This is a genomic window from Candidatus Saccharibacteria bacterium (genome assembly GCA_034521515.1).
Classification (GTDB): Bacteria; Patescibacteriota; Saccharimonadia; order Saccharimonadales; family JAXHMH01; genus JAXHMH01.
This window is the reverse complement of record JAXHMH010000002.1, coordinates 288,357-344,253: the sequence shown is the minus strand read 5'-3', so window position 1 is coordinate 344,253 and position 55,897 is coordinate 288,357. Positions and strand designations below refer to the sequence as shown.

Below are 55,897 nucleotides of genomic sequence, written 5' to 3'. Positions count from 1 at the left end.
GGCTCAACTGAGCTCTGATGATGTGAATATTCCAGAGGCAACATTTAACGATGCTACTGTGGAAAATGTATTACAAATTGTATTTGCTACGGCTGGTGCGGTAGCGGTCATAATAATAATGATTGCTGGGCTTAAATATGTTTTATCAATGGGCGACCCGCAATCTACGGCTAAGGCTAAGAACACCATACTGTATGCACTTATTGGGCTGGTGGTTTGTATAATGGCGTTTGCGATTGTAACTTTTGTGCTGGATGCGCTATGAGATATGTAAAGCTTACAATCATAGGCCTAATTTCTAGCATGTTTTTGTTTAGCCCTGCTCTGCCCGTGCAAGCACAGGATCAATCTCAGAATGCAGGCACAAGTTTTAATCAGGAGATCTGTGAAGATAACCCGGATGCGGCGTTTTGTACAGAGCTCCGTGAAGGCGGCGGAACCGAAAGCGTGTTTGGCTCGGGCGGTATAGTAGCTACAGTTTTAAACTTGCTAAGTATCGTTATAGGTTTTGCCTCGGTAGTCGTGATTATGATTGGCGGTCTACGCTACATACTAGCCAGTGGAGATCCAAACAATATTAATGCAGCTAAGAACACTATACTCTACGCTATTGTAGGTCTGGCGGTTGCAGCGATGGCTCAAGCTATTGTACTGTTTGTGTTAAATAGATTATAGGAGCTATATATAGATGACGAAACTAAAGTATAAAACTAAACAAATTATGTTGGCCAGTAGCTTGGGGGTAATATACAGCGCCCTGTTTACTGTTGCCGTGCAGGCTCAGTCTGCTATAGACAGCGCTCGTGGTGGGGTCGATGACCTATCTCCTGGTGGTACCCCGGAAGTTGAAAGTGTTGTTGCAACCGCGATAAGCTTATTTAGCTTAGTGGTTGGTATTGCTGCAGTTATCATGCTCATCATTGGCGGGTTTAAGTACATTATATCCAGCGGTGACAGTAATAATATTAACAGCGCCAAAAACACAATTTTATATGCGATTATCGGTTTAGTAATAGCCGCGCTTGCTCAGGTATTGGTGCGGTTTGTGCTTGGGAGGCTTTCCTAAGTCTACAAGCCAATAAGATGATGTTTTTGGGTTGTTTAAGATGTGAAATCCTGCTATAAAGTAAGTAACAAACTAAGAAAGGCATAAAAAGAATGATGAGAAGAATGAAACAGATGATTTTAAGTATAGGTATCTTTGGTCTATTGGCTGCGCCACTTGCATTGGTTGCGCCAGCTGGCGTAGGGGCACAGAACTTGCAAGACTGTGACGGCATTGGGGAGTGTCTATCAGGAGGAGCCGTAGCTACCGATCCAGATGCTGATCCAAATGCAGAAGAAAGAGTCTCGGATCTTATTCAGCTGGTTATTAATATTTTCTCACTAGTAGTCGGTGTTGTATCGGTCATCATGATAATCATCGGTGGTCTTAAGTACATTATATCTGGCGGTGATGCCGGTAATGTTACTGGGGCTAAGAACACCATACTCTATGCTATTGTCGGTCTAGTCGTGGTAGCGTTGGCGCAAATTATTGTGCGGTTCGTGCTCGGCCAAGTAGCCGGTAATGTCTAGACAGTAATACTCGATCTAGATCATAAACCCCGCTCAATTTTAGCGGGGTTTATGTTTGGCTAGTCTACCTTCTGATTCTGCCTTTTGTTGGGTTTAGCCGGTGTTTATGCGTCTATATGTATGGTTTGCGTTTTTTTACGTTTCAGCTGAGGTTCACACGGGTAGTTTACTGGTGTCCATGCGACACAGTGGTTCTATATTATAGTCACTAAAGCTGACGCTATAATAAGTGCTCACGCCAAATAAAAACACCCGCGGCTGCGTGTAGCTGCGGGTGTTTTTATGTAATCAGTGTTTGTTTTACTGGATTTGAATTTTCTTGACGGTATCTTGCTTGACCTTAGTAAAGCTGATAGTAAGCACACCGTCTTTTAGGACTGCCTCAATCTCTTCTTCTTTGACGGGTACTGGCAAGGCGATGCTGCGGCTAAATTCGCCCCAGTAACACTCTTGAACAAAATAATTCTCAACATCTTCCTCGTTACCTGCAGACAGAGTTCCGCGGATACTAAGTGTATTGTCGGCGATACTGACATCTAGTTCACTCTTGTTGACGCCAGCAGTTCGAGCTTTGACGACGAGCTTCTCTTTAGTCTCGTATACGTCTACTGCTAATTGTCCTGGGACTGCATCGTCCTCGTCCCAATCCTCTGTAACTCCGCCATCGCCCGCTTGAGGAGCTTGTTGTCCGTTGTCGGTTTGTGCCGGTGCCATATCTTCATCACCAAGAAAAGCTGCTGTCAGCTCGTCTTCCATTAATAGATCTTCATCGCGATCTTTCCGCGCCATAAGTGGTACCCTCCACGTTTCAGATTATATGTTAATCAGTTTGCGTTTTTTGTTAGTTGTAAGTATAGCTTGAATGGGGCCGGAGTAGCAACAGTTTGAGCTATTATTTACAACACATTAATAACAACACCCCAGAGATTCAGGTCATATCGGTCTGTCTCGTGGCCGAGCCACGAGCTCTGCCGATATTCTTGGCGCATTGCGGCCATATGACTTCCGGTGCTCGTGCAGCGTACTAAATGTACGCTTTACTGCGCCTCCTCAGTCATATGACCACACCGCACTCAAGCCTGAACCTCTGGACGCACTGTTCGGAGCCTTACGGTGTTCGTTCAACGAACCCGGTCCGTGCTTCATTTGCGCCGCGCAGAGCCACCAAGCACGTGGCTCTGGATGCTGCACTCAAGCCTGAAGCTTTGTGATTGATGGTACGATGTCTCGTACATGATAGTGGATAAGCTTATTGGTTTGGTGGCGCCTCATCGATGTGTCTTGTGCAAGAAAGAAGGAAGCTTGCTGTGTAGGTGGTGTGAGTTTGAAGCATTCGATCCTCTGCCCCCACGTTGTTATATGTGTCAGGCACAGACTACAGAATCGGCAACCTGTTCGCGTTGCCGAAAGAAATCAGTGTTAAAGCATGTATGGATACGCACCGATTATACTCCGCTCGCCCGCCATCTTACCCACAAGCTTAAGTTTGAGCGTACAGTTGCTGCAGCGGAAGTGATTAGCGGTTTAATGATAGAGGCTCTGCCATATATTTCTAAGGATGTTCTAGTAACTCATGTGCCGACTGCCACTAGCAGGCGACGTCAGCGAGGCTATGATCAAGCAGAGTTGCTTGCTAGGTCGTTAGCCAACAGTTGCGGATTAAGGCATAAAACTTTGTTGGCCAGGAAGGGTCACAGCCGGCAAGTTGGATCTGATAAAACGACGCGAGTTGAGCAGCTACAAGGAGCCTTCCGTCCAGTTTCTGTTATAAAGTCACCAGTGCTGTTGGTTGATGACATAACAACCACTGGGGCTACTCTGGAAGCAGCTGCTAGAGAACTTAAACAAGCTGGCACCAAAAAGGTATACGCTACCGCCTTTGCCCAAAAACAATAAACTACCCTCTCCGTTCACGATCGTGAACAAAAGGGGTGTTTTTTGATTGATCGGTTTATCCGTATGAATCGACTAATAGCTTGTTTGCTTGGATTTAAATTAATATCCACCATTTCAACAGAAACAAAAAAACCCACCTGCATGGCGGGTAATTTTCTTCCTGGCCTGTCACCCATCGATCTTGAGCCTCAGGGTCGAAAGATGAGCCTGTCGAACGGGCTTGTCACCCATCGATCTTGAGCCTCAGGGTCGAAAGATGAGCTTGTCGAATGGACTTGCCATGAGCCTGTCGAATGGGCTTGTCATGAGCTTGTCGAATGGCGGAAGGGGTGGGATTCGAACCCACGGTACCGTTGCCGGCACGCTTGTTTTCAAGACAAGTACCTTCAACCACTCGGTCACCCTTCCGTACTACCATAGCTATGAACCATATGGTTCATGGCGGAGAGAGAGGGATTCGAACCCTCGCGGGGTGTTTCCACCCCCTAACGATTTAGCAAACCGTCCCCTTCAGCCACTTGGGTACCTCTCCGTATTCTAGCTGTACGTGCATTATACTTGTTACCTTATCTGGTTTGCTGCAAACCGTCGAACAATTCACGTTTCACTTGAGCAGCCACTCGGGTATTTATCCGTATTTGAATTGTAATGTGCAGTATACCTGTTACCTTATCTGGTTTGCCGCAAACCGTCGAACAATTCACGTTTCACGCAGCAGCCACTCGGGTATTTATCCGTATTTGAATTGTAATGTGCAGTATACCTGTTACCTTATCTGGTTTGCCGCAAACCGTCGAACAATTCACGTTTCACGCAGCAGCCACTTGGGTACCTCTCCTCGTCGAAGTGTGAAGCTTGGATAGCTCATTCGCCGACAAAACAAGTTTACTCGGCAAAAATAGCTATCCAAACAAGTCTTCTCCTCTCAAAATTCCAAACAGCGGGCAGGCTGCCTGGTTTGGCCAATTGGCCGGGCTGTAATTACAGATTGTAACAGAAGTAGATTATAACAAACTACCCGCTTGTATTCCATCTGTTTCGTAAAGAGGTGTAAGCATAAAAGGCTTTGCGGTACAATATGGTTAGTATGCAGCCAGGTGAAACAATCAACCCCATTAATAAGTCGGATAATAACGGCACTGAACCGGCAAAGACTCCAGAACCGGTCGCTCCTGCTGCGCAGCCGTCTCCTCAGCCAGCACCATCAACCCCTGATTTGGCAGAAAAACAGTCTTCTACGGATAATGTTTCGATACAACAACCAACTGCCACGAATAATACCCCAGCATCAAGCCAAGATAGCCAACCATCTGCTGATAATGCTACAGATACTTCAAGTGTGCAGGATACACAGCCAGTTCAGCCAGCTCAACCTATGGAGCAGAAACCAGCTACGGAGGCAATACAACCGGCTACAAATCAGGTTCAAGCGGATGAAACCCAGCCTGCAACAGAACCGCCAGGTAGAACTCAGGCAGAGGCTAACCCTCCTTCCTGGACGCCAGCAAATAACAATCAAGCTGGTGCAGATACTCAAGACGATATACCCGCGATCCAATGGTCTGCCTCGGAATATGTTGCCCATGATAAGGGCGCCGGCTGGTACGTAGCTCTCGGCGTTATTTCGCTGATAGTGGCCGGCGGTCTTTATGCACTGACTGGTGATTTAATAACGCCGATTGTCATTATTGTAGTGGCGATAACTTTTGGAGTTTTTGCGATGCGTAAACCACAGGTTCTAAATTATCAAATCGATGACAGCGGTATCACTATTTCTCAAAATCATTATCCGTATGAAATGTTTCGAACCTTCACTGTTCAGGATGAAGGCGGTATCGAGTCGATTATGCTTATGCCGCTCAAACGGTTCATGCCCGGCATAACAATCTATTTCCCGCCAGAGCAAGGCGATCAAATTGTAGAGACACTTGCTAATTTCTTGCCGCACGAAGATCGTCCGCCAGACACGGTCGATAAACTGATGCGCAAAGTCCGGTTTTGAGCTAGAGTATCTACTGTAATGAAGACCAGCCCACAAAACAAAAAAGACAACAACGTGTCAAAGTCTGAAAAAAACGTATCTGGCCAGGGCTACTTTTGGGCAACCTACAAAAATGCTGTGTCTCAATTGGAACAGAATATGAAGCTTAAGCAGTACTTGGCGACTTCGTTTCCTGAACAAGACGTGTTAAGAGATAAAATATGCCGGTTTGCTACAGAGGGAGGTAAGCGGTTCCGTCCAGCTTTAGCTTATGTGACCGCCTCAAGCTTCGGTAAGTCAGATATCGCCCCTCATCTCGCACTGGAGGCGTTCCATAAGTTTCTATTAACTCACGACGATATTATTGATCGAGATGATGTTCGTTATAATGCGTCAACTGTTCATGCAAATCTGGCCAAATTGTGCCGTAAAAAGGCAGATCAGGAGCATTTTGGTAATTCATTAGCAATTATTGGTGGCGACCTGCTTGCAGCTGGGTCATATAAGATTGTATTAAACAGTCATCTGACAAACGCTAACAAGCTTGAGCTCATAAGCTTACTGATTGAGGCCACGGAAGAAGTAGCTTGGGGTTGGTACGACCAGTTCTTAATGGACTATCTGCCGCTTGACTCAGAGGAGTTAAGCCAAGGGCGTATAGAAACCTCTATGGCCTGGGTGACTGGAAAATATTCTATAAAATTACCACTGTTATTTGGCTACGGAGTTGCTGGTGTTCCCCCGCCAGCCGGCTTAGAAAAACTAGCCGATACGCTTGGTCTATTGTTTCAGACCGGCGATGACATAATTGGGTTGTTTGGCAAGCCTGATGACACCGGTAAATCTAATGATGGCGATATATCACAAGGCAAAAAAACGCTGCCGATGTGGTTAGCTTTCTCTAGCGCCACGGCCGAAGATAAGCAAGTACTTAACGAGTTGGTTGGCAAGCCTGATATTACCAAAGAGCAAGCCCAACAGGTGCGCGATATCGTTGACCGTAGTGGTGGGTTATCCCAGACAGAAGCGTTGATGTCACACTATAAAACAGAGTGTTTACAGCAGTTGGATGAAATTGATATTCCGGAAGATTTGCGCCGTTTTTTGCGCGGTTTTGTGGAGTTTCTGGAGAAACGCGACCGATGACCGAAGAAGAACGTATTGTATTTGTAGACGAGTCCGGTCAGCCTACTGGCGAAACTGGTCCCAAACTGGCTAGCCACCACATGAAGACGCGGCTACACCTGGCATTTTCCTGCTACATTTTTAACGATAAAGGCCAATTTCTGGTCACGCAGCGCGCGTTGAGTAAAAAGGTCTGGCCGGGTGTGCTCACAAACAGCGTCTGTGGCCACCCTGCTCCGGGAGAGCCGCAACAAGACGCTATTAGCCGCCGGGCAGCACATGAGCTCGGCTTAACGGATCTTACAGACCTCACCTGCGTTGTGCCAGATTATATCTATAAAACTCCGGCTATGAATGGCGTGATAGAACACGAGTTTTGTCCGATTTATGTGTCCCGAACCACCACCGACCCAGCCTTGAACTTTGAGGAAGTTGCTAATTATAAGTGGCTCAATTGGGAAGTTTACAAAACAGAGCTACGTGAAAGAGCAGCTGAATATTCTTACTGGGCTAAAGATCAACTCCAGCACCTGGAGAATTCGTCTGCTTTCAACACATGGCTCAAGCAACTAAATGAAGCGGCTATTTAATCTTCTTTTAGCCAGGCAACTGCATCGTCAACGTTATCAAAGCCTTTGAAATTACCGCCCAGTCGCAGTGCTTCTAATGAGGAGAAAAACAATTTCTCTAGCTCACCTTCGTTAAAAACAATCGCGACCTTGTGGAATTCTTTTAGTTTCCACAAAACACTGACACCTTTGGCTTGAACTTGCAGGTCAACAAATGGGGAGTGAACCTCACGGATATCATCTATCAACATTTTGGCCTTCTCTTTTTTAGCAAGTTTAAGTGCGGTTTCAGCCGGTTCACTTAAATCTTCTAGATGGAGACGCCCCCATGTCTTTAGGTGAATGTAATCACCTTTATGTTCGACTGAGTAGCCGTGGTCACCTTTATCTACAGTTTTGTTTTTGTCAGTATTTTTCGCACCCATACAGGTATACTATAGGCATAAACGTAACGAGTAAACAACAAAATAATACTTGAAAGTTCTATATTTAATGTCTGCCAAAATTTTACAGAAGTTACTAGAAGAAACCTACAAAAGCCCGATTTTCGGTGACTCCTTTGATTCAGAATCGATGGCTAAAATGGACGACATAAAACACCAAATTGCCACTATTTCTAGTGGGTTTAGTAATGAGTTACAGCAATTTATAGCTCAAGGCGTGCCAGAATTTTCAGCAAAAGAAGTAGCTGACCTTGTCGGGCAGATTGCGCCAAAAACCGTAGGCTTTTGTCCTGCCTTGGTTGCTGGTGAACTGGACGACACTACACGTCTTCAGGCCATATCGGTAGCAATAGGGCTGATGTATTGGGGAGATCAAACAATGGATAGAGGCGACGACATTATGTCATACGCTGTGCAGCTGTTGGCCGGTCAAGACATTCCTGTTCCAAAAGATATAGCCGATAAAGTTCAGGCACGTTTAGCCTCTCTAAAAAACATAGAGACCAAAATTGATGAGCTGGCACTACCAGAAGATTACCCGTTTGTTTTGGCTTGTTTTAGTGAACAGGTGCTACTCAACGAAGTATATGTGCGTAACTTAAGTGAAGATTATCAAGGAGCAGTTGATAAACAAGCTTTTATGGACGAGCACGGCAAGAGGTTAGCTCAGCTTATTACGGTGGATGCGGGGTTCCCAAGCGTCTCATCCTCACTTTACGCAATCTATCGGCAGCACGATTCTTCGCTACCTTCCCTGCAGGAAGTTTATGATGACCCGATAATGGTGGAGTTGATCCAGATATGTAACGTGGTGGTGCGGATTGCTGATGAGCTTGGCGATTGGGATACCGATGCTGGCCACAATCCAGAGTACGGCGTTTTTACGCTCAATCCGTTTAACCAGCCAAATGAAGCCTTTCTGCGAACGTTGTTTGAGCTAGCCGGCATACAGGATAAAAACACCTTAGATAAGCTGCACGAGGCTTTCATGCACTTTCATGACGGTAATGAGATTCGTAAGCAATATGGTGATTTTATCTCAGACACATTCTTTTCCCATGTGCGCAGCCACATACATAATTTGCCACCAGAAACTACCGAAACATTCTATCAATACATAGTGTTGTGTAAGCGCGTTTTAGAGATAGGCTACGTCAACCAGCTCGGCGATGTTGCTCTGGCTGGGGAGTAACCCCTACGGCAAAAAAGTATAAACGGATAGTAGTCTAGGCTTCTTCACTCCCCATCCCGAAATTTTTTAAAAACGCATAGACGTCTATCCGGTACTCACCTAATGCAACGTCGCACACCAGTTTAGCGATTGTTTGGACGTCTTGCTCGCAGAACTCGGCCGTATGGCTGACCGTTAAGTTTTCTTCGTGCGGTAAGGCTGTGTTTGGGGCAAGCGACACAAAGACAAGATGTTCTTGGTCTGCCTGCGACGGAGTTGTGTAAATACCGGTTCCCCCTGTTTTTCCAATTTGACCGGGTCTGTCTGGCACAGGAGGAAGAAGGCAGGATAAAGAGTGCTCAAAACCTGTGATGCCATCGAGGTCATAATTCCTAAACTCCTGACCGACTGCAACTTTCCCGAGCAAACTATTGTGCCTGCTGCGGTCAAGCTGGTACTCAGGATAGTTGGCGGTTAATACGTCAGTACCGGCTTCAAGAAGTACATCTCTTGTTTCGTCTACGGTGTGTCCTATACGCCTCAAATATCCACCCAGTGCCGCAAGTATTGTCACATCGCTGCCGTGTGAAAACCCAAAGCAAGCAGATGTAGAGTCGTCGGCAGATGGTTCAAAGTCAATAGAGCCCTCCCAGGCAACCATAAATATATCGCCATGCCCAAAGTACTCGATCTGGAAACACCTAGAGTCGCCTAGCTCAGTTGATGGTAGCGTTGCCTTTTGTCCATGCTCCATAGACTTAATTTAAACGAGCATCGGGGTTTATAACAAGCATGAGCTATTTATTCATGTCTGCGGCAGGGCTCCCCTAAAAGATGGGCTTCTTCGTTCGTCCGCTGGCTAGCGGACTCACATATGCCGAACCTTTTACGGTTCGAACTCCCTTACGCGAGTAACTAAGCTAGGATGTAGATATGTAAGGTGTTATGCATGGCAAGAGATGTTATGACTGTGCAATAGATTTAAACTGCTAGAATGAACCGATTAGTGTATATAAATCAAAATACGGAGAACTGCCTGGTACTGACTTGAAAGAACTTACGAAATTAGCGCGTGGGAAATATCATGCCATTCAAAAACGGTCACCGCGCAGAGCACCCTATGTTCGTTCAAAGTATTTTACAAAAGACAAGATATTTATTAACAATTTTTGGGAGCACCTAAACCAAAAATCGCCAAAAGAACGAATCAGACGCCTCAAGCTCTACGTATGTGCAATTGATGTAATGCGCAATACAACAGAAACGCCTGATACTATTTTTAGCAACTTAGAGAAAAATATATTACTTCATAGGTTCTATGGTCAAAACGCAACCGGAGAACGCTTTTGTGTGCAAATAAAAGAAAATAAGCGTACAAATCGTAAAGAGTTCATGTCCGTTTTCCCAATTAAAAACGCAAATTAAAAAGGCCTTCCGCAGTGTGGCTTAGAAACCACGGCCGAAGGTCTTACCAGAAATACTAGCAAAATCATCGATATATATCAATATTTTACATTTACATCCGTCCAGGACATATTGACCCCGCTCTATGGGGATGTTTAATAACATAATGACAGAAAACTCAGTAGTGGTACACCCCTGTCCGTCCTGTCTGGCCTTCTTGCCAGAAAGACAGGCGGGCGGCAGGATAGCGGACTAAAGTCCTTTTCCGCTTGCTTGCCGAGAAAATGCTAAAGCGCTTTCTCGGCTGAGCGGCGCTACACCGAACCTTCCGCCCGCATAAGCTCGCTTGACGGTTCAAATCCCGGCTCGAGCATCGAGCAGAAATAAAAACCACCTTTTGCAAGGTGGCTTATATTTCTCCTGGTACACCCGGCAGGATAGCGGCTAAAGCCTCCTCCGCTAGCTTGAAAAGAAAATACCTACGGTGCTTTCTTTTCTGCACTTCGCTACGCCGAACCTACGACTTTCATCAGCAAGCTGCTGAGTCGTAGAACCGAACCTGCCGAAAAGAACCACGCAAAAACCCGACCAAATGGGCGGGTTTTAACGTGGTACACCCGGCAGGATTCGAACCTACGACCTCCTGTACCGCAAACAGACGCTCTATCCAGCTGAGCTACGGGTGCTTAAATTGGCAATAATTTACCGTTGATTGTTAACCTTGCTTCTCGCAAATCAGCTGGATAGAGCGCGTGACGCTAATTGTCTTTACCCTATCGGGGCAGCTGACCTGCCCGTTCTGCCTGGCCTTCTTGTCAGAAAGACAGGGGGCTCGAACAGGCAGGCGGGGCTACGGGTGCGCAATTGGCGATGACTCGCCTCAAACTGGCTCGAACAGGGTGGATTTTAGCATAGAACAGAGGTAAATACTAGCCTTTGTCGGCTGGTTTATATTGCTGTATCGCCTTGCGGTTTGTTTGTGGTTGGTATACAACATATGTAGGGAGAAAACATGGGAGAAACTCTACAGCCACAAGAAAATAAACAGAGTAAAATAGAAATTTTAGAGTTCGGTGCCAGTGAGACGCATGTGCGAATAAAGAATAACGAAGATATATGGGCGTATGTTAATCCTGACGCTGGTCTAGGTGCAGTTTACGGTTACTATTCTGGCGGTAGGCTTCGTGGGTTTGTCGAAGAAGACGACGTGTACGACGTATACATTAACGTACATAACGATAACCAGTTATCACCAGATTTTATTGGTGGCAACTATCAAAGATTTGAGGATGCAGCAGCAGTTCTTGAGCGAGCTGCTGAAGATCAAGATAGAGCGGCTTAAAGTTAGGGTATTTGTTGAAAAAGCTAAACGCGCCACTCGACTGGCGCGTTTAGCTTAATCGATGATTAGAACAGCTTAGTTAGTGTTATGTTATAGTTTTGGGCATGAAGTTGGTGGGACGAGCCTCGCCGCATAGACGGCGACGGTTTACGGTAGTTTTGTTATTAGCTGTGGGGTTTTTAATCGTAGCCTTGCTTGATTATCTTCAACCCCAACAAGTTGTTGAATCGCCGCAGACCTTGTCTGTCCAAAGCGTTCCCCAAGAGCTACGCGTGTCAGCCATAGAATCGCTTGGAAAGCTGGCGGTTAAAGATCGTGTATCGCTAGATGGTTATGCACGTGATAAGTTTAGCCCAGGCTGGGCGGAAGTTGCTGGTTGTGATATGCGCAATCGTATCTTGCAGCGCGACCTACAGGAAGTTGTGTTGGATGATGATAATTGTACCGTTTTGTCGGGGGTTTTGCCGGATGATCCGTTTACTGCCCAGACAATCCCCTTCCAGCGTGGTCGTGAAACAAGCGGAGATATCCATATCGAGCATATAGTGGCGGTCTCGGACGCTTGGCAGAAAGGAGCTCAGCAGCTTGATTACAAACGCAGACAAGAGTTCTATAACGACCCGCTCATTTTAATAGCGGTTGATGGTGCGTCCAATATGGAGAAAGGCGACAAAGATGCCGCCGACTGGCTGCCCCACGAAAGATATAGGTGCCAATATGTTGCTCGCCAAATTGCTATAAAGCTGGAGTATGATCTATGGGTAACTCGTAATGAGCATAACGCGATAAAACGAGTGCTACAAACTTGCCCAGGTCAAATACTCCCAGTTGTTGGAGATTTTTAAGGCATGCGAGCCAGGCTGTTCCATAAACCGATTCATGTGTCATGGATTTTTGCTGCAACTGCCGGTGGCGTGCTTGTCGGTGCAGCTGGTTCGTTGCTTATACCACCGGGCTTGTTTGCCGCCCTGCCCTGGCTCGTGGTAGCTGGCGCACTATTGAGTATTGCGCTATTAAAGCGAGAGTTATTGTTTGTGCTTTTGGCGTTCATAAGCGGTTGTTTTGTCGGGTTGTATAGAGGTACTTCAGAGCTATGGCAGCTACAAAGCTACGAACCATTTTATGGCCGTCAAGTTAGGCTGCAAGGTGTTGTGGCCGATGACACAACGCGCGGATCCAGCGGTGATCAGCGGCTCAGATTAGGTGACGTCGTGATTGATGGCGAGCCTTTGCCTGGATACGTTTGGATTAGTACGACCTCAAATGCCGAGATTAAACGTAGCGACGTAGTGGTCGTGAAAGGGGTTTTGAATGATGGTTTCGGTACCTTGTCAGGCTCGATGTTTAGGGCAGAACTTATTGAGGCCGAGCGGCCTGAGCCGGGAGATGTTGCCCGGCAAGTTCGTGATTGGTTTACCGAGCAAGTCCGCGGCAGCGTACCGGAGCCGGAAGCCAGCCTGGGAGTGAGTTACGTTGCCGGCCAAAAGCGAGCATTACCACAAACCCTTAGCGACGAGTTTAGGCTTCTGGGCTTGTCGCATTTGGTGGTTGCCAGCGGGTTTCATCTGACTATTATTGTGAAAGCAACGCGTAAAGCATTGGCTGGTCGTTCCAAGTATCTAGCAATGTTTTTTAGTGGCTTGATGATCGGAGGGTTTTTACTACTAACTGGTTTTAGCACGTCCATGACGCGAGCCTCGCTTGTAGCAGGCTTGAGTTTAACCGCGTGGTATTACGGACGGGTGGTTCACCCAGTTGTTTTGCTGTTACTGGTTGCTGCTATGACCTTGCTGATAAACCCATCGTTTATATGGGGAGATGTTGGTTGGTTTTTATCGTTTGCAGCATTTTCGGGCGTCATTATCCTGGCACCGTTACTGCACCGTTATTTTTGGGGCAGTAAAAAACCGGGTTACGTGCGTGATTTGCTGGTGGCGACAACAGCGGCACAGATTACCACCCTGCCGATTGTCTTAGTGACCTTTGGTTTTTATTCGCCATTGGCGTTGTTGTCTAACCTTTTGATCCTACCCCTGGTGCCAGTTGTCATGCTACTGACGGTAGTGGCTGGCATGAGCAGCGCACTACTACCAATGCTAGCGGGATTAATCGGACTGCCGGCCTACGCTGTGTTGTGGTATATGACAAGTCTGACAGGTTGGCTGTCATCAATACCGTGGGCGCATCATGAATCTTCGCTATCGATACCTGGTTTAGTTATGAGCTACATCGCTATGGTGCTTGTTGCGGTGTATATATGGCGTAAAACAGGCCATGATTTTAGAAAAGAAACACCGATTTAGTAAGCTTTTTGACATAAAGTAAGCATAAACGGTATGCTGTTTATAATATGAACAAACGGTGGGTATGGGCACTGGTTTTGGGATTTGTTTTGCCGTTATTTTGGGCTGCCGGTGCCGTTGCAGAGGACTCCCCGGCAACGGAAACATTGATTTTGATTAGTGAGTTTCAAAACAGAGGCACAGTAGATGACGGAGAAGATGCTGGTAGCGTAGTTGGAACTCACGAGTTTATAGAGCTATATAACCCGCACAATGAGACCGTATCGCTTGATGGGTGGGAGCTAGAGTTTGCAAATGAAAAGGGCACAACAACCCGTTCTATAGTCTTGTTTGAGGATGATTCTGATGCAGATGTAGGTTACGAAATACAGCCTGATGGGTTTTTTGTGGTGAGCTATGAAAGCTATCTGCCGGAGGCGAATTTCCTACTCGATTCTCGGACAGCCTCAGGTTACTTAAACTACCATGATGGGACTATCAGGCTGTTTGATAACGACGGGGAGCTTGTAGATATGGTTGGCTACGGTGACCCCGAGCATTACCTTACGAGCCCAGCTGGGGCGCCGCAGCCAGACCAGTCCCTTATACGGTGTTTTGGCCAGGATGGCCTGATAGTTGATACCGGTAATAACGCGCTTGATTTTACCATCAACGAGATACCTATGCCCGGAGCTGGTCTGGAATGTCCCTTGCCTGAGCCTGATCCTGAGCCAGACGATGAGGAAGAACCTGAAGAACAGTCCGGTGAAAAGCCTGAGGATGAACCCGACGATGATTTAAGCCAAAAGGTTGATAAAGAGCTCGATACTGATCAAGAAACGGCACCAGAAGACGACATAAACATTTGCGAGGGTGTAGTGATATCTGAAATTGGAGCTAACTTAGACGAACAGTTCATAGAGCTGCATAATCTGACCAACCAGGAAGCTGAGTTGGATGGTTGCCAGTTGCAAACCAATCGCAACGATAACACCTATGTGTTTGCCGATGAGGTTGTAGAGCCGCATGATTATTTGACGATACAGATTGCAAACACGGAACTGACACTTACCAAAACAACTACCGGCACAGTATATGTATTGTCATCTGACGGACAAGAAGAGGTTGATGCCCAGAAATATTCTGATTTACGGCCGGAAACCTCATGGGCTTGGTTTGGTGATGATGACTGGCGGCAGACTTATGAACTAACCCTGGGTCAAGAGAATAAATATCAAGAATACGCCGATTGCAAGGAAGGTAAGGAGCGCAATCCAGATACCGGTCGTTGTCGCAATATCGTGAGCAGCACCTCTGAGCTCAAGCCGTGTGATTCGGATCAAGAACGCAATCCAGAGACGAACCGTTGCCGGAAGATTGACTCTGGCTCTTCCCTAGTGCCATGCCGTCCTGGGCAAGAACGCAATCCAGAAACAAACAGATGCCGTTCTGTAACAAGTAGTACCCGCCAACTGGTACCTTGTAAGCCTCACCAGGAAAGAAACCCAGAAACTAACCGTTGCCGTAATATTAATCAAACGTCCGGGCTAAAGCCGTGTAGTCCTGGGCAAGAACGCAATCCAGAAACTAACCGCTGCCGGAATGTGGCAGCAGCGATGACCGAACTGCCGGAGATGAACGTGCGTGATGTTACAACGGTGGCGCGTCCGACACCGCTGAGTTGGTGGTTTGCCGGCTTTATGGTGGCGTTAGCTGCAGGCTATGGAGTATGGGAATGGCGTTATGACATCGCTAACCTAAAGGAGCGTTTTACTAAGAAGCAGCCTATTGATAGCTCTTAACTTTAAGCGGGAGCAATTTACTGTACGTATATATCGGTGCTAGACTTGCTGTAATTTATTTGGGGGATATCAAAACCAAGATTGAGACCTTCGGGCAAGAACTCATTCAAGCATCAGGTGCGTACCTGTATAAGCCGGCAATTTACCATCATTTTGTAGCCGGTGATTGTATTGCACTGCCCCGTGAAAACTGCCCAGAAATAGGGATTGGACCAGATGAATTTGATTGCTCAGGCTTTGTTATAAAATCTATCTGCGACGTGAAAGGGTTGAGGCCTAGTGATTGGCCTGATCAAGTGCGGCATGTGCGAGATATGTGGAATGACGCACAAACTGAGCAAGTAATGTTTAAGCAATCTGCTCTAGAGGCAGGAGCGTTATTAATCACACAAAAGTACTACGATATTGGCGACCAGCAAACTGAAATGCCAGGGCATATGGGTATAGTGTTGACGGTAGAAGATGAAACGGTCAGGTATATACACGCCAGTGCAAAACGCGGACGGGTAGAAATCTGTAAAAGACGTATCCCGACGAGCTACATGGGCGCTATTGTGTCGCTAAGTTAGTCTTTTGTTAGAATAGCAACCGTGGAAGGGTGCAGGAGTGGTCGAACTGGACTGTCTCGAAAACAGTTGTGCCGGCAACGGCACCGAGGGTTCGAATCCCTCTCCTTCCGCCAGGAAGAAAAGAACCCACTGTTCAGGTGGGTTCTTTTGTTTCTGTTGAAACGGTGGGTTCGAACCCGGGTTCAGATAATCGAGCGGTTAGCGAGATTATATGCTGAAGCCAAGCAGCCAAAGTAACTAGACAAAATAGGCTGCCTGGCCTGAGGCTATAATCCCTCTCCTTCCGCCATTCGACAGGCTCATGGCAAGCCCATTCGACAGGCTCACGGCAGGCCCATTCGACAAGCTCATGGCAAGTCCATTCGACAGGCTCACGGCAAGCCCATTCGACAGGCTCATCTTTCGACCCTGAGGCTCAAGATCGATGGGTGACAAGCCAGGAAGAAAAGAACCCACTGTTCAGGTGGGTTTTTTTGTTTCTGTTGAAACGGTGGATTTGAATTTAGATCTAAACAATCAGGCAATTAGCAGGTTCAAATAGATAAAACTATCAACCAAAAACCTCCCCCTTTGTTCACGATCGTGAACAAAGGGGGAGATTAAGAGATTATTTGAGGTTCATTTATGAAAGCTATGTAGCTAATTGTCGAGTACGTAGTCGAAGTACACGTATTTTATCTGGTATTTTTTGTGGGCTTTTTGCCATGAGAGGCTGAGTTTGGCTGGCGGGGAGGTTGGCTTGTATCTGGAGTGTTTTTTGGTTTTCTGAGTAACCAAAAGATACCGAGGGAAATTGCACCAGACATAAGGTAAATTGCTGATATGAGAATAAAAGCGCGGCTAAAGTAACCGTAAAGTGCCACAGATGTACTTACCAGTGCGCCCTGTAGGACAGTATCCTGCATATCAAACAACATGCCTTGAGCTATGTTGTGACGTATTAAATAGTCCAAGACAAGTGCACTGATGAGCACCAATACACCAGTAGAAAAGATAATCATGCTGACCTGCCTCAAGCCGCTTCGGCGATTGGCGTGCAATGCTATTAGGAATACGGCGGCTGCAAAAGCAAATAACCCTGTCGCGAGTGGCATCCATTGCAGCCGTTGAAATGCTGCCGGTGCTTCTTGCCACGGTTCATTAGTCGTTGCTCCTTCTTGGTCGGCAAGTGATTCAGCTGTGATAACCGGGTCGTCCAAAAAATCCTCGGATTGTTCGAGTTCACGAATTATGTCGTCTCGGTATTGACTTATAACCACTGGCGGCCGGCAATCAAGCTCAAACGGATCTATTGAGTCTTGCTGGGCTAGCTGAAAGGCCTCGGCTTGCGTGCAAGGACGTAGATTGTTGACACGCTGCTCAGCATAATCGGCAACACGTTCGATGAATAAAGCTTTGGCGTCACTTAAGTCAATCGTAAACTCTATCTCATCGGTATCCCCTTCTAGCCAAGCATAAAGCCCGTCAATCATGCGGTGAGCCGATTGCTCCAGAAGCCAAGGATTGAAGGCGTCACGGGCAGCTTGTTGTATAGCCGGCTCGTCGAGTGGCAAGCTCTGATCAGTTTCTTCAGCTGACGCTTCTATAACACTATCAACGGCCGCAGAGTAGACTCCGGATTGTCCCAGGCTAGTTTTTAGTGGTTCTGGCGTGCCGATAACCGCTAATAGGGCAAATGCCACGGCAAACCCAACCAGGCTCAGTTTGAGAACTATGGCACTAAGGATGCGGCCAAGTTTACGCGCGGCTTTCATGCCCCCAGTCTACCCTATATTTTGCACTGCGCGCTATACTAAACGTATGGAAGATTCATTATTTACGCGGATTATTAAGGGGGAGATTCCTTGCCATAAGGTATATGAGGATGACAAAGTGCTGGCTTTTTTGGATATTCACCCAATACAGACCGGGCATGTTTTAGTGGTATCAAAAGTTCAGGTTGACCAGTTTGACGAGCTGCCGGACGAGGTTTATGAAGCGGTTTTTGATGTCGTTCGAAAAATTGCGCAGCGACAGAAGCGAATATTCGGACGACAGCGAGCCTGTTTGCGTATTGAAGGCTTTGATGTACCGCACGCTCACGTACACGTATATCCTTGCGATAATGCTCAAGATTTTTACGGTGATAAGAACCGAGCCTCAAAGGAACCAGATCATGAAGCGCTTGCTAAAACTGCTAAGAAGTTGGCATTCTAGGGTTACTCGTAATTTGGCAAGTAAAACTCTGGCGAGTTAAAACGAGTCAGTGTAAAATGGGCGTATGCTATCTAACGCTGTTGTGGGGTTATTCGCCGGTCTAGGTTTTGCAGCCTGGGTTTATTCTAAGACTTATCAAAAAACCGGTAGTAATATTCAGAATGCATTGATTGTTGCTGCAATTGCCGGCTTTGGCACGTTTCTATTTGTAGTTACGTTGCTGGGCTTTATTATGTAATTAGTACTAAATGGCTAGTTTTGCTAGCTTTTTTGCGCCGTAATCAGTATTATGGAGCTATCAACCTGCAGTTTTGGCAGGAATAGTAGTTAAGGGTGGAATGTAAACGATGAAACAGTGTGACAGTGGTGGTGTTGTATCGATTCGCACAAGTGAGACGCGGCATGGATGAGATAAGCCTTGGAAAAACACTGCAAACTGCGCGCAAAAAGGCGGGTATTACGCAGCAAGAACTGTGCCAAAAAGCCGATCTCAGCTACTCGACACTAGCTAAGATTGAGCGCGGAGCGATCAAGGCACCCTCAATCTTTACGATTCAGAGCATTGCGGCAGTGCTTGGAGTGACTTTAAGCGGTTTGGTGGGTGATTTACCGCCTGCTGACGTACAAGAGCCTGTAGACGCTAAGAAACGTTCAAAAAGCGGTGTTCGGTTTGTTTATTTTGATGTCAACGGTTGTCTGGTTAGGTTTTATCATCGGGCGTTCAGCAAAGTATCAGAGGCGAGCGGCCTCTCGGCAGATATTATTGAAACTACATTCTGGCATTTTAATGATGCGGTATGTCGCGGCGAGCTGTCTATGGAAGAGTTCAACGAGACACTAGGCGGGCGTTTTAGGTTGGCCGAGTTCGATTGGCGGGACTATTATCTGGAAGCAATCGAACCAATTCAGGAAATGCATGAACTGGCTGAGTGGGTAGCTAAACACTACCGTGTTGGTCTGTTGAGTAATATCATGCCGGGGTTGATAGCATCAATGTTAGAGAATGGTTTATTGCCCAAGCTGGATTACGATGCGATTGTTGATTCATCAGAGGTCGGGAGTATCAAGCCAGAAGAGCAGATTTTTGCGATAGCTACCACTAAAGCGGCAGTTTCACCAGAGGAAATACTGTTGGTCGATGATTCGCGAGCTAATATTATGGCTGCACAACGCATTGGCTGGAAGGTGTTGTGGTTTGACGATTACCGTCCCGATGAGAGTTCAGAACGAGTACGTTCTGCCCTAGAGTTTGACAACTGATTATTTAGGGTCACGCGCTCGGTTTATTGAATCGTTTATATTCCTCGGTGACTTTTTCGAGCAGTTCCCTAGCCTCTTTTAGCTGCTGTTTACTTTGTGCGACTAACTCCTTAGGTGCCTGTTTTACGTAGGCTTTGTTAGCTAGGCGCTTTTCCAGTTGATCGACGTTCTTTTCTTGCTGAGCTTTTTTATTAGCCAGCGAGGTTATAAATCGTTGAGCGGCTTGTTCATCAACGTTGAGCCAACATTGATAGCGGGTTTGGGTTAGGTGCAATCCATAACCGTCTTTCACGTTTTGTACGCCTTTGAGTTTGGCAAGTTTCTGAATTAAAATGCCGTTTTCGTCCAAGAATTTCTCATCGGTGTAAAACAGCTGTAAATCGGCATCACCAAGCTCGTTTTTAATAAATCGTACTTCGTTCACAATGAGCTTAATTTCTTCAAAAGTATCAGCTTTTGTGGTATTTGAATCGCTTGTTTTTGGCCAGTCAGAAATTGCTAACGGCTTATCGCCGCGCCAGCCGAGGGTTTGCCAGACTGTTTCGGTTACGAATGGTGCGAACGGATGTGCCAGTTTGAGGATAGATTCTAACCCGTAGGCTATGGTGTCTTTGTTGAGATGTACTTTAGATGCCTCGATATACCAGTCGGCAAAATCGTCCCACACGAAATGATAGAGCGTTTCGTAGGCTTCGCTAAAGCGGTATTCATCTAACAGAGACGAAACTTGCTTGGAAATATAATTAATTCTATTAATCACCCAGTAATCGGCCACCGATTTGGGATGAGGTGAGTTACCCGGCTTAAATTCATCGCCAAGCTTGCCTTCAACGTAGCGGGCAATGTTCCATAATTTATTACAAAAATTTCTCGCGCCAATCAATTTACTTTCGTCATATGGTTGGTTGTTACCAGGTGTTTGGCCAGCGACAATCCCCATCCTAAAGGCGTCAGAACCAAACGTATCTATCTTTTCCATCGGGTCGACGACATTGCCCTTGCTTTTGCTCATTTTGGCGCCGTGCGGATCCAGTACTAAACCGTGCAGATATACTGATTCAAACGGTACTTTACCGGTGTTGTATAGGCCGAACATTATCATGCGACTTACCCAGGGGTAGAGAATATCGGCACCGGTTTCCATCAGGCTCAATGGGTAGAACTGTTCATAGTCCTTGGTGCCCGATCCGCCAAGTGTGGCGTACGGCCAGCTGCTGCTAGAAAACCAAGTGTCAAAGACGTCCGGATCACGATGATAAGTTTTGTTGTCTACGGTTATGATTTCCTCTGTTACGTGCTCGTCATAAATCCAATCATCCTCGTCATCAACGTTCTGGAAAGCCGGGATAGGGATACCCCAGGCTATTTGACGGCTAATGTTCCAGTCGTGCAACCCCTCTAGATAGCTGATGAGTTGTTTTCTCTTAGAGTCTGGATAGAACATAATCTTCTTTTGTTTAAGAGCTTTGATGGCAGGTTTGGCTAGTGGTTGCATATTAATGAACCACTGTTTCATCAACATTGGTTCGATTACTGTACCGCATTTATAGCACTTCCCTACTCTGTTGGTATAATCTTTGTCTACCTTAATGAGCAGATTCTTTTCTTTGAGCGCATCAACAACGGCTTGGCGGGCATCCATAACTGTCATTCCTCGGAAACGTCCGGCGTGTTCGTTCATGGTGCCGTCATGATTTATAACGCGTACGGCGGGTAGATTATGGCGCTGGGCAACCTCCCAGTCGTTAGGGTCATGGGCTGGTGTTATCTTAACTACCCCTGTTCCAAATTCTCTGTCGACCATTTCGTCGGCCAAGACTTGGATCTCAAACGGACCGTTGACGCCCTCGACGGTTATGACTTGTCCAACATATTGCTTATAGCGGTCATCCTCAGGGTGTACTGCTACTGCGGTGTCGCCAAACTTAGTTTCTGGTCGGGTAGTTGCCAGCTCAAACGGCCCGTATTGCATGTAATATAGCGGAGTAGTTTCGTCTTCATAGACTACCTCGACATCGGCAAATCCTGTGCGGTGATGTGTACAGTAGTTAACCAATCTTTCACCTCTGTAAACTAGACCTTCGTCCCACATCTTTTTAAAGTTGCCGTAGGCCTGTTTAACAATTTTTTCATCCAGTGTAAATGTATAGTGATCCCAGCTGGCACTAGCGCCTAATTTACGGAACTGTGACAGGTAGTTTTGCTTGTTTTGGGCAACAAAATCCCATATACGGTCGTAGAGCTCTTCTCGGGTAAAATCGAACCGACTCTTCCCTTCTGCGGCCAGCTGCTTCTCATAAACAACCTGGGTTTCAAACCCGGCATGATCTGCCCCGGGTACGAACAATGTTGCATCTCCTTTTAGCCGATGATAGCGAATAGCGATATCTTCAAGAGCCAGCGTTAAGCCGTGGCCAAGATGTAAATCGCCGTTTGCGTTTGGTGGAGGTACGACAATACTGTAATTATCTTTGGATCCACGATGTTTTGGCTTGAAAGACTCGGTTTTTTCCCAGAGTGCGTATATATCAGATTCGTATAAATGTGGTTCGTATACCTTTGGCAGCTTCATGGCTAACTCCTTGCATCACGCTTGCTTGCTTCTGAGCAGAGCTCGTGACTCTGCATGTTACTGTGTCAAATGTTTTGTTGCTCGCTGGCGTATTGTTGTGATTGTATGCCTCGTTTTGCTACTCACATCTTCCGTGTATTGCACTTACGTGCAAGAAGCGTGTATCACTAACAGAATAACACGACTCGCCTCAGTTATCAAAAGGTAAAACAGAGGTAATTTTCATGTGAAATTTGAACAAAATAACTCAAAGGTTTTCACAAGAAACCTCTCAATCAAACTGTCCACAACCGGTTTTTCTTTCACAAAGTACATGCCCACCCTTCGACTCGTTTCGCTCGCTCAGGATGAACCCTTCAACTGGCTCAGGGTGAACCCTTTTTACGATACGTTCTTGTCGAAAACCCCGGACAAATGGGGATCATGGTTTTTGTTTTCAAAAATAAGCATAACAAAAATGTAACAGAGGCGCAACATTGACAAACTGAACTACTTATGCTAATATGATATTATGCGGGATGTATGTCATTCACAAGAAAACCCCGACGAATCTGGAGCTAAATATGAGGCTGAACTTCGTGATCAAGCGCGGCGGTTTCATGGCATCGTGCGTATGCTCGTTACAGACGAGGAGCTTATGCACGCACCGCTTCGCTTCAACCGGTCAGTACTGCTGAAACGCTATAAACACCCTGATACTGACGCAGCGGTTGAAGTAGGGCGAATTGTTGCCGGTGAGCAAACGGTAGAAAGTTCTGTTCATATAACATACGAGCCGAAAGGTGATGAACCGGCAGCATACGAAGAATTTGCAATTTATAAACCAGCACAGCCCGGAGGGGATTGGTTTACATACATACCAAAAATGCCTGACGTAGCAGAAGCAACTCCTGATGATATAGGTCTATATGGCAATGCCTATATGGCGCGTATGCTACAAGCAGGCGAATTACTTGACGCAGTATATGGAGAGAAATTGCAACCTCAGCATATTTATGGCTATACAGAGGTGTTGAGATTGATTTTTCATAACAGTGTCGAGTTATTGTTGCCTGACGAAGTATAGTTTATCTACACGGAAATATGGGCAGCGATGGCTAGGGTGTAAGGATTCCCGCGCTTTTTCATTTTTTCACAACCTGATTGCTTGCTGCTCGGAATCGGCAAACGGGAGGGTACGGCTACATACTGAGATTGGGAGCGATATCTAGCGTAAATGGATCGGCTGCGGGTTGATTCAGCGCCACTTTATAGCAGCCAAGGGTGGCGATCATGGCGCCGTTGTCGGTGCAGAGTTTCATGTCTGTATACTCAATTGGTAGCGGTAATCGATCCGCCAGTTGGCGTCGTAGTTCAGTGTTGGCGGCCACACCGCCGCCGATCACAACCGATTTGGGCTGGAACTCGTCAAAGGCTTCGACTAACTTATCTACCACTGTTTCGACGGCTATACGCTGGAAGCTGGCTGCAATGTCTGCCTTCTGGGTGTCAGAGAGCCGCTCTGATAGCTTATGGGAAGGGAAGTGGTGATCTTCACCGATTAGCTCTTGAGCAGCCCTTAAGACGGCTGTTTTGACCCCAGAAAAGCTATAATCATACCCAGCACCTTGCGCCACACCAGTCCTCCCTGAAGCAAAGCTCCTGCCATTGCTGTTGTGGCGCAAGGTGCTGGTGGCTTGCATTTCATTTCTAAGCTTCTCAAGAGCTGGAGATACAGAGTTGACTTTTGCTTTTGGGAATTTGAACTTATGCGGATCGCCCTTTTTGGCATATTCGCTGATGCTCGGGCCGCCAGGGTAGGGTAGGCCGATGATTTTAGCGACTTTATCAAACGCTTCGCCGATGGCGTCATCGCGGGTCTGACCAAGTAAAGTGTAGTCAAAATGGTCGCGCCACAAGACGATTTGCGAGTGCCCACCGCTGACTATCAGCCCAAGCATCGGGAACTTAGGGTTGGTTGTTGGTAGTTGGTAGCTAGTAGATAGGGAAGGGGAAGTCTCTGTTAAGAAATTGGCGTAGATGTGGCTCTCTACGTGGTTAACAGCGTACAGCGGCTTGTTTTTAGTAATCGCCAAGGTACGAGCGGTCATGACGCCGACGAGTAGACTGCCGCCGAGTCCAGCACCATATGTCACCGCAATGCCGTCTATCTGATCCCACGGATCAGAAGTAGAGGATGGAGTAGAGAGATTGGAGTTCGGACTATTATCTCTAACCTCTAACCTCTTTCCTCCATTCTCTAGAGAAAAAGCGTCAGCAAGAGCCTTTTCGATAACTGGGATGATTGACTCTATATGGCTGCGGGCGGCAATCTCCGGGACTACGCCGCCGTAGGCTGCGTGTAAGTCCATGCTAGACAGTACAACATTAGACAATAGTCGCTTGCCATCCTCAACTACCGCAGCTGCAGTTTCATCACAACTGGTTTCAATCCCTAGTATTTTCACGTTAACTAGTATACTTGAAGTTATGAGAATACGGAGTATTGTAAAAAAACTTATACCCAAAGGTGTATTTGAGAAAATCGAGCCGCTTGGTCACTGGGGTGAGGCGGTCTTAGTAAACCTTGCCATGGGTATGCCCACACGTGGGCTCAAAGTAATTGGTGTGACTGGTACGGACGGTAAGACCACAACGTGCACCATGATTTATCAGATGTTGCGAGAATCGGGCGTAAAAGCTTCGTTGCTGACAACCGTATCGGTAGACATAGCGGACGGCAAAGGTGAGCGCCCTAGCACCGTTGGGCTGACTACAGCAAGCGTGAGGCAGCTACTGGGGATGTTAAAAAAGTGCCGGCAAAACGGCGCAGAGTGGGTAGTATTAGAGACCTCCAGCCATGCTTTGGCGCAGCACCGGGTATGGGCCGTGCCATATGAAATTGCCGTAATGACCAATGTGACGCACGAGCACCTGGATTATCATAAAACGTTTGAGCGCTACGTGGCCGCTAAAGTTAAATTATTTAAGCAAGCAAATCACCACCGAGGGCTTAAGACAGGGGTAGTGAACGTTGATGACCCAAGTGCTCGGAAGTTTGCCGGAGCTATCAAGAATCCAGTAACTTATGGCACTAAAGATGGTGAATTGCAGGCGCAAAATATTCAACTGCGGCCGGATGGCAGCACCTATAAAGCGGTTATTAAAGATGAATCTTATGATATTGAGTGCCGGTTGCCAGGTGATTTTAACATCTATAACTCTCTGGCCGCGGTAGCGGTTGGCCGTGCAGTTGGCTTGAACAAAACAGATATAGAGCGTGGTATTGCTTCACTGCAAAGTGTGGCGGGGCGGATGGAGCGGATTGAGGTTGGTCAGCCGTTTAATGTGATTGTGGATTACGCCGTCACGCCAGAGGCTCTCAAAGTGGTGCTTACCACTGTGCAGTCTGTCACCAAAGGTAATGTTCACTTGGTTTTTGGCGCAACTGGCGATAGAGATAAAGACAAGCGACCGATTATGGGTAAAATTGCCGCTGAGCTGGCCGATAAAGTTTACTTAACAGACGATGAAACTTACACCGAGGCTCCAGAAGCTATTCGTCAGGCGGTGTTTGCCGGTATAGAGCAAGCTGGTGGCAAGTCAAAAACTACGGTGATCGACGACAGGCTAGAGGCCATTAAGACAGCTCTGGGCTCTGCGAAACCAGGAGACACGGTGCTGCTAACAGGCATAGGGCATCAAAATTACCGCAATATGGGTGGCGAAAAGCAGGAGTGGGATGAACGGGAGATTGCCCGCAGAAGCGCATTAACGGAGGAGTAGAAAGCTTGCAAATTACTCAGTTATAGTATAGAAATGCTTAACAATGGAAAAGTAAACCCAGAACTACGCCAATTTGTTGACGACACGGTTGATTTACATAACGAATTAAAGAGATCAACAGACCAGCGTCAGAATAGGATAGACTCACTTCAAGCCTCTCCGGCTACCAGGTTACCTGACACTGATCCTGATTATAATTATGCTCAAGGTCTTATTGCGGGCTTGCGGCTTGCTCAAACTGGGCTCTGGAGGCGCATCTTCGATCACAGACACCAAATAACGAAGAAGTATGACAGAAACTGCTCACCGACGAAGGAGTAGTTAATAACACAAACTTGACAAAACGATAAACAACTGATAGTATAGTTATCGTTATCACTAACATAAAAAATCAAAAAGGAACTACAAATGAGTGCAGAAAAATCTCCCGCAGAATTAGCTGTTGATGAATTAGCAGCTGGAGCAAAAACTCCAGATGAGGTAGCTACGGTTGAGGCTTGGCGTGAAGAAGTCGCGCAAGACCGTGCTGCTGGATCGGGAGCGCAGCCACTTCCGTGGAGCTAGTTCAGCTAACCTGACGGAGCTATAGCTTCCACGAAAGAGGCGGAGCCCATTCTTAGTGGCGATCAAGAACAGAGTGGAGCATATTCATCTGGCCGTAGACAGTAATAAACTGAACGCTAAATATAAACAGCCCCTAGCTTTAGGGGCTGTTTAAATACAAAAAGTGAGTGTGGGCTTGGTTGAATTGGTAATAGTGAGAAGAAACGGAGGCGATGGCCTGCGACGTTTTGTCCAAAAGACGTTCTTCTACCAAGCCCGGGTCCCGGACGGGTTTCGTTGCATCACGTGTTTGCAACGTCGCCCGTCCGGGTTCCGGCCCTACTTCTTGCCCAGCATTGCTGGCGGTCGGTTGTTGAACTTGTTCCCTCGCTTCTTGGTTGGTCGCGGATTGGCTGACCGGTGTGCGATCAGCTTGCAAACCATGCTGTCCAAGTCGGGAATTCGCTTCTTGCGTGTCTGGCGGCTCCAGCCAGTCGTATCGTACACGACCACCATGTGGTTGCCGTCGATGCTGACCTCGCAGACCTCCCGAATGTTCATGATCGATTTTGCGAGAGCATCTCGATCAATTGGACGAACACCCTTCGTCTTGAAGCGCTTCGACTGGCTCACTGCTGGCGCTGTTCTTGAACCCATAAGGTGCATCCTTACTGTTGTAGGGGCAGGATGACTGGGATCATGACACCCGCAAATAATAATTGACAATACCAAAAATATTTGGTGTTATATATAAACAATGACAGAACATTATCCAGAGTCAGGGCGCTCTTTTGAGCTAAAAAGGCTCAATGAGAGGGGCAGCGAAGAGCTTAATGTAGAAGCTGAGCGAATGCGTGAGCAGGTGCTCGATTTTGTATTTGACGCCGTTTGCGTGCTAAGGCTTGAGGATATTGAAGAGATTAATAAATCAAAAACACTAGGTCAGGAAACGGAGTTATACACAGTCGTTGAGCCCTTTAATGCCTCTCAGGTAGAAGACGCGACAAAACTCACATTATCAATGCTTGTACGTCTCAAAGATTTTGATAAAACAGGGGTACTAGAAGCCGTTAAGGCGTATGTGCCAGTACCCACAGAAGCTGATATTGGGAACCAGACACTATTTGTGGGCTGTCAAATCCAACGAAATATTTGTTGAACAAGTTTGGAAAAACGGAGTTGAGAGGCGTGTAATTTCAAAACAAGGTGTGGTTGAAGCGATACTCGATACTAGCGTGATTGATGTAGAAGATGAAATTATTCGTTGGATAACAGAGCCCAAACGTGTAGACACTAAATTACCGGTATGTAGCACGCTTATTCAGATGCACGCAGTTAACGGAGAATGCTAGCCCGCAGCGACGCATCATTGAAGGCGACCCAAAAGTATACGACCTTTATCCCTAACTACTGCCTGTGTTCTGCCTGGGGTCTTGACAGTCGTAGCGCGCGTTCGTATGATTGAAGGTGATATTAGCACTCTCAATGTGGAAGTGCTAATTTTGTGAAAAGACAGGGTAAAACAGAGGAGGAACCAATGAGCGTAAAGATTCAGCCCCGAGCTGGTTATGTGGTGCTTCAACAAGAAAAGGCACCCGAAAAAACCGCCAGCGGCATTTTATTAGCTGGCAGTGCCCAGGAAAAACCTGAAGCTGCCAAAGTTATAGCAGTCGGTAAAGACGTCAAAGACGTAAAAATTGGCGACATGGTTTTATTCGTAGAAGAGTATGGTAAAACCAAGACCGTGACTATGAATAAACAAGACTATACTATTATCAAACAAGAGCATATTGTTGCAACGATAAAATAATTTAACATTTAACAGTTTACAATTTTCATTTATTTACCAAATTACCATTTGTTAGGCATTGAAAAATGGTAAATGCAAAGTGACAATTCTTGACTGAAAGGAGAACAATTATGGCAAAGAAAGTATTTTACGATGATGACGCTCGTCGCCGAATTCTTGGCGGAGCACAAATACTATACGACGCAGTAAAGACGACAATGGGGCCGAAGGGTCGCAACGCGGTGATTGGTAAATCATATGGTGGGCCAACTGTAACGCACGACGGTGTTACGGTCGCCAAAGGTGTTGAGATTGCCGATGTTGATGACGAAACGCTTGGCTATAAAGTTGGCGCTGAGCTTATCAAACAAGCCGCTAACAAAATGAATGATGTAGCCGGTGATGGGACCACCACCGTAACTGTACTGACCTACCATATTTTGAGTGAAGCCAACAAGTTGATTGCTGCTGGGCACAATCCAATGGAGCTTAGGAAAGGGTTAGAAGCTGCATCCCAGGACGTCATTAAAAAACTTGGGACTATGGCCGAGGACATTAAGGCCAACAAAGAGCGCGTGGCTGAAGTTGCCACTATCAGTGCCGGTGACGGCGAAATCGGTAAGCTAATCGCTGACGTAATTGACCAGGTTGGCAAAGACGGCGTGGTGACTGTCGAAGAAGGTCAAGGCTTGGCGCTTGAATCAGAAGTGGTAGAAGGATTTACGTTTGACCGTGGGTTTGTTAGCCCGTACATGGTTACTGATACGGCTCGCATGGAAGCAGTGCTTGATAAGCCACAAATCGTCATAACCGATAAGAAAATCAGTTCTATTCAAGAATTTTTGCCGGTATTAGAGCGTGCCGCCCAGGCTGGCAAAAAAGATATCATCTTGATCGCCGAAGATCTCGAAGGTGAGGCGCTAGGCACTTTGGTATTAAACAAGCTCAAAGGCGTACTCAACGTTGTGGCTGTTAAAGCACCGGCATTTGGTGACCGCCGTAAGGATGTACTGAACGATATTGCCATACTAACTGGCGGTAGCGTAATTAGCGATGATACAGCCGGTAACTTTGACGACTTTACGGACAATGATTTTGGTTCGGCGCGTCGTGTTATCGTTACCCAGGACGAGACGACGATAATTGAGGGTGACGGCACGGTCACCGAGCTAAAAGCACGGATTGATCAAATTAGTGCCCAAGCTGAGGCAGCAACCAGCGAATACGATAAAGAAAACCTTGAAAAGCGCCGTGCGGCACTTCAAGGTAAGGTTGCAGTCATTAAAGTTGGCGGGGCAACCGAGACAGAGATCGAAGAGAAGAAGTTTAGGGTTGATGATGCCGTGGCAGCTGTGAAAGCTGCTTTGGATGAAGGTATTGTTCCCGGTGGCGGCGTAACGCTAGTTAATCTTATAAAAGAAATCAAGGCAGGTGGAAGTGATTCAGCCGACGCTGGTGCTCAATTGCTAAAGAAGGCGCTTGAACAACCGTTTAGGAACCTGCTAGAAAATGCTGGGCTCAATGCAGATGAATGGTTGCCGCTGGTCAAAGCAGCTAAAGCCGGTCAAGGTCTGGACGTCAACAATCCAAAAAAACTGGTTGATCTTAAAACAGCTGGCGTGGTTGATCCAGCTCGTGTCACAAAAGGGACGATTCAGAACGCTACAAGTATTGCCGGTACGGCAATAACAATGGGTGCGTTGGTAGTTGACGTGCCTGAAAACAAAGAATCTGCAGCAGCGCCTGACCCAGGTGGAATGGGTGGTATGGGCGGCGGTATGATGGGCATGTAAAAGTCCGCCACATCGTTAGGTTTTGCAGAAGACTCGGGTGTAATGCCCGAGCCTTCTTTTATTAAACAAAAAGTAGGTTTTATAAAAAGTTGCAATATATGCCAATTTGTACTATGGTAGAGTTAGAGAATAACGGGAGAAATTATGGCACGACTACCTTTTAGGCGAACCAAACAAGATCAGCAACCTCTGCCTGATGAAGCGCAGGAGTATTATCAAGCACAACGACGTGAAAAAACTGGCATGGCATGGCTATTGGCGGTCGTTACTTTGCTTGCAACACTCCTGATTGCACTAGGAATTTTTCTTGGTGGGCGTTGGGCATACCGCGCGGTTTTTGATAACGACACAACAACCGAGACAGAGATGGAGCAAGAAGTTCAGGACGACGGTAGTGTTGATAACGCGCCGCGTTCGACCGATGAACCGGTTCGTTTGCCAGGCGATGATGTTGACGAGAGCGACGACAATGATAACGATACGGACGCTGATCAGGACGATGCAACGCAATCAGAATCCACACCGACCACAACGCCAACAACTGGCCCGAGTGCGTTACCGAGCACCGGCCCTTCAAGCAATCTTTGATTGCGGTAATCAGGAATTAGCAACTAGAAACTAGCATTTTACAGGAGTGTTTACCCGCTAGTTTCTGTCTACTAGTTACTATCTTTTTGGGTGAAGTAGTTGATTTCGTTGATAACATCCAGGAGTGCCTGGGCGCGAGCTTTGTCATCAGATATTGCCTGGGCGGCATCATACGCGTCTTTGACCATGCTTTGATCATCGGTCGCCTGAATCATCATCATAGTGGTGCGGAACTTTTCTTCCGGCGACTGATCTAGGTGCCCAACTAATGGTCCGAGTTGTGATAAAGCTTCTTTTTTGATGTCCAGCAGGCCTGTTTCGTCATCGTCATGAGAGGCTTGTGGGGGAGTGTTTGTGTCAGCTACGGGTTCTGGGGCAGTCATTTGTATATCATCGATTTTTTTGTCATCAGATTTTTTTGGTTGATCGGCTGGCGGAGTCGAATTATCTGATTGGTTCGAATCTGTTGGTGTTTGCCCATTGCTATCTTCAGAGCTGTCAGGAGATTCCGGTTGCTGCTGTGGAGGCAGCGCCATTGTGCTCATATCCTGCGATTGCTCATCATTTTTTTGTTTATCGTCACCAAACATATTTCCACCCCCTTATACCGCTGTAACGGCTGTTCCAAAACTTCTAATGTTACGAGTCCTATAATACGGCATAAGCGATATTAAATAAAGTCATAAATAGTAATTTCAAAGAGGTGAGGGTAGAATGGGTAATATGCTGGATGATATTAAATACATACACGACAAAGATAAAAGTGACGCGCTTGGCATAACCGAAAAACAAGCTCAGCAGTTGTTGCATGAGTTTGATCTGCCTGAGATGAAGTTTCCGGTAGATAATATCGTGTTTGCCGGTATGGGTGGATCAGCTTTGGCGGCCACGTTATCTTTGAGTTGGCCGGGCTATAATCTACCGTTTGAAATCTGCAGGAACTACGACGTTCCAGCTTACGTATCTGACAAAACGTTATTTATCGCCAGTAGTTACTCTGGTAACACCGAGGAAACTATCAGCGCTCTTAAGCAAGCGGCAGACAAGGGTGCCCACGTTGCAGTTATTAGTGCAGGTGGTAAGCTAGCAGAAATTGCCAAAGAGCATAATTACCCACTGGCTCAGCTGCCATCCGGTATTCAGCCACGTCACGCGGTGCTGTATAACTTTAAAGCACTGATTACTATTTTAGAGCGTGCTGGTATTACGGCGAATGATAAAACAGAGAACGAGCTGCACGAGGCTGCAAAATGGTTGAGCAACCAAACTGCCGACTGGTTGCCAACAGTGCCAACGGCAAAGAATCCCGCTAAACGTCTTGCACAAGAATGTATGGGTCGATCACCGGTGATTTACGCGGGTCCAAAACTCTATCCGGCGGCATATAAATGGAAGATAAATTTTAACGAGAATGCCAAAAATGTGGCGTGGTGTAACGCGTTTCCGGAGTTTAATCATAACGAGTTTTTAGGCTGGTCATCGCACCCGGTGGATAAACCATACACAGTCATAGATTTACGCAGCGATCTGGAGCACGAACGAGTTCAAAAACGTTTTGAGGTAACTGAGCGTCTACTATCTGGTAAACGACCAGCTCCGGAAATCGTGCAAGCCAAAGGCAGCACGTTACTTGAACAACTGCTGTGGACAATGATGCTTGGTGATTTTGTCAGTATGTATCTAGGTTTACTTAACGGGCTTGATCCAGCTCCTGTTGATTTGATAGAAAAATTCAAAAAGCAATTAAATAAGTAAATAGGTGTGACCGGTATGTCAGATATTAGACAACGCGTTGCAAATCTCGGCACAATTGTTGGTGTGTGGGCGCATCCTGATGATGAATCTTTCACATCTGCCGGGTTAATGTCTATTGCAACAGCCAATGAGCAATCAGTCGCCTGTATAACTGCAACGCGAGGCGAGGCTGGCGTGCAGGATGAGATTAAATGGCCAGCCGACAAACTTCACGCTGTACGTGAATCTGAGATGAACGCAGCGATGAAGGTAATCGGTGTTAAGCATCACCACTGGCTAGGATATAAAGACGGTGCCTGTCAAGACGTGCCGCACCATGAAGCAATCAGTAAGATCGGTGAGCTATTAAAAATTTATCAGCCGGATAGTATTATTACTTTTCCGCCAAGCGGCGGCACAGGGCATATGGATCACGTGAGTGTTTCGCGCTGGGCGCTCCAAGCTGCTGAGCAGTATTGCCCGTCAGCAACAGTATATTTTACGGTAGATCTCAAAGAACAATACGAACGTTATTTTAAAGAGTTGGATGAGCAATTTGACATCTACTTCAACTTAGAAGAGCCTAATCTTGTTAAGGCAAAAGATTGCGACATGTTCTTACAGTTGCCCGAGAATATCGCGCGGACTAAGTGTGAGGCTCTTAGGGTAATGCCCTCGCAAACCGAGGGTATGTTTAAACAGGTTGGCGCCAAACGGCTATGCGAAGCGTTGTCAAAAGAAGGTTACGTGCGAGCGGACAGAGCTGATATCACTTGGAGCAGACCTCGGTCAGAACACTAGATAGGGCGCTTTTTGACTCCCGTTAGGTAGCCGACATAACTCATCATTAGGTGCAGTCCGAAATATATGAGTGTGATACGGAGAATGTCAGCTAGACCAAGTGAGACAAACAAGCTAGCGAATAATACGCCACCGACGATATAGTCGGTTTGGTCAAATGGAAACCAGCTTTCACCGGCCGGTACCTGGCTGCGACGCTTAAAATAACTTTCAACCGCATCGCCAACCAGTGCGCCAAAGCCTAGCGCCGCCCCAACTAAAACAATAAAACCGACTGATTCTGCACTGCTGGCAATGAAACGATATTGAAATAGTGCTACTAAAACTCCAACCAGCACGCCAAACAATAAGCCACGCCAGGTTTTGTTGGCACCCAGTAATCGTTCGCCTTTGTACTTAACACCGAAGTCAATCGGTGTGCCCCAGTGTCTTAAAAGAGGCAGTCGTGCGGCCAAAATCGGACTCATATTAGCAAAGCCGGCTGGTAAAAAGAACCAAAACGCTTCCCACCATTCATTCACCTTGCACCTCCAAGGTAAGATTTGGCCATTGGCCATTGGCCATTTGCCATTGATTTTGCAGTTGCCATTTTGAAATTATCCTTGCGTACCCAATGATAATTAATTGTGAAATGTAAAATATAAAATGTAAAATTTCTCATTCCGTTCGTCCTATTTTTTTACGTAAACGATGATACTTCGGATAGAGGAGACTTCGGATTCCTGGTCGGTCAGTCAGTAGCGTTCCTCTGCCGAGAACTTGGACTAAGTTATCTCGGGCAGGTGGTTCATCTATGAGTGTGGCAGTCTTGCCCAGACCACGTGACCCATGAGCGTCACTACTGGCAGCTGTAGCTACACGATTGAGTCGTGCCCAAACCACCGCTTGTTGGCCACGATTTTGCAAAAAGGCTCGTCCATTACAAACTTCAAAAATATCAATGTCATCCAAGATTTGTTCGAGAGCTTCAGACTGAAGACCTTTGCGGGCATTTTCAAACGGGTGGGGTATATAAACCAGCCCGTCTTGCTTTTTGATTTCATCAACCGCTTGACGCAGTGATAGTCCAGCCAACACTGGCTTTTTTAGATATAAACCAATAACTTCACCAGCCGTAGTCATGATTTCTTCGCCAACGATGATTTGTTCGCCGAGTTCATCATTAAGTCGTGTCGCAAAATCTATGCGATTATGGTCAGTAATGGCAATATAGTCTAGCTGTCCGTTGTGGAGAGAATTTTTATACTGTTCGGCGGAAATGCCGCCGTCATGCGAAGCAATAGAATGAGTGTGGAGATCAATCTTCATGAGCGGTCAGCTTTCGGCTAATTTTGAAAAGTCTCCCCAACGCTGTTACCCAAGTCAGCAACGTGATAATAACGATTGCTGCCGCCAGGTAGTTTAGAAGTAGCGCAACAACCAGTAAGGCCATACGAACCTCAAATCTCATAAGTCCATCAGAAAATAACCGGTTAATTTGGTTCGGTGTTAGTTTCAGGTCTTTTACGGCGGTTTCGCCTTTTGCTTTGACGTAGCTAACCAATATACTACCGCCTACAGCAGTCACAGCCCAAACTGCGTAGTATGGCTGTCCGCTCAAAACAAACACGTAGGCAACACCAGCGTATAGGATGGTTTCTTTCATGCGGTCAGTGGTGGCATCTAGCAACATACCAGCATTGCTGGCTTTGTTTTGCAGGCGTGCCAGTTCGCCATCGAGCGTGTCAAACAGACCAAAAAAAACTAAACCAAAAGCCGCATATCCAAAGTAACCTTGGGATATAAGCCAGGCGATTGGCAAGTGGGCAATTAGCCCGGTGTACGTTACTAGGTTAGGACTTAACCTACCGCCACTAACGGCATGAAGCCAGCTAGCCACTCTTCGCATAAGAGAGCGAATAAGATCTCTAGGTATGTCTAAAACATTATCAATTATGGCCACGATAGGCTTTAGTATAGCGTATCCTGTTATACTAAATGAACAATGAGGAAAAAAATATCCACCAGCTTACGGGAAACAGCAAAAAATGTATACAATATTGACATAAATCCGGAACTGAATCGTACGGATGAACAATTTGGTGATTATGCAACCAATATTGCACTGCAGTTGAGTAAAAAAGTCGGTAAATCACCACAAACAGTCGCCGAAGAGTTAGTTGGTAAATTACGAGATATACTAAATACAGATATTGATGACATTAGTGTTGCCGGGCCGGGTTTTATAAACTTTAGGTTAAGCGACCAAGCGTTACTAGACGAGTTGTATGCCGGTATAAGGCCACCAGTAAATTATTTTGAACAAGATATTGTCATCGAGACAAATAACCCTAATCCGTTCAAGGATTTACACATAGGCCATGCTTACAATTCCATTGTTGCTGATAGCATTGCCAATTTACTTGAGGCGGGTCAAGGTAGCGTTCATCGAGTTAGCTATCACGGCGACGTTGGTTTACATGTTGGCAAAAGCATGTGGGCGATACTCAGATCAATTGATAATAATCCGGCTTCGCTTGGTGCTATAGCAGAAAGCGAGCGCTCGACGTTTCTGAGCAAAATGTATGCTGAAGGAGCTGACACCTACGAAAAAGATGATTTGGCAAAGGAGCAAATTGAAGTGTTGGCTCAACAATCCTTTGTGCTTGATGACCCGTTGTTTGAACAAGTTTACGAAACTTGTAAGCAATGGAGTTTTGATTATTTTAACCAAGCTTTTAAAGCGTTGGGCAGTAAGCCTACAAAACGACAATATCTGGAACGCGAAACAGACCGAGTAGGTCGATCTATCGTGGAACGTCATATTGGAAAGGTTTTTGAAAAAAGCGATGGTGCAGTGATTTTCCCAGGCGAGAAGTACGATTTACACACCAGGGTTTTTATCAATGCTCGTGACAACACGCTTTATGAAGCTCGCGATCTCGGTCTTATACAATTGAAAGAGTACGAGTTTCGCCCGCAATCAAGTTACGTTGTGACAGCCAATGAACAACAAGAATATTTTAAAGTTGTTTTAAAAGCAGCCGAGCTTTCTATGACGGATATCAACAGCGAGACGTATAATATATCGACCGGTATGGTGAAGTTGGCTACTGGAAAAATGAGTTCACGTAAAGGGACAGCCATAAATATTGGTTGGTTGTTTGATGAGCTTGAAAAGGCGATTCGTCGTCGGACTAAAAATGAATCAACTGTTGCTGACGGAGTTATCGGTGCCTTACGCTACACAATGTTGAGGGTACGTGTTGGTGGCGATGTTATTTTTGACATTAACGATGCTATAAGCCTGGAAGGTAACTCTGGCCCGTATTTGCAATATGCCCACGCTCGAGCTCGAAGTGTTCTTGCGAAAGCCAAACAGACTACAAAACAGGAAGTTGAACTTGAATCAGATGAGCGAACACTTGTCCGCAAGATTACTGAATACGAAGATATGTTACAAAAAGCTGTCGTAGAATTAATGCCGCACCATGTTTGTAACTATCTATATGAACTTGCGCAGCAGTTTAATCGGTTTTATGAACACAACCGAGTTATCGGTGATAAGCGAGAATCTATCCGGGTGGCGATAGTTAAACAATATGCCGACGTTTTAAAAGATGGTTTGCAGCTTCTTGGTATACCGGCGCCAGATAGGCTATAAAACGATCATGCACCGCTCCATTTTAAAAATTATAAATCCTGAGGAGAAATGACAGATGCTTCAAACCGCTCATGAGGCCGTTCGTCGTGTTGCCAAAAAACTCGATCTAACAAACCAAGAAACAGATTACTTGTTGAAAGCAAATGCGGAGCATAGTTTCAAGTTTAAGCTTGATGATGGAAATATACATAAGGCTTATCGCGTGCAGCATAACAACGAACTGGGTCCGTATAAGGGAGGAATCAGGTTTAGTTTAGGCGTCACACTTGATGAGGTACGTGCGTTAGCATTGCTTATGACCCTTAAAACAGCTGCAATAGGCCTGCCTTTGGGCGGAGCGAAAGGGGGAGTGCAGATTGACGGCAGACATTTGGACGATAAGCAGCTAGAGGAAGTCTCGCGCAAGTATGTTGCTCAATTATATGAGTACATTGGACCTGATAAGGACATCCCAGCTCCTGATATGAATACCAACGCCAAAGTTATTGACTGGATGGTAGACGAGTTTGAGAAGAAAACCGGAGATAAAACCAAAGCAAGTTTTACAGGTAAATCGCTTAACAATAATGGTAGCCAAGGGCGTGAGGCAGCAACCGGGCGAGGCGGGCTGATGGTTTTGGAGCGCTTGTTAGATCTAACTGGAAAGGGCAATAAACCTCTAAAGATTGCTTTGCAGGGGTACGGTAATGTCGGCTCATTTTTCGCAACTGTTATGCAGGAAGAACGCCCCAAATGGAAGCTTGTGGCAGTAACCAATTCAGTCAGCGGTTTGTATGATGAAAATGGCTTTGATGCTCAAGATTTACTGGAATATAAGCAAAACAATAATCGAAGCTTTGCCGGCTATAAGACAGACAGTAGTGAGGAGATTGAGCCGGAGAGTATCTACAGTATTGATTGTGATGTAATGGTGCTGGCTGCTGCTGCTGGAGTGGTTACACAAAAAAATTCCCACGATATACGAGCACGTTATGTACTCGAGCTTGCTAATGGGCCTGTTGATGGTGAGGCGTATGAGTTACTCACGAACAGGGGTGTAGACGTTATACCAGATATCCTAGCTAATGCTGGTGGTGTTACAGTAAGCTACATCGAGTGGCTGCAAAACAAGCAGCGGGAGCACTGGGAAGAAAACCGAGTTAATACAATGCTTCGTGAATATCTGGAGTCAGCCACTGAATCAATTTATAAGGCCAGCCAACAACATAGTTGCTCATTCAAGGAGGCGGCCTATACGGTTGCAGTCGAACGAATTATTGCTGCCAAACGCCAAAGAGAGGCGCAGTTGCCAAACTAATCAACCAAGTTATAATGCACCTCATAGATAGCGAGAAGTTGGCGAGATAGATTAACTATACAAGCTGTCTCAAAATTAAAAACGCTATCATTGCAAACTTATAGAGGTAACAATGGCTAGTAAGCGAAAGTACACACACCTTACACCGGAGCAAAAAGACGTGCTTTTTAACCGCCAAACCGAGACACCCTTTTCTGGCGCATTTTTGCACAATAAATCTGCTGGCCTGTATGTCTGCGCAGCTTGTGGCAACAAGCTGTTTCATAGTGAAACAAAATTTGACTCAGGATCGGGCTGGCCAAGCTTTTATGATGTGGCAGATCCCAAAGCGGTAAAATTAACTCACGATACCAGCCAGGGTATGCATCGCGTTGAAATAACTTGCGTGAATTGTGGCGGGCATTTGGGCCATGTGTTTAACGATGCTCCGGATCAGCCGACTGGTATGCGGTTTTGCGTAAATTCACTTAGTCTTGATTTTAAGTCAGAGGAGGTCAAGTAGTTTATGAAAAAGATTGCTTTAATCGTACTGGTTGCTCTTGTGGCCGGCGGATTAGTTTTTACCGGCTGGTGGTTTGCGATTCGTGATGACAGTACGGAAATGAGTGAGCAGCCTGAGTCTGGGCAGTCTGAAACAGAGGCTGACGATGGTCTGCTCAGAATTGTGGCGACCGGTGACATGATCGCCCATGACTCTATCAATGAAAACGCTCGTCAAGATGATGGTAGCTATGATTATTTATCGCTTATGAGTGATATGCAACCTTTCTTTCAGCAAGCTGATGTGAGATTTTGCAACCAAGCTACCGCTGCAGGGGGCGAAAGGCTTGGCATCAGTGGTTACCCGGTATTTAATGCACCATTTGCATTCACTCAAGACATGGTGAAAGTTGGTTGCAACGTCGTTAATTTAGCGTCAAATCACATTAACGATAAGGGGAAGCGACAGATTGATGCTACGGTAGCTGAATGGGAGCGCCAAGATGGTGTTTTGGCGTATGCTGGAGCTAACAGATCGGCAGAAGAACAGGCACAGCTTAGAACTTTTACAGTTGATGGCGTAAGTTTTGGCTTTTTGGCTTACACAACCTATAGCAATAACCAGAATCTAACGCCGTACGGGCTAAACATGTATGACTCACAGACGGCACAGCAAGAAATCTCTGCCGCTCGTGACGAAGTTGATTTTGTAATCGTGAGTATGCGGTGGGGCACCGAGTACAGCACTGAAATAAATACTGAGCAAAATGAGATTGCCCAAGAAGTTGTGAACGCCGGCGCGGATTTTGTTTTTGGACACGGCCCACATGTGTTGCAACCAGTTAAACGAATAGCTGACACAAACGGCCGGGAAGGGATTGTTTGGTTCTCACTTGGTAACTTCTTAAACTCCCAGATTGATATTGAGACTTTGATAGGTGGCTTTGCAATAATTGATATCAATCAGGAGGAGCTATTTGTCGAAAACGTAGAATTTATGCCGGTGTATCAACACTATGAATGGACGGCTCAGCAGCGCGAAGAAGAAGATTTATTATCTCGCCACAACTTTTCTATGGTGCCACTAGACCAAGCTGACGAGCTTTTGCGTCAAAGTACGCACGACACTACGGTTGAAGCTCAGACGCAATGGGTGCAACAAATTCTCAACCGATATATAGAGGTACCGGTTATTGGTTCGGATGAATACTAAAATTGTTTTTCAGCTTATTCTAGAATACAAAATATATTCCACTTTGATTCAGCAATACTTTCGGCTGTCTCCTAGGCGACCTTCTATCTCGTTGAATTTTTACCTTAAAAAATATCCAAAAACCTACCCGTGTCTACAGATGCCCGGTTTGTTCTGGCTATCACCTAACAACGCAGCGTTAATAGCCTGCAATTTAAACGCGCCACTCGACTGGCGCGTTTAGTAAAACACCGCAAACGAAAGCTTCTGTTAACCTTCTCTTCCAAGCCTACTCCGCCATAGCGAACAACAAGATAGTTATACAATATTATCGCTATTTCCAAGACCAGGTCTTGGAAATAGGCTTACTGCTGCGAAGGCCGGGAGAATCAAATACCCTGTTACTTTTTTACCGACAAAAGTAACCAAAAACCTCGTCACGACTGAAAGAACAAGAGCACGAAGCAGCACTGGTTGGCCGCGCCGGCAGAACGACAAGCGGCTCCGCCAGTTTTTCTAGTTACTTTGGCGGAGCTTGACTACCGGCTTGACTCGTCCAACCAGCACTCCTTCGCTTCTGTCTTTCAGATGTGACCCCAACTAAATGTGTTCTTAACTAAGAACACTCCTATACGTGATGTACCGTTTGGTACATCACGGAGTTCTGGCTCTGAAAAACCGGAGCCTGGCGAGTTCGACCAGGTCGAGTAATTGCTGCAAAGTCAGTTCTGTTCGAGGTAACTAAGAAAATAGAACAGAACCGACCAGCGGGAGTTCTTTGCGACCGCGACCTGGACGTGCTCAGACAGGCTACAGTGTTTTTCAGTCGCCAGTTGTTTCTTTGCTTACTTTCTTGTCAACACAAGAAAGTATGTCGGACAGGTCGCTGTAAGCGACCGTCGAAACGTCTTTCGCTAGCCTAAAATTTCGAATTTGCTGAATACGCAAGCCGACTTGCGTATTCAGACTGTTCGGCATGAAGCCGACAAACTATACAATTATTGGTTCTATTTGTTTGGGCAGTCGCCGCATTTATTTAAACGGGGGCAGTCAGCCGGTTCGTAGCGATAGTCATGTACCCAGTGCGGCGCTTGACCGTCTGCATCGAATGTTGACTCCCAGGCCATATCGCGCTTTTCGCGGTAGGTAGAGTATTCTTCGTTATTGTCAGGTAAGCATACGAGGTTACCCAATCTACCAAATACGCCTGGGTGTCGTGCAACGGTTGTTTCACCCAGTGAGGCATCGAATGGTTGTTCTGTGATATTCTCCATATTTTTACAGTACGCTTTCAAGGGGCGCACCGCAAGCATAAGCCTTTTTAGAGGTTGAAGAATTCTTCCATGGTGAGATCGAGCCGGTGAAGCTCGTTGGCGAGATCCTTGCCGACGTAGCGGAAGTGCCACGGTTCGTACTGGTAGCCAGTAATGCTTTCCTTGCCCTCACGGTAGCGCAAATGAAAGCCGTATTTGTGAGCATTTTCAGCCAACCACTGGCCTTGTGGTGTATCCTCAAAACAAATTTCTAGGTGGCATGTCTGGTCTGGGATAGTGGCATCAAAACTTATACCAGTTTGGTGTTCGCTGGTTCCTGGTCTGGCAGAGTAACGGTCGGCCGCAGCTTGACCATCACGAGCAACGTAGCTGTCGTAGAACTGTTTTTGTAGCTGGTATGAACGATACCCGCTACCAAACACCAAAATGATATCTTCTTGGTCTGCTGCAGAAAACATAGTTTCTAGGTCGTCAGTAGCCACCTCTCTAAATTGCATTTGTTCAGCGCTAGCCGCTAAACGTAGGCGAACATTTGGCACCACAAGATCGTCAGGCACATAATTGGCTGATATGGCTCGTTGCTTATTAACAACCTGCCAGATACTGCCGGGTTCGGTTAGCGAGTAAGTTGTCTTATCAAACGCCGCTTCGTCCGGTTCATCATTTGACTCCTCCTCTGTATTAGAAACAGGAGCTTGGTGAGAAGTCTCACGTGGCGCATCCTCTTTTACTATTTGTGTGAAGTATAAAAACAATCCGGCTAACAGAAGGCCTAGGCTAACAATAGAGGTGATTAGTACAGCTTTTTTTGACATGTATAGTCAAGTATACGATATATTTATGGCTTATTCGATTGCATCTAGCACGGCTGTCTCAACGCGAGTAGCCAGATCTGCAATATTTTGTGCGCCGATATTTTCTGAAAGGACGCTCATAACATAAGCTTGTCCACTTTGGAACTCCACAACTGCAACATCATGGTACTCGACTAACCCTCGAAAGCCCACTTTGTTATGTACGGTTGACTCTGAAAAACCAGCCTTTAGTGCATCTTGATATATCTGGTCTTTCAAGGATGCGAGCATTGCATCCGCGTGTTCATTGGTAAGATCACGGCGTTCGTATAAGCGGCGAAGTATACGCGATACGTCACTAGCCGATGTACTAATATCACCCATAGCGGAGTGTTGAATACCGTAGTCCTGCAAAGTTTTATCGAGCCAATCTATTCCAAGCTCCAAGCGCATCTTTTCTGCGCAAGGGCTATGAGATGTCCGTATCATTTCGTCCAAGCAATCTCCACGGGTCAAATCTCCATAATAAGGTTCAGCTTGACTATATGTACCGTCGGCAATCTTCTGGTAGCCGATATAAGCTACATAAAGTTTGTAGATACTGGCACCAAAGTAAATCTTGTCTGGATTATGCGACGCTACCTCTTCCTCGGCGGTCAGGTCATAGATTACAACACTTGCAACACCGGATTGCTCAGAAGTCCATGTATCAACCGTAGGTTGTAAATCGACAACCGGTTCAAGGGGCTCAACTACTTCCACTTCTTCAATAGCGGCAGGCTGAGAGTTCTGTTGAGATTCGTTTTGGCCGGGAGCGCCGGTATTGTTTGTCCAAAATAACGCAATTATGGTCGCAATGAATAAAATCCCAAAAACAGTAAGCAAATAACGAACAAATTTAGTTTTGATGCGAGTCATATATATATAATACGCCATCTCATGGCAAGGTCACGTTATAATAGAACATTATAAGGGGAGTAATGAAGCGCAAGACACTTGGAATTATCGTTATTATTGGTCTGCTTGTAGCGGCCGGCTTTGTTGCTATGTACTATTATGCTGATCTAAACTCATCAACCAGTGATGAGAGTGTCACGAAGAAAACACCGGCCAATAGCGAGGAGCTTCAATTTGAAACAGTTGAAGGGCGGTACCTATTAAGCGGAACTATCGTGCCGGCTCGTGGTGTTGAGCAGCAAGCTTTCGGTGATCCTATGCAACCGTTCTCTAGGCTTGATACGTTTTCGCCGGAAAAATACGACGCTTGGTCTGTGGATTTTGAGTGTCCCGTAACTGACAGGCAACTGTCTTTCCGTGAGCAAGTGAACACACTAACGTTTAATTGTCCTCCTAAATTCATGCCCGGTGTGACTAAGTATTTTAATCTGATAAATCTCGCCAATAATCACTCTGGAGACCTGGGTGAGGAGGCCTTCCGCGAGACACAGGAGCGGTTTGATGAGACAGAGAGCCAGGCATTTGGCCACTATGATCCAGCGGTAAAAGACGAAACCTGCAGGGTTGTTGACCTGCCAGTCAGACTACAGATGTCTGATGGAGCTGAACAAGCCTCAGCTTTGCCGTTTGCATTCTGTGCCTGGCACTATTTTTTACGTGAACCGCAGCCCGGTGAGCTCGAGGTTATGGAAGATTACGCAGAAGTTATGCCGGTGTTTGCTTTTACTCACTCGGGTCTTGAATACTATGCAACGGCGCAGTCAGACCAAGTGGAGCTTAATCGTAAACTAATTGACCTCGGAGCCGAGTTTGTTATAGGCAACAACCCACATTGGGTACAAAATACTGAGGCGTATAAAGACAAGTTGATTGTGTATTCAACCGGTAATTTTATTTTTGATCAGCTTGATAAGGAGACTAATCGAGCTGCCAATATTGACGTAACAATGAAGCTTGACTATACCGATAATATTAAGCGTTGGGTCGAACTTGGTGATAAATGTGAAGCTCATAAACGAATAAATAATTGTTTAGAGATGGCTCGTGATCAAAGGCTAGAAAAGTTTAACCCGGATTTTGAGTTTGACATGATAGCTAGTGTAAACGGATATAAGATTGTAACAGAACGCGCACCAGCTGAGGTTCAACGAGCGGTTGAGGAGCGTATGAATTGGCAACAAACATTACAGCAGCTTCGCTAAGGCAGGTTAGGGTATAATCAAGGCATGATTGGTATATTGCCGAAACGTGAGTGGCCGATTGAACATCGGATAATGCATTATTTTGTGACATTTTTGCGTCTTTCGGTTGTGGCAGCAATTTTTGTGGCCTTTAGCGCCAGTATGTGGGAAGAGCTTTTCTTTTATATGTTAACTCTTATACTTATGCTTCTTCCGGCGTTTATTAGTTCAAAGATAAGTATTAAATTACCGGTTGAGTTTGATCTGATTCTGGCGCTGTTTGTCTATCTGTCGGTATTTTTAGGTAGTGTTGGCGGGGCTTATTACCAGTTTTGGTGGTGGGATGCAATGCTGCATATAAGTGCAGGATTTATACTTGGGTTTGCCGGATTTTTGGCACTGTACCTGAACATGCGTCAGAGAAAAATTCGTGCTGGCAGGTGGTTTATCGGCATATGTATATTTTTGTTTGCGGTAGCTCTAGGAGCTATCTGGGAGATTTATGAATTTGTGGTTGATGGTTTGCTTGGATTTAATATGCAGCGTGATCTCGACGATACAATGTGGGATATGATTGTGAATGCTGTAGGCGCATTGGTTGTGGCAGTTGCTGCAGTACAGTATATTGATAAACCAAAGAGAGGTTTTATTGCGCCCTGGGTGCATAGATTTGTCCAGAAAAACCCGAGACTTATAAGGAGAATTAAATGAAGAACACAAACCCTGTACCAACGAAGTTACTATGGATGGATTTGGAGATGACTGGGCTTGACCCTGATAAGGACGTGATTTTGGAGGTCGCCGTGGAGGTGACGGATTTTAACTTCAAGACACTAGAGTCTTATGAGGCGCGAGTGCGCGGCGGCAACCGCAATACGGTGGTCAACCGCATGCAAGCCAATGTCTGGTGGAAGGATTACCCAGCAAACCGTGACGATTTTTTGGATAAGCTTAACGAGGCTCAGCCGCTTGGGGTGGTCGAGGATGAGCTTATAGAGCTGGTTAAGAAACATTTTGGCGATGAACCGGCAATACTAGCGGGTAACTCGATCCATAATGATCGAAAATTTATTGCCCGTTGGTGGCCGTCGCTTGATTTAAAGCTTCATTACCGCATGTTGGATGTAAGTGCCCTTAAGGTTCTAATGCAAGGCAAATACGGCGTAGTGTTTGAAAAACAAGAAGTTCATCGCGCCTTCGATGACATACAAGCCTCAATAGCCGAGCTAGAGCACTACCTAAATTGGCTCAAGGAGCAAAGTTAACTGTGGATCATAAGACTGTTGAAGAGTACTTACTAAGTATGCCAAATACCAAGTTGGATTATCCTTTTGGCGAGGAAGTGGCCGTGTATAAAGTTTTTGTGCCGTCCGGTGGCGCGGACGTTGATGTAGCGCAGGGCGAGTGGAAGATGTTTGCATTGGTGGCGGAGGGGAAAGACCCAGTTCGGCTAAGTCTCAAGTGTGATCCGCAGCTCGCCAAGCTACTACGTGAAAAATACGAGACCGTGCTGGAGGGTTATCATCTAAACAAAAAACACTGGAACACGATTATTTTAAGTGGCCAATTGCCGTGGGAAGAAATTCAAGGTTTTATTAGGCATAGCTACGATTTAGTTACAAAAGCCGGAACCGAAATTCCAAAAATTTGACACCACTGCAAAACAACTGTATCAATAAGCAGTATTTTTATCGGGTGAAGCGCCTTTAACTCGGCACTGATTAGCGATTATTTAATAAGTTGCTAGAGTTTTATTTGGTTAATCTTCAGGCGGGAGTAGAGCGCGAATTTGATTGAAAGTATCGCTATAAACTTGCTTGTTAGCTTCTGAGGTGGAAATATCATAAGCTTCAACAAGAGTTGCCCGATATTCTTCAAGGAGTTCATACAATATCTCTTCGAACGCCTCGTCAAAACTGTTGTTTTGTTCGGCGGTTTCGAGCTCTTCGTCTGTTTGAACGCTCATGCCGCCAGCAATATCCGCGCTGCTGACTTTACCAGTTTTATTAGCTATGTTTACTATGTCGTCTTGTGATGATTGCAGGGCTAGTTTAGTAGTAACGGCAAGATTACGGGTTGCCTGATTGCGTGCTTTATCCTCCCCAATCTCTGCCACGCGCACAATCTCAGCGTGTTGTTGCACCATGTTAATTAAAAACTCTCGGTCTTTGTTGTTTAAGCTGCTAATGAGTCCAAAAATAATAACTATAAGTGTGATAAATAATACGCCACCCCCAAATATTAAGAGCAGGCGTTTCTTTTTGGGATCCATGGCGGGTAGTAAGCTTTTTTTGGAACCTTTTTTATCGTTTAAAATAAAATCGTATTGATCTTGTTCGTTTTGCATTACCATAAGCATAGCTTAAGAGTGGAAAGTCATAAAGTTAAAAGTTAAAAATAGAGTAAATTCACTTTGCAGAAACCAAGCTTTCCTTTCATGCTTTCTACTTTATCCGTTTCACTTTAAACTGTGGGTATGATGGTTGAGAGGTCTTTCTGGGAATATCATAAGTTGCTACCCGATGTTTTATCGGCTATTGAAAATTGGACATTGAAAATTGGGGCTCCTGGGGGGAGCGACTGATGGATGCTGTAGAAGACATAAAGACTCGTTTGAGTATTGAGGACGTAGTAAGCGAATACGTGCAATTAAAACGTTCTGGGCGTAACTATAAAGGGCTCAGCCCGTTTAGTAACGAGAAGACGCCGAGTTTTATGGTTAGCCCAGAAAAACAGATATGGCACGATTTTAGCAGCGGTAAAGGCGGTGATGCGTTTAGCTTTGTCATGGAGATGGAGGGGCTTGATTTTAAGGGTGCACTGGAACTGCTTGCCCGTAAAGCCGGACTTGACTTGAGCCAATATCGTAGCGGTCACTCGGCCGACAGAAGTAAGCTAAAAGAACGATTATATTCAGCTCTTGATCAGGCGGCTAAGTTTTATCAGGTACAGTTTTCTAAGAACAGCAACGCACTTGATTATGTTTTTAAAAAGCGGAAATTTACTAAGGAAGTGGCGCTGGCATTTAGGCTTGGCTATGCACCAAATACTGGCGATGCGCTTATGAAATTTCTAAAAAAACAAGGCTTTTCTGAAGAAGAAATGAAAAAAGCCGGTCTAATCACGCATCGATATCGTGGGGCAGGAGATATGTTTAGAGGCCGGATTATGGTACCGCTAATGGATGCGCAGGGTAGAGTGATTGGGTTTACGGCAAGATTATTGGTCGATGACCCCGATGCACCAAAGTACATCAATACACCGCAGACACTACTGTATGACAAAGGTCGACATGTGTTTGGTTTGCATCTGGCTAAAGAGGCTATTAGGCTAAGTAAGTTTGCAGTTGTGGTTGAAGGGAACTTGGATGTTATTGCCAGCCACCAAGCCGGCATTAAACAGGTTGTAGCTACTGCAGGAACCGCAATGACAGAATCGCATCTTAAGACACTAGGACGCTTAACTACGGACATACGTATTGCATTTGATCAAGATAAAGCGGGTCAGGCTGCTGCAGAACGTACAATTCCGCTGGCTAGCAAAACGGACGTTTCACTAAGTATCATTACAATACCAGACGGCAAAGACCCAGATGATTTAATTAAGAAAGATCCTAAGCTTTGGGAAAAGATACTCGGACAAAATCAGTATGCGCTTGACTGGTTGATTGAGCGGCACGCAGTCAACGAAAACTTAAGTACCGCTGAAGGGAAACGTCGTTTTAGCGATACATTGCTAGCTGTAGTACGCCAGCTCAAAGATAGTGTAGAACAAGATCATTACCTACAAAAATTGGCTGAACGTGTAGGTGTTAGTGAGGAGGCTATGCGTACAAAATTGCGTGAGTCATCAACTAATAATCAATCGCGTCTAAAGCAGAAAAAGACCGCTTCGCCGCAGCAGGCGGAAAAAGCACTGGTAGAACTGAATAAATTACAGGATCACTTACTTGCGATTATGTTTTATAAGCCGTCTTTGCGCACATTTATTCAGGGCATAGATAAGCAAATGCTTCCAGTTGAACAAGCTCGAACTTTGCTTGAGTTTTTGCGCAACAATCCAGACTTTAACGGCAAAAATTTATCCAAACTCAAAACTGCAGCCCAAAACACGCAGCCGAGTGCTACGCACGGCGAAACCGAGCAACGGATCGAGCCGCATATAGAATACGGCGAGGGAGTAGCGGAGGATACAACACAGCGGAGTGCCGACAGTGACGCCAGAGTGTCGAGCTCTGCTCGTCAGCAGGGCGACACGCTGCGTGGTTTGGAGGAGTATGTTAAAATATTGGGGTTACAATACGAGACACTCTATCAAGATATCGACGAGCTGGAGCTCGAGTATGAAGCTCGGCGGCTTAGAACTCGACTGATAGAACAATATGTCAGAACGAAAAAACTTTCGCTAACCAAAGAGTTAGAAAACGCAAATGAAACACGAACAAAACAATTACTCGAAGAAGTTCGAGAACTTGATGCATTATTAATGGATAAACAGAAGGAGGCCATGAATGGCTGAAGATGGCGCTTTAGAAAACGCAAAGAATGAATTGCTTGAGAAGGCCAAAAAAGCAAACAAATTAGATCAAAAGGAAATTTTTGCCGCCATACCCGATACACCAGATAACGCCGACGTGCTGGATAGCTTGTATACAGAGTTGGCTGATTCTGGAATTGCTATCACGGGTGTCGCTGGCGGCGCATTTACAGATGAATGGGTAGAAGACGATGAAGATGAGGTGAACGCTCAAGCGCAAGCTTATATTGATGACGTGGCCGATGATTCTGTACGGTTGTATTTACGCGAAATTGGGAAGATACCTCTTCTGACAGCCGAAGAAGAACTGGAGTTGGCGCAAAAAGTCGTTTCAGGCGATAAACGCGCCAAAGACAAAATGGCAGAAGCCAATATGCGGCTTGTAGTATCTATTGCCAAACGTTATGTCGGCCGTGGTCTTGACTTGCTCGACCTTATACAAGAAGGGAACACCGGGCTGTTGCGAGCAGTTGAAAAGTTTGATCCTGATAAAGGCTTTAAGTTTAGCACCTACGCTACGTGGTGGATACGCCAGGCGATTACTCGAGCAATTGCGGATCAAGCACGAACAATTCGCATTCCGGTGCATATGGTAGAGACGATTAATAAGCTCTTACGCACTCAACGTCGGTTAACCCAGGAGTTAAACCGTGAGCCAACCAACAAAGAGATTGCCGATGCGATGGAGATTGAGGTCGAAAAAGTGGTACACATTATGAAAATTAAGCAAGACATATCAAGTCTTGATGCAAGTGTACGTGACGATGAGGAAGATTCAGTTCTTGGGGATTTCATTGAAGATGAAGACACGGCTAGCCCGGAAGAATCGGCTACCGGACAGTTACTTAAAGAGCACGTTAAAGATATGTTAGGTAGTCTGACCGAGCGCGAACAAAAGATCCTAAAATTGCGATTCGGCCTAGAGGATGGCAAAAACCACACTTTAGAAGAGGTAGGCCAGGAATTTTCAGTTACCCGCGAACGTATTCGCCAGATCGAGGCCAAAGCTCTTGCCAAGCTGCGGAAACACCGTGACAGTAAACGACTGCACGATTACATAAAATAGCGAGACGCTGCGCCCCAGCCAGCCTGCTTTCTGGCAGAGCCAGAAACACTACTGGCTTCTTGGCGCATTGCTGTGTCAGCCGTTCCAGTACTCCCTCGCCGTATTTCAATACGTCTTGATCCGTGCTTCGCGCCTTTTCGTGCACTGCATCCAAGCGCAACGTCTCGCATCCTTGGGATAGTCATTGGTTTTCTATGATTGATTTGAGTTTGATAAGCATATCATCAAGCGTTTTGTCGTTTACTATTGTGTAGTCTGCAAAAGCAATCGGGCCACCTTTTTCTAAATTTTCTATTTCTGCAATGTCGCGCTCTTCGATTTGGTCTGGGGATTTGTACTTGCGATGTGAATCATGTCGGTCGAGTATTCGTCTGTAGCGTTCTTGGCGCGGGGCAGCAACGGCGATAACCAGCAGGCTAGATCCGTATTTTTTTGACAAGTACTTAAATTCGCTCCAACTGTAAAGTCCGTCAAATACCACCGTTTCCAAATTATTAGCTAGGTAGTCATCAGCTTTTTTAGACGCATGCTTGGCTAGTACAGCTGACCCCTCTTGTTTGCGCATGTCTTCCCGGACAAACTTTTCATCTTTTACGTTATCTAGTCCGCGTCGCTGAACCTCTTCATATACCATATTGCCAAAATGTACGACGGGATAACCGTACTTTTCATGCAAATAATCCGTACAGGTTCCTTTACCAGAACCCGGCATGCCCACTAAAGCGATAATTTTTACATCTTTCACAGACATAGAGTAGCAAATATGCATGGTTTCAAGAACCATTTAAATTACACTAGTCTGTATGACTAAAAAATCACTACGTCAAAAACTACTGAACAAGCGTCGATCTCTTATGCCTAATGATGTGAGAAATAAAAGTGGGGTGATTGTTGAGCGGGTAAAGCAGATTATTGATTGGGGCAGTGTTTCGGCTCTGCACTGTTTTACATCTATCGCTGAAATGAATGAACCGGATACTATCGCTATATTTGCTTACCTTGAGGATAATTATCCGCAGATTAAAGTTTTTACGTCAAGAAAAGTTGAAAGTAGCTGGCAGCACGGGTTGTTGGAAGCAGGCGAGTTTAAAATAATATCTGAACTGCCCAAGCTGGATGTTGTTTTAGTGCCTTGCTTGGGATTTGATACAAATAATAATAGGCTTGGGTACGGTGGCGGTTACTACGACAAGTTTTTGGCATCGCATCTAAGTGCACAAAAAATTGGGCTGGCGTTTGAGCTTAGCAAAGTAGATAAAATACCAGTTGAAGCTCATGATGTGCGCCTAGATAGGATAGTTACTGAAAAGACTAACCAGTAGTAATATTCAACTCTAAGGCGGTAGCGTATACTTGAAGGCATGATATACGCTAGGTGTCGTACTAAATGTGTGCAATATATTCAGGATGTCTGTTTCTTAGTAGCGGCGAACACCTTTGTGGTTAGAACGTACAAGAGCCGGGCGAGTAGACTGGAAATTGTTAAATCATTGAACATTGTTAATTGTAAATTGAAAATTACCTCCACAGGAGGTGCAGTATGAGTGAGTCGGCGGTGAATACTAGGAAGAAAAAACTCGCCATTATAGATGGCAAGAGTGTTTTTTATCGTGGTTATTATGCGATGCCGTATTTGAGCACAAAAGATGGTACGCCAACTGGCGGGGTTTTTGGTTTTGCGGTTATGGCACTAGAAGTAATCAAGCGGCTTAAGCCAGACTATGTTTGTGTGGCGTGGGATAAGCCCAAAACTAATATACGTAAACGTGTCGAGATATACCCCGAATATAAAGCTGGCCGCAAACCACCACCACCAGATTTTTATGAACAAATCCCATTATTACAGGAGTTATTGCAGGCCTTTGGCTGGCCGCTATATGAGCTAGATGATTATGAGGCGGACGATATTATGGGCAGCTTCAGCGGTTCAAGCTACAACAAAAGGACATCGAAACAATGTTGGTAACGTCTGATCTGGATATGCTTCAAATAATCGATCCGCACGTGCACGTGTTTGCGCTTAAAAAAGGCTTAAGTAACATTGAGCTATACAGTCCAAAAAGCTTCACGGCGAAATATGGGTTAGAGCCGGAACAATTTTTGGATCTAAAAGCACTCAAAGGCGATAGTTCGGATAATATTCCAGGTGTTCCGGGAATTGGTGAAAAAACAGCCGTTGCTTTGCTCCAGGATCATAAAACTCTAGACGGAGTTTATGAAAACATCGACCTGATTAAAGAAAGTGTGCGCAAAAAATTAGTAGCTGGTAAAGATCTTGCATATTTGAGCAAAAAAATCGGAGCGCTCTGGACGGATGCGCCTATCAAGCTTGATTTAAAGAACTTAGACGTAAAAAACTGCGATCCGCACAAGATACGTGAATCACTCCAAAAATTTGAGTTTCGCACTTTGGTAAGGCAATTACCTGAAGCTATGCAGGTGTTAGAACACCATGAAGTTGATTTGTCTGATGCGAATAACAAGCCCTTGAAACATATTGTGATTCAGTCAGACAAGGCTCTAGATAAAATAGCTGGGATTGAGTCAGAAAGTGTTCTGGTGCACGCTCGATGCGCTGGTAAGCACGGCCGTGACCCAAAATTCTTGCTACTTAGTTTTGATGGAAAGACAGTGTACGTTATTGACGTAGATAAGGTGTCGGCAGATAAGCTCAAGACTGTTTTGGCAGCTTTATTACCGGCAATGAAGCTGGTTGGCTATGATGTTAAGTCATTTATCAAGGCTTGTTATTCGATTGGAGTACAACTGCATAATGTTGGCCATGATGTACTGGTCGGTGCCTTTTTGATTAATAGCTTAAGAAGAGAACAAACACTTACCGAACTGGCCAGTGCTGACCTGGGCTACGAAGGCTCATCACTAGAAGAGATGCCTAACGAAGATTTGGTGACTCGTAGCGGTGAAGTGCTGTCGATTATAAATGAGTTATATAAACAGCAAGCCAAAGATCTTGAAAGTCTGCCAAAAGTTAAAAAACTTGCGCACGATATAGAATGGCCAGTAATTCCGGTGCTTGCAGCCATGGAATACGAGGGTATTGAGCTAGATACAAAATACCTAAAAGAGATGAATGACGAGCTGGATGACATGATAAGCGATTTGCAGCAGCAGATTTATGGATATGCTGACGAAGAGTTTAACATCGGTAGCCCGGCACAATTGAGTGAAATTTTGTTCAATAAACTGAAGTTGCCAACTCAAGGTATTAAAAAAGGAAAAACCAGTTACTCAACTGCTGCCAGTGAGTTAGATAAACTACGTGGACAGCATGAAATAATTGATTTAATTACTCACTATCGTGAGGTCACCAAGCTTAAAAATACATATGTTGATACCTTGCCAGAAATGGTTGACGAGAACTCGCGTTTGCATACCACGTTTAACCTGACAATTGCTCAGACTGGCCGATTATCCAGCACCGACCCTAATTTACAAAATATACCAACTCGCACAGATCTCGGCCGTAGAATTCGCACTGCTTTTGTGGCCGGCAAAGGCAAGGTACTTATCAGTGCTGACTACTCGCAGTTTGAACTCCGCTTGGCAGCATATCTGGCAAACGACACCGAGCTAATCGAGATGTTTAATGGTGGTGCCGATATTCATACCGCTACCGCCGCCCAAGTGTACAATCGTCAACCGGATGAAGTGACCAAGAGCATGCGCCGTGACGCTAAAGTGATTAATTTTGGTGTACTTTATGGCATGAGCCCACATGGGTTAAGTATTGCTACGGGTATGACGCGCGATGCCGCCCAGCACTTTATCGAAAAATATTTCGAGCTACGCAAACCACTTTTGGAGTACATGAATCATCTTAAAGAAAAGGCTCGTGAAGACGGCTATGTGGAGACACTGTTTGGTCGCCGTCGCCCAATGCCGGATATTCACTCTAGTAATTTTGCGGTGCGCCAAGCAGCTGAACGCGCTGCCATTAATATGCCGATACAAGGTACCGAGGCAGATTTGATGAAAATGGCCATGATAGAAGTGCAGAAAAAGCTGGAAGGGACGCCATGCAAGCAGCTGCTGCAAATCCACGACAGTATCCTGATTGAATGTCCGGAATCAGAGGCGGAAGGCATGGCCGACATGCTAAAAACCACTATGGAAAGCATTCACACCTTACCTGTAAAACTAGATGTAGACGTAGTAACCGGCAAAAACTGGGGCGAACTATAATATGCAGGTACTAGAAAAAGAGATTATTGATTTTGGTGTCCGGTTTGCGAAGGCGGCAGTCACACGCCTAAGTCATAAGTATCCCGCAGAGTTTACGGAACTGCTTAAGTAAACGCTGCTCAAGCATTGACATAAATTACAAAAAGTACTATAATGTGGGCACAATTGAGTTAGGGTGCGTTGACGTTATCACTATTAGATGGACGCCTATGTGATAACCGAGCAAGTGGCGTAACCGATCTAACTCCCTTCTTACTCAATTGCAGCAGGGTGATGTGTGCTAGGGAACGACAGGCCAAAACTCAACTATAAATCGCTGTTTTACGTAATCTTGTCCCCGCGAGAGTAAAACACGTTTTATAGGATTCTTACACCGTCACACCCGCTTACAATCGGCGTTTACCACTAAGGTAGGCGTCGATTGTTAATTTATAACGAATGTTTGTGACATTTAAGGGTAGAAACTATTGAAAAATAGCTATAAGCGTGTTATAATAATGCTTATGAACAGGTATGGATTGGCGCTATTGGGAGCAATAATTGCTGTAATCGTAATCGTTGTATTGATTGCGGTTAGGTTAATGACTCCCAGTGCCGATATACCAGTCGAGCAAGTTGACGTGACTGATTATGTTGATACCTCAGCAACTGTGCGCTATACGGTGCAAGGTAATATTGTTGGTCAAGATGAGTTTAACGCGGTGCGTATTAGTGTTACTAAGGGTCGACGAACTGTCGAACAGCTTAGTGGTTACACAGGGTCGGTTGTTAACAGACAAACTTATCCAAATAACCAGGCGGCGTTCGAGGCGTTCTTATACGCTCTAGACAAAGCCGGTTATACGGAGGAGCAGGTAGCTCGTAGCGATGACGAACGTGGGATGTGTCCTTTTGGACGCCGGTTTATTATGGAAATTGAAGAAGAAGGCGATGAGGTATCTAGATTGTGGGCGACATCTTGTTCCCGTAGAGACGGAAGCTTCGGTGGCGACATGAGTACTGTACGGAAACTCTTTGAGGCACAGATTACGGATTACCGAGATCTTACCAGCGGTCTTGGCATCAGATAGTTTGCTAGACTAGAGGTATGATTAAAGCGATAATCTTTGATTGCTTCGGTGTTTTGACTACTGATACGTGGCGGGCTTTTATTGATAGCTTGCCAGAGAGCGCCGATACTAATGCGGCACGTGAAACACACAGGGCGTACGATGCTGGGTTACTAGACAAAGAAACGGCAGCAGAACAGATTAAACAAGCAACAGGAAGTACTTTCACTGAGCTGGAAGACATAAGGGTAGAAAACACCATAAAAAATGAACAACTGCTTATTTATATTAAGCAGTTAAAGCCGCGCTATAAAATCGGTTTGCTTAGCAACGTGGCAACCCCGTGGATTACCGATTCATTCTTAACCCCAGACGAGCAAGAGTTATTTGATGCCATGGTGTTTTCTTATGAGACGGGAATGACAAAGCCGGATCCACAGATTTTTGAATTGGTTTGCAAAAAGCTTAATGTCGAGCCACAAGAAGCAGTCATGATTGACGACATTGAGCGCTATTGTGAGGCGGCTCGAGATATTGGTATGCAGGCAGTTGTTTACCGTGATTTAAAACAGCTTAAGCAAGAGCTTAAGCGAATATTGGCCGATTTAGACCATAAGTGATATAAAAAACGATGGTTGTTTGATAACTTTATGGGACGCTATTGACAGTGGATGTAGCGAGGTTTTTACTGTTATATAGTTCCTATAAATTAAAAAAGGAAAACAAATATGTCACTGTTAGAAAAAGCTGGTTCAGGAGCCGATAGCTTTAGCTATGAGCAGGAAGAAGACGTTCCAGCAGAGTTCTCTGGTTTGCCTTGGGATAGTGCTGCCCTCATCGCTCTTCGTCGAGGGCAAGAAGTTACAAGAGTTCCAGAGGGTGAGTGGTGTGCAGGCGCACTAGTAATTCATGCGTCAACAGAAGTTCGTTCTATCCAATCCGCAGAATAACCTTTTTGTCACCGGCTAATTTTTGCAGCTCTGGCTGATGCATACGGAGTGTACCAGCGAGTGCTGCAGACT

The 55,897-nt window shown here is 45.7% G+C and carries 61 protein-coding genes, 4 tRNA genes and 1 riboswitch (2 of these 66 only partly in view); of the genes, 44 read left to right on the top strand and 21 right to left on the bottom strand.

Going from position 1 to position 55,897, the window contains the following annotated elements; all coding sequences use genetic code 11:
- The 4 genes from U5K77_01740 to U5K77_01725 form a co-directional block, all read left to right on the top strand.
- A protein-coding gene (locus tag U5K77_01740) for a pilin (protein MDZ7744460.1) crosses the window boundary here: on the top strand, positions 1-265 show its 3' portion. It extends 29 nt beyond the left edge of the window; the window shows 265 of its 294 coding nt (coding positions 30-294); its start codon lies off the left edge, out of view; the stop codon is at positions 263-265.
- Positions 262-675 (top strand): pilin, encoded by a 414-nt coding sequence (locus U5K77_01735; GenBank protein ID MDZ7744459.1) that lies wholly within the window; start codon positions 262-264, stop codon positions 673-675. The genes U5K77_01740 and U5K77_01735 overlap by 4 nt, the downstream gene beginning before the upstream one ends.
- Positions 676-688: 13 nt before the next feature.
- The gene (locus U5K77_01730; GenBank protein ID MDZ7744458.1) at positions 689-1,066 is read left to right on the top strand and encodes a pilin; all 378 of its coding nucleotides are present in this window, start codon (positions 689-691) and stop codon (positions 1,064-1,066) included.
- A 104-nt stretch (positions 1,067-1,170) separates the two neighbouring features.
- Positions 1,171-1,578, top strand: a complete 408-nt coding sequence (locus U5K77_01725; GenBank protein MDZ7744457.1) for a pilin — start codon at positions 1,171-1,173, stop codon at positions 1,576-1,578.
- A 300-nt stretch (positions 1,579-1,878) separates the two neighbouring features.
- On the opposite strand, the gene U5K77_01720 is transcribed toward U5K77_01725, so the two are convergent.
- Positions 1,879-2,367, bottom strand: coding sequence for an Hsp20/alpha crystallin family protein (locus tag U5K77_01720; GenBank protein ID MDZ7744456.1), 489 nt, complete (start codon positions 2,365-2,367; stop codon positions 1,879-1,881).
- Positions 2,368-2,994: 627 nt separating this feature from the next.
- Here U5K77_01720 and U5K77_01715 point away from each other — a divergent pair.
- Positions 2,995-3,474 carry a phosphoribosyltransferase family protein gene (locus U5K77_01715; protein MDZ7744455.1) on the top strand — a complete coding sequence of 160 codons (480 nt, stop codon included), beginning with the start codon at positions 2,995-2,997 and terminating at the stop codon, positions 3,472-3,474.
- Positions 3,475-3,792: 318 nt separating this feature from the next.
- Here the strand turns inward: U5K77_01715 and U5K77_01710 are convergent.
- Both U5K77_01710 and U5K77_01705 read right to left on the bottom strand, forming a co-directional pair.
- Positions 3,793-3,882: transfer RNA gene (locus tag U5K77_01710), tRNA-Ser, on the bottom strand.
- 31 nt (positions 3,883-3,913) lie between these two features.
- Positions 3,914-4,006: transfer RNA gene (locus U5K77_01705), tRNA-Ser, on the bottom strand.
- A gap of 555 nt (positions 4,007-4,561) precedes the next feature.
- Here U5K77_01705 and U5K77_01700 point away from each other — a divergent pair.
- Genes U5K77_01700 through idi form a run of 3 tightly spaced genes read left to right on the top strand, consistent with a single transcriptional unit; the run spans position 4,562 to position 7,170 of the window.
- Entirely contained in the window at positions 4,562-5,476 is a 915-nt protein-coding gene (locus U5K77_01700; GenBank protein MDZ7744454.1) for a hypothetical protein, read from the top strand.
- Between the two features lie 18 nt (positions 5,477-5,494).
- Positions 5,495-6,601, top strand: coding sequence for a polyprenyl synthetase family protein (locus tag U5K77_01695; protein ID MDZ7744453.1), 1,107 nt, complete (start codon positions 5,495-5,497; stop codon positions 6,599-6,601).
- The gene (gene idi / locus U5K77_01690; protein MDZ7744452.1) at positions 6,598-7,170 is read left to right on the top strand and encodes an isopentenyl-diphosphate Delta-isomerase; all 573 of its coding nucleotides are present in this window, start codon (positions 6,598-6,600) and stop codon (positions 7,168-7,170) included. The genes U5K77_01695 and idi overlap by 4 nt, the downstream gene beginning before the upstream one ends.
- On the opposite strand, the gene U5K77_01685 is transcribed toward idi, so the two are convergent.
- Positions 7,167-7,574, bottom strand: a complete 408-nt coding sequence (locus U5K77_01685; GenBank protein MDZ7744451.1) for an STAS/SEC14 domain-containing protein — start codon at positions 7,572-7,574, stop codon at positions 7,167-7,169. The genes idi and U5K77_01685 overlap by 4 nt on opposite strands.
- Positions 7,575-7,641: 67 nt before the next feature.
- Here U5K77_01685 and U5K77_01680 point away from each other — a divergent pair, with 67 nt between their 5' ends.
- Complete coding sequence (locus U5K77_01680; GenBank protein ID MDZ7744450.1) at positions 7,642-8,784, top strand: hypothetical protein; 1,143 nt, start codon at positions 7,642-7,644, stop codon at positions 8,782-8,784.
- A 34-nt stretch (positions 8,785-8,818) separates the two neighbouring features.
- Here the strand turns inward: U5K77_01680 and U5K77_01675 are convergent, their stop codons facing one another.
- Positions 8,819-9,517, bottom strand: a complete 699-nt coding sequence (locus U5K77_01675) for a hypothetical protein (protein ID MDZ7744449.1) — start codon at positions 9,515-9,517, stop codon at positions 8,819-8,821.
- A 1,259-nt stretch (positions 9,518-10,776) separates the two neighbouring features.
- Positions 10,777-10,853: transfer RNA gene (locus U5K77_01670), tRNA-Arg, on the bottom strand.
- Between the two features lie 326 nt (positions 10,854-11,179).
- Between U5K77_01670 and U5K77_01665 the strand changes: the two genes are divergently transcribed.
- From U5K77_01665 to U5K77_01640, 6 genes are all read left to right on the top strand, one after another.
- The gene (locus U5K77_01665) at positions 11,180-11,509 is read left to right on the top strand and encodes a hypothetical protein (protein ID MDZ7744448.1); all 330 of its coding nucleotides are present in this window, start codon (positions 11,180-11,182) and stop codon (positions 11,507-11,509) included.
- A gap of 104 nt (positions 11,510-11,613) precedes the next feature.
- Complete coding sequence (locus U5K77_01660; protein MDZ7744447.1) at positions 11,614-12,354, top strand: HNH endonuclease family protein; 741 nt, start codon at positions 11,614-11,616, stop codon at positions 12,352-12,354.
- 3 nt (positions 12,355-12,357) lie between these two features.
- Positions 12,358-13,812, top strand: coding sequence for a ComEC/Rec2 family competence protein (locus U5K77_01655; GenBank protein ID MDZ7744446.1), 1,455 nt, complete (start codon positions 12,358-12,360; stop codon positions 13,810-13,812).
- A gap of 47 nt (positions 13,813-13,859) precedes the next feature.
- On the top strand, positions 13,860-15,593 hold the full coding sequence (locus tag U5K77_01650; GenBank protein MDZ7744445.1) for a lamin tail domain-containing protein: 1,734 nt from the start codon (positions 13,860-13,862) through the stop codon (positions 15,591-15,593).
- A 59-nt stretch (positions 15,594-15,652) separates the two neighbouring features.
- Entirely contained in the window at positions 15,653-16,162 is a 510-nt protein-coding gene (locus U5K77_01645) for an NlpC/P60 family protein (GenBank protein ID MDZ7744444.1), read from the top strand.
- Between the two features lie 23 nt (positions 16,163-16,185).
- Positions 16,186-16,275, top strand: a tRNA-Ser gene (locus U5K77_01640).
- A gap of 561 nt (positions 16,276-16,836) precedes the next feature.
- Here the strand turns inward: U5K77_01640 and U5K77_01635 are convergent.
- Positions 16,837-17,916, bottom strand: coding sequence for a hypothetical protein (locus U5K77_01635; GenBank protein MDZ7744443.1), 1,080 nt, complete (start codon positions 17,914-17,916; stop codon positions 16,837-16,839).
- Positions 17,917-17,962: 46 nt separating this feature from the next.
- On the opposite strand from U5K77_01635, the gene U5K77_01630 reads away from it, so the two are divergent.
- The 3 genes from U5K77_01630 to U5K77_01620 all read left to right on the top strand — a co-directional run bounded on the left by U5K77_01630 (position 17,963) and on the right by U5K77_01620 (position 19,618).
- The gene (locus U5K77_01630) at positions 17,963-18,358 is read left to right on the top strand and encodes an HIT family protein (GenBank protein MDZ7744442.1); all 396 of its coding nucleotides are present in this window, start codon (positions 17,963-17,965) and stop codon (positions 18,356-18,358) included.
- Between the two features lie 64 nt (positions 18,359-18,422).
- Entirely contained in the window at positions 18,423-18,596 is a 174-nt protein-coding gene (locus U5K77_01625; protein ID MDZ7744441.1) for a hypothetical protein, read from the top strand.
- Positions 18,597-18,760: 164 nt separating this feature from the next.
- Positions 18,761-19,618 carry an HAD-IA family hydrolase gene (locus U5K77_01620; protein MDZ7744440.1) on the top strand — a complete coding sequence of 286 codons (858 nt, stop codon included), beginning with the start codon at positions 18,761-18,763 and terminating at the stop codon, positions 19,616-19,618.
- A gap of 10 nt (positions 19,619-19,628) precedes the next feature.
- Here the strand turns inward: U5K77_01620 and U5K77_01615 are convergent, their stop codons facing one another.
- Entirely contained in the window at positions 19,629-22,190 is a 2,562-nt protein-coding gene (locus tag U5K77_01615) for a valine--tRNA ligase (GenBank protein MDZ7744439.1), read from the bottom strand.
- Between the two features lie 511 nt (positions 22,191-22,701).
- On the opposite strand from U5K77_01615, the gene U5K77_01610 reads away from it, so the two are divergent.
- Complete coding sequence (locus U5K77_01610) at positions 22,702-23,256, top strand: hypothetical protein (GenBank protein ID MDZ7744438.1); 555 nt, start codon at positions 22,702-22,704, stop codon at positions 23,254-23,256.
- Positions 23,257-23,371: 115 nt separating this feature from the next.
- On the opposite strand, the gene tsaD is transcribed toward U5K77_01610, so the two are convergent.
- A complete protein-coding gene (tsaD, locus tag U5K77_01605; protein MDZ7744437.1) occupies positions 23,372-24,637 on the bottom strand; it encodes a tRNA (adenosine(37)-N6)-threonylcarbamoyltransferase complex transferase subunit TsaD in 1,266 nt (421 codons plus the stop codon).
- A gap of 22 nt (positions 24,638-24,659) precedes the next feature.
- On the opposite strand from tsaD, the gene U5K77_01600 reads away from it, so the two are divergent.
- Positions 24,660-25,955 carry a UDP-N-acetylmuramoyl-L-alanyl-D-glutamate--2,6-diaminopimelate ligase gene (locus U5K77_01600; GenBank protein ID MDZ7744436.1) on the top strand — a complete coding sequence of 432 codons (1,296 nt, stop codon included), beginning with the start codon at positions 24,660-24,662 and terminating at the stop codon, positions 25,953-25,955.
- Positions 25,956-26,363: 408 nt separating this feature from the next.
- On the top strand, positions 26,364-26,519 hold the full coding sequence (locus U5K77_01595) for a hypothetical protein (protein ID MDZ7744435.1): 156 nt from the start codon (positions 26,364-26,366) through the stop codon (positions 26,517-26,519).
- Positions 26,520-26,837: 318 nt separating this feature from the next.
- On the opposite strand, the gene U5K77_01590 is transcribed toward U5K77_01595, so the two are convergent.
- On the bottom strand, positions 26,838-27,155 hold the full coding sequence (locus U5K77_01590; GenBank protein ID MDZ7744434.1) for a hypothetical protein: 318 nt from the start codon (positions 27,153-27,155) through the stop codon (positions 26,838-26,840).
- Between the two features lie 100 nt (positions 27,156-27,255).
- Here U5K77_01590 and U5K77_01585 point away from each other — a divergent pair, with 100 nt between their 5' ends.
- The 5 genes from U5K77_01585 to U5K77_01565 all read left to right on the top strand — a co-directional run bounded on the left by U5K77_01585 (position 27,256) and on the right by U5K77_01565 (position 30,668).
- On the top strand, positions 27,256-27,657 hold the full coding sequence (locus tag U5K77_01585; protein MDZ7744433.1) for a hypothetical protein: 402 nt from the start codon (positions 27,256-27,258) through the stop codon (positions 27,655-27,657).
- 49 nt (positions 27,658-27,706) lie between these two features.
- A complete protein-coding gene (locus tag U5K77_01580) occupies positions 27,707-27,850 on the top strand; it encodes a hypothetical protein (protein MDZ7744432.1) in 144 nt (47 codons plus the stop codon).
- A gap of 185 nt (positions 27,851-28,035) precedes the next feature.
- Positions 28,036-28,308 (top strand): co-chaperone GroES, encoded by a 273-nt coding sequence (locus U5K77_01575; GenBank protein MDZ7744431.1) that lies wholly within the window; start codon positions 28,036-28,038, stop codon positions 28,306-28,308.
- Positions 28,309-28,418: 110 nt separating this feature from the next.
- Complete coding sequence (groL, locus tag U5K77_01570) at positions 28,419-30,080, top strand: chaperonin GroEL (protein MDZ7744430.1); 1,662 nt, start codon at positions 28,419-28,421, stop codon at positions 30,078-30,080.
- Positions 30,081-30,224: 144 nt separating this feature from the next.
- Entirely contained in the window at positions 30,225-30,668 is a 444-nt protein-coding gene (locus U5K77_01565; protein ID MDZ7744429.1) for a hypothetical protein, read from the top strand.
- A 71-nt stretch (positions 30,669-30,739) separates the two neighbouring features.
- Here the strand turns inward: U5K77_01565 and U5K77_01560 are convergent, their stop codons facing one another.
- Positions 30,740-31,258, bottom strand: coding sequence for a hypothetical protein (locus tag U5K77_01560; GenBank protein MDZ7744428.1), 519 nt, complete (start codon positions 31,256-31,258; stop codon positions 30,740-30,742).
- A gap of 124 nt (positions 31,259-31,382) precedes the next feature.
- Here U5K77_01560 and U5K77_01555 point away from each other — a divergent pair, with 124 nt between their 5' ends.
- Together U5K77_01555 and U5K77_01550 are read left to right on the top strand one after the other, a co-directional pair.
- The gene (locus tag U5K77_01555) at positions 31,383-32,423 is read left to right on the top strand and encodes a bifunctional phosphoglucose/phosphomannose isomerase (GenBank protein MDZ7744427.1); all 1,041 of its coding nucleotides are present in this window, start codon (positions 31,383-31,385) and stop codon (positions 32,421-32,423) included.
- 15 nt (positions 32,424-32,438) lie between these two features.
- Positions 32,439-33,203, top strand: a complete 765-nt coding sequence (locus U5K77_01550) for a PIG-L family deacetylase (protein ID MDZ7744426.1) — start codon at positions 32,439-32,441, stop codon at positions 33,201-33,203.
- On the opposite strand, the gene U5K77_01545 is transcribed toward U5K77_01550, so the two are convergent.
- The 3 genes from U5K77_01545 to U5K77_01535 all read right to left on the bottom strand — a co-directional run bounded on the left by U5K77_01545 (position 33,200) and on the right by U5K77_01535 (position 35,145).
- Positions 33,200-33,760, bottom strand: a complete 561-nt coding sequence (locus tag U5K77_01545; GenBank protein MDZ7744425.1) for a CDP-archaeol synthase — start codon at positions 33,758-33,760, stop codon at positions 33,200-33,202. The genes U5K77_01550 and U5K77_01545 overlap by 4 nt on opposite strands.
- Before the next feature lie 100 nt (positions 33,761-33,860).
- Positions 33,861-34,511, bottom strand: a complete 651-nt coding sequence (locus U5K77_01540; GenBank protein MDZ7744424.1) for a PHP-associated domain-containing protein — start codon at positions 34,509-34,511, stop codon at positions 33,861-33,863.
- Entirely contained in the window at positions 34,501-35,145 is a 645-nt protein-coding gene (locus U5K77_01535; GenBank protein ID MDZ7744423.1) for a CDP-alcohol phosphatidyltransferase family protein, read from the bottom strand. The genes U5K77_01540 and U5K77_01535 overlap by 11 nt, the downstream gene beginning before the upstream one ends.
- A 42-nt stretch (positions 35,146-35,187) precedes the next feature.
- On the opposite strand from U5K77_01535, the gene argS reads away from it, so the two are divergent.
- The 4 genes from argS (at position 35,188) to U5K77_01515 (ending at position 39,836) form a co-directional block, all read left to right on the top strand.
- A complete protein-coding gene (gene argS / locus U5K77_01530; protein ID MDZ7744422.1) occupies positions 35,188-36,846 on the top strand; it encodes an arginine--tRNA ligase in 1,659 nt (552 codons plus the stop codon).
- Between the two features lie 55 nt (positions 36,847-36,901).
- Complete coding sequence (locus tag U5K77_01525) at positions 36,902-38,143, top strand: Glu/Leu/Phe/Val dehydrogenase (GenBank protein ID MDZ7744421.1); 1,242 nt, start codon at positions 36,902-36,904, stop codon at positions 38,141-38,143.
- 112 nt (positions 38,144-38,255) lie between these two features.
- The gene (msrB, locus tag U5K77_01520; GenBank protein ID MDZ7744420.1) at positions 38,256-38,645 is read left to right on the top strand and encodes a peptide-methionine (R)-S-oxide reductase MsrB; all 390 of its coding nucleotides are present in this window, start codon (positions 38,256-38,258) and stop codon (positions 38,643-38,645) included.
- A 3-nt stretch (positions 38,646-38,648) separates the two neighbouring features.
- Positions 38,649-39,836, top strand: a complete 1,188-nt coding sequence (locus U5K77_01515; GenBank protein MDZ7744419.1) for a CapA family protein — start codon at positions 38,649-38,651, stop codon at positions 39,834-39,836.
- Between the two features lie 801 nt (positions 39,837-40,637).
- On the opposite strand, the gene U5K77_01510 is transcribed toward U5K77_01515, so the two are convergent.
- From U5K77_01510 to U5K77_01495, 4 genes are read right to left on the bottom strand one after another with little or no spacing between them, the layout of a single operon-like run.
- On the bottom strand, positions 40,638-40,793 hold the full coding sequence (locus U5K77_01510) for a hypothetical protein (protein MDZ7744418.1): 156 nt from the start codon (positions 40,791-40,793) through the stop codon (positions 40,638-40,640).
- 29 nt (positions 40,794-40,822) lie between these two features.
- Positions 40,823-41,089 (bottom strand): hypothetical protein, encoded by a 267-nt coding sequence (locus U5K77_01505; protein MDZ7744417.1) that lies wholly within the window; start codon positions 41,087-41,089, stop codon positions 40,823-40,825.
- A 47-nt stretch (positions 41,090-41,136) separates the two neighbouring features.
- On the bottom strand, positions 41,137-41,904 hold the full coding sequence (locus U5K77_01500) for a M15 family metallopeptidase (GenBank protein ID MDZ7744416.1): 768 nt from the start codon (positions 41,902-41,904) through the stop codon (positions 41,137-41,139).
- Between the two features lie 30 nt (positions 41,905-41,934).
- Positions 41,935-42,801 carry a serine hydrolase gene (locus U5K77_01495; protein ID MDZ7744415.1) on the bottom strand — a complete coding sequence of 289 codons (867 nt, stop codon included), beginning with the start codon at positions 42,799-42,801 and terminating at the stop codon, positions 41,935-41,937.
- 62 nt (positions 42,802-42,863) lie between these two features.
- On the opposite strand from U5K77_01495, the gene U5K77_01490 reads away from it, so the two are divergent.
- From U5K77_01490 to U5K77_01475, 4 genes are read left to right on the top strand one after another with little or no spacing between them, the layout of a single operon-like run.
- On the top strand, positions 42,864-44,042 hold the full coding sequence (locus U5K77_01490) for a CapA family protein (protein ID MDZ7744414.1): 1,179 nt from the start codon (positions 42,864-42,866) through the stop codon (positions 44,040-44,042).
- 24 nt (positions 44,043-44,066) lie between these two features.
- Positions 44,067-44,732 carry a hypothetical protein gene (locus tag U5K77_01485; GenBank protein MDZ7744413.1) on the top strand — a complete coding sequence of 222 codons (666 nt, stop codon included), beginning with the start codon at positions 44,067-44,069 and terminating at the stop codon, positions 44,730-44,732.
- Complete coding sequence (gene orn, locus U5K77_01480) at positions 44,729-45,286, top strand: oligoribonuclease (protein MDZ7744412.1); 558 nt, start codon at positions 44,729-44,731, stop codon at positions 45,284-45,286. Before U5K77_01485 ends, orn begins: the two co-directional genes overlap by 4 nt.
- 2 nt (positions 45,287-45,288) lie before the next feature.
- Positions 45,289-45,672: an MmcQ/YjbR family DNA-binding protein gene (locus U5K77_01475; protein ID MDZ7744411.1), complete on the top strand. Its 384-nt coding sequence runs from the start codon at positions 45,289-45,291 to the stop codon at positions 45,670-45,672.
- 108 nt (positions 45,673-45,780) lie between these two features.
- Here U5K77_01475 and U5K77_01470 read toward each other — a convergent pair whose 3' ends face one another.
- Complete coding sequence (locus tag U5K77_01470) at positions 45,781-46,368, bottom strand: hypothetical protein (protein ID MDZ7744410.1); 588 nt, start codon at positions 46,366-46,368, stop codon at positions 45,781-45,783.
- 236 nt (positions 46,369-46,604) lie between these two features.
- Here U5K77_01470 and dnaG point away from each other — a divergent pair, with 236 nt between their 5' ends.
- Positions 46,605-48,539: a DNA primase gene (gene dnaG / locus U5K77_01465; protein MDZ7744409.1), complete on the top strand. Its 1,935-nt coding sequence runs from the start codon at positions 46,605-46,607 to the stop codon at positions 48,537-48,539.
- Positions 48,532-49,623 carry an RNA polymerase sigma factor RpoD gene (rpoD, locus tag U5K77_01460; protein MDZ7744408.1) on the top strand — a complete coding sequence of 364 codons (1,092 nt, stop codon included), beginning with the start codon at positions 48,532-48,534 and terminating at the stop codon, positions 49,621-49,623. Before dnaG ends, rpoD begins: the two co-directional genes overlap by 8 nt.
- Positions 49,624-49,804: 181 nt before the next feature.
- Here the strand turns inward: rpoD and U5K77_01455 are convergent, their stop codons facing one another.
- Positions 49,805-50,368 carry an AAA family ATPase gene (locus U5K77_01455; GenBank protein MDZ7744407.1) on the bottom strand — a complete coding sequence of 188 codons (564 nt, stop codon included), beginning with the start codon at positions 50,366-50,368 and terminating at the stop codon, positions 49,805-49,807.
- Between the two features lie 58 nt (positions 50,369-50,426).
- On the opposite strand from U5K77_01455, the gene U5K77_01450 reads away from it, so the two are divergent.
- From U5K77_01450 to U5K77_01425, 6 genes are all read left to right on the top strand, one after another.
- Positions 50,427-50,945, top strand: a complete 519-nt coding sequence (locus U5K77_01450; GenBank protein MDZ7744406.1) for a 5-formyltetrahydrofolate cyclo-ligase — start codon at positions 50,427-50,429, stop codon at positions 50,943-50,945.
- A 218-nt stretch (positions 50,946-51,163) separates the two neighbouring features.
- Positions 51,164-51,589: a hypothetical protein gene (locus U5K77_01445; GenBank protein ID MDZ7744405.1), complete on the top strand. Its 426-nt coding sequence runs from the start codon at positions 51,164-51,166 to the stop codon at positions 51,587-51,589.
- Positions 51,590-51,603: 14 nt separating this feature from the next.
- A complete protein-coding gene (polA, locus tag U5K77_01440) occupies positions 51,604-53,826 on the top strand; it encodes a DNA polymerase I (protein MDZ7744404.1) in 2,223 nt (740 codons plus the stop codon).
- A 164-nt stretch (positions 53,827-53,990) separates the two neighbouring features.
- Positions 53,991-54,076: riboswitch (cyclic di-GMP riboswitch) on the top strand.
- 253 nt (positions 54,077-54,329) lie between these two features.
- Positions 54,330-54,896, top strand: coding sequence for a hypothetical protein (locus U5K77_01435; GenBank protein ID MDZ7744403.1), 567 nt, complete (start codon positions 54,330-54,332; stop codon positions 54,894-54,896).
- A gap of 17 nt (positions 54,897-54,913) precedes the next feature.
- On the top strand, positions 54,914-55,495 hold the full coding sequence (locus U5K77_01430; protein MDZ7744402.1) for an HAD family phosphatase: 582 nt from the start codon (positions 54,914-54,916) through the stop codon (positions 55,493-55,495).
- Positions 55,496-55,603: 108 nt separating this feature from the next.
- Positions 55,604-55,825: a hypothetical protein gene (locus U5K77_01425; protein ID MDZ7744401.1), complete on the top strand. Its 222-nt coding sequence runs from the start codon at positions 55,604-55,606 to the stop codon at positions 55,823-55,825.
- On the opposite strand, the gene U5K77_01420 is transcribed toward U5K77_01425, so the two are convergent.
- Positions 55,806-55,897, bottom strand: the 3' end of a protein-coding gene (locus U5K77_01420; protein MDZ7744400.1) for a hypothetical protein. It continues 145 nt past the right edge of the window; only the last 92 of its 237 coding nucleotides appear in the window; the start codon falls outside the window, past its right edge; it ends in the stop codon at positions 55,806-55,808. The genes U5K77_01425 and U5K77_01420 overlap by 20 nt on opposite strands.

What these genes read in the sequence shown, in the direction of transcription:
- U5K77_01735 (MDZ7744459.1), top strand. Translation starts at nt 262, where the DNA reads ATGAGATATGTAAAGCTTACAATCATAGGCCTAATTTCTAGCATGTTT.
- U5K77_01730 (MDZ7744458.1), top strand. Translation starts at nt 689, where the DNA reads ATGACGAAACTAAAGTATAAAACTAAACAAATTATGTTGGCCAGTAGC.
- U5K77_01725 (MDZ7744457.1), top strand. Translation starts at nt 1,171, where the DNA reads ATGAAACAGATGATTTTAAGTATAGGTATCTTTGGTCTATTGGCTGCG.
- U5K77_01720 (MDZ7744456.1), bottom strand. Translation starts at nt 2,367, where the DNA reads ATGGCGCGGAAAGATCGCGATGAAGATCTATTAATGGAAGACGAGCTG.
- U5K77_01700 (MDZ7744454.1), top strand. Translation starts at nt 4,562, where the DNA reads ATGCAGCCAGGTGAAACAATCAACCCCATTAATAAGTCGGATAATAAC.
- U5K77_01695 (MDZ7744453.1), top strand. Translation starts at nt 5,495, where the DNA reads ATGAAGACCAGCCCACAAAACAAAAAAGACAACAACGTGTCAAAGTCT.
- idi (MDZ7744452.1), top strand. Translation starts at nt 6,598, where the DNA reads ATGACCGAAGAAGAACGTATTGTATTTGTAGACGAGTCCGGTCAGCCT.
- U5K77_01685 (MDZ7744451.1), bottom strand. Translation starts at nt 7,574, where the DNA reads ATGGGTGCGAAAAATACTGACAAAAACAAAACTGTAGATAAAGGTGAC.
- U5K77_01680 (MDZ7744450.1), top strand. Translation starts at nt 7,642, where the DNA reads ATGTCTGCCAAAATTTTACAGAAGTTACTAGAAGAAACCTACAAAAGC.
- U5K77_01675 (MDZ7744449.1), bottom strand. Translation starts at nt 9,517, where the DNA reads ATGGAGCATGGACAAAAGGCAACGCTACCATCAACTGAGCTAGGCGAC.
- U5K77_01665 (MDZ7744448.1), top strand. Translation starts at nt 11,180, where the DNA reads ATGGGAGAAACTCTACAGCCACAAGAAAATAAACAGAGTAAAATAGAA.
- U5K77_01660 (MDZ7744447.1), top strand. Translation starts at nt 11,614, where the DNA reads ATGAAGTTGGTGGGACGAGCCTCGCCGCATAGACGGCGACGGTTTACG.
- U5K77_01655 (MDZ7744446.1), top strand. Translation starts at nt 12,358, where the DNA reads ATGCGAGCCAGGCTGTTCCATAAACCGATTCATGTGTCATGGATTTTT.
- U5K77_01650 (MDZ7744445.1), top strand. Translation starts at nt 13,860, where the DNA reads ATGAACAAACGGTGGGTATGGGCACTGGTTTTGGGATTTGTTTTGCCG.
- U5K77_01635 (MDZ7744443.1), bottom strand. Translation starts at nt 17,916, where the DNA reads ATGAAAGCCGCGCGTAAACTTGGCCGCATCCTTAGTGCCATAGTTCTC.
- U5K77_01630 (MDZ7744442.1), top strand. Translation starts at nt 17,963, where the DNA reads ATGGAAGATTCATTATTTACGCGGATTATTAAGGGGGAGATTCCTTGC.
- U5K77_01625 (MDZ7744441.1), top strand. Translation starts at nt 18,423, where the DNA reads ATGCTATCTAACGCTGTTGTGGGGTTATTCGCCGGTCTAGGTTTTGCA.
- U5K77_01620 (MDZ7744440.1), top strand. Translation starts at nt 18,761, where the DNA reads ATGGATGAGATAAGCCTTGGAAAAACACTGCAAACTGCGCGCAAAAAG.
- U5K77_01615 (MDZ7744439.1), bottom strand. Translation starts at nt 22,190, where the DNA reads ATGAAGCTGCCAAAGGTATACGAACCACATTTATACGAATCTGATATA.
- U5K77_01610 (MDZ7744438.1), top strand. Translation starts at nt 22,702, where the DNA reads ATGCGGGATGTATGTCATTCACAAGAAAACCCCGACGAATCTGGAGCT.
- U5K77_01600 (MDZ7744436.1), top strand. Translation starts at nt 24,660, where the DNA reads ATGAGAATACGGAGTATTGTAAAAAAACTTATACCCAAAGGTGTATTT.
- U5K77_01595 (MDZ7744435.1), top strand. Translation starts at nt 26,364, where the DNA reads ATGAGTGCAGAAAAATCTCCCGCAGAATTAGCTGTTGATGAATTAGCA.
- U5K77_01590 (MDZ7744434.1), bottom strand. Translation starts at nt 27,155, where the DNA reads ATGGGTTCAAGAACAGCGCCAGCAGTGAGCCAGTCGAAGCGCTTCAAG.
- U5K77_01585 (MDZ7744433.1), top strand. Translation starts at nt 27,256, where the DNA reads ATGACAGAACATTATCCAGAGTCAGGGCGCTCTTTTGAGCTAAAAAGG.
- U5K77_01575 (MDZ7744431.1), top strand. Translation starts at nt 28,036, where the DNA reads ATGAGCGTAAAGATTCAGCCCCGAGCTGGTTATGTGGTGCTTCAACAA.
- groL (MDZ7744430.1), top strand. Translation starts at nt 28,419, where the DNA reads ATGGCAAAGAAAGTATTTTACGATGATGACGCTCGTCGCCGAATTCTT.
- U5K77_01565 (MDZ7744429.1), top strand. Translation starts at nt 30,225, where the DNA reads ATGGCACGACTACCTTTTAGGCGAACCAAACAAGATCAGCAACCTCTG.
- U5K77_01560 (MDZ7744428.1), bottom strand. Translation starts at nt 31,258, where the DNA reads ATGTTTGGTGACGATAAACAAAAAAATGATGAGCAATCGCAGGATATG.
- U5K77_01555 (MDZ7744427.1), top strand. Translation starts at nt 31,383, where the DNA reads ATGGGTAATATGCTGGATGATATTAAATACATACACGACAAAGATAAA.
- U5K77_01550 (MDZ7744426.1), top strand. Translation starts at nt 32,439, where the DNA reads ATGTCAGATATTAGACAACGCGTTGCAAATCTCGGCACAATTGTTGGT.
- U5K77_01545 (MDZ7744425.1), bottom strand. Translation starts at nt 33,760, where the DNA reads ATGGCCAATGGCCAAATCTTACCTTGGAGGTGCAAGGTGAATGAATGG.
- U5K77_01540 (MDZ7744424.1), bottom strand. Translation starts at nt 34,511, where the DNA reads ATGAAGATTGATCTCCACACTCATTCTATTGCTTCGCATGACGGCGGC.
- argS (MDZ7744422.1), top strand. Translation starts at nt 35,188, where the DNA reads ATGAGGAAAAAAATATCCACCAGCTTACGGGAAACAGCAAAAAATGTA.
- U5K77_01525 (MDZ7744421.1), top strand. Translation starts at nt 36,902, where the DNA reads ATGCTTCAAACCGCTCATGAGGCCGTTCGTCGTGTTGCCAAAAAACTC.
- msrB (MDZ7744420.1), top strand. Translation starts at nt 38,256, where the DNA reads ATGGCTAGTAAGCGAAAGTACACACACCTTACACCGGAGCAAAAAGAC.
- U5K77_01515 (MDZ7744419.1), top strand. Translation starts at nt 38,649, where the DNA reads ATGAAAAAGATTGCTTTAATCGTACTGGTTGCTCTTGTGGCCGGCGGA.
- U5K77_01510 (MDZ7744418.1), bottom strand. Translation starts at nt 40,793, where the DNA reads ATGCCGAACAGTCTGAATACGCAAGTCGGCTTGCGTATTCAGCAAATT.
- U5K77_01505 (MDZ7744417.1), bottom strand. Translation starts at nt 41,089, where the DNA reads ATGGAGAATATCACAGAACAACCATTCGATGCCTCACTGGGTGAAACA.
- U5K77_01500 (MDZ7744416.1), bottom strand. Translation starts at nt 41,904, where the DNA reads ATGTCAAAAAAAGCTGTACTAATCACCTCTATTGTTAGCCTAGGCCTT.
- U5K77_01495 (MDZ7744415.1), bottom strand. Translation starts at nt 42,801, where the DNA reads ATGACTCGCATCAAAACTAAATTTGTTCGTTATTTGCTTACTGTTTTT.
- U5K77_01490 (MDZ7744414.1), top strand. Translation starts at nt 42,864, where the DNA reads ATGAAGCGCAAGACACTTGGAATTATCGTTATTATTGGTCTGCTTGTA.
- U5K77_01485 (MDZ7744413.1), top strand. Translation starts at nt 44,067, where the DNA reads ATGATTGGTATATTGCCGAAACGTGAGTGGCCGATTGAACATCGGATA.
- orn (MDZ7744412.1), top strand. Translation starts at nt 44,729, where the DNA reads ATGAAGAACACAAACCCTGTACCAACGAAGTTACTATGGATGGATTTG.
- U5K77_01470 (MDZ7744410.1), bottom strand. Translation starts at nt 46,368, where the DNA reads ATGCAAAACGAACAAGATCAATACGATTTTATTTTAAACGATAAAAAA.
- dnaG (MDZ7744409.1), top strand. Translation starts at nt 46,605, where the DNA reads ATGGATGCTGTAGAAGACATAAAGACTCGTTTGAGTATTGAGGACGTA.
- rpoD (MDZ7744408.1), top strand. Translation starts at nt 48,532, where the DNA reads ATGGCTGAAGATGGCGCTTTAGAAAACGCAAAGAATGAATTGCTTGAG.
- U5K77_01450 (MDZ7744406.1), top strand. Translation starts at nt 50,427, where the DNA reads ATGACTAAAAAATCACTACGTCAAAAACTACTGAACAAGCGTCGATCT.
- U5K77_01445 (MDZ7744405.1), top strand. Translation starts at nt 51,164, where the DNA reads ATGAGTGAGTCGGCGGTGAATACTAGGAAGAAAAAACTCGCCATTATA.
- polA (MDZ7744404.1), top strand. Translation starts at nt 51,604, where the DNA reads ATGCTTCAAATAATCGATCCGCACGTGCACGTGTTTGCGCTTAAAAAA.
- U5K77_01435 (MDZ7744403.1), top strand. Translation starts at nt 54,330, where the DNA reads ATGAACAGGTATGGATTGGCGCTATTGGGAGCAATAATTGCTGTAATC.
- U5K77_01430 (MDZ7744402.1), top strand. Translation starts at nt 54,914, where the DNA reads ATGATTAAAGCGATAATCTTTGATTGCTTCGGTGTTTTGACTACTGAT.
- U5K77_01425 (MDZ7744401.1), top strand. Translation starts at nt 55,604, where the DNA reads ATGTCACTGTTAGAAAAAGCTGGTTCAGGAGCCGATAGCTTTAGCTAT.